This is a genomic window from Micromonospora noduli, assembly GCF_003264365.1.
Taxonomy (GTDB): Bacteria; Actinomycetota; Actinomycetes; order Mycobacteriales; family Micromonosporaceae; genus Micromonospora; species Micromonospora noduli.
Window position 1 is genome coordinate 1 of record NZ_PYAK01000045.1, and the last position, 49,042, is coordinate 49,042.

At 70.9% G+C, this 49,042-nt stretch carries 45 protein-coding genes, 1 tRNA gene and 1 pseudogene; 28 read left to right on the forward strand and 19 right to left on the reverse strand.

Annotated elements, in window-relative coordinates; genetic code table 11:
* Nucleotides 1-2: 2 nt before the first annotated feature.
* The 3 genes from GUI43_RS25285 to GUI43_RS25295 all read left to right on the forward strand — a co-directional run bounded on the left by GUI43_RS25285 (nucleotide 3) and on the right by GUI43_RS25295 (nucleotide 2,145).
* A complete protein-coding gene (locus GUI43_RS25285; protein ID WP_112699951.1) occupies nucleotides 3-464 on the forward strand; it encodes a hypothetical protein in 462 nt (153 codons plus the stop codon).
* A gap of 332 nt (nucleotides 465-796) precedes the next feature.
* Nucleotides 797-1,447, forward strand: a complete 651-nt coding sequence (locus GUI43_RS25290; protein WP_146765954.1) for a hypothetical protein — start codon at nucleotides 797-799, stop codon at nucleotides 1,445-1,447.
* Between the two features lie 359 nt (nucleotides 1,448-1,806).
* The gene (locus GUI43_RS25295) at nucleotides 1,807-2,145 is read left to right on the forward strand and encodes a DUF6244 family protein (RefSeq protein ID WP_244220449.1); all 339 of its coding nucleotides are present in this window, start codon (nucleotides 1,807-1,809) and stop codon (nucleotides 2,143-2,145) included.
* 58 nt (nucleotides 2,146-2,203) lie between these two features.
* Here the strand turns inward: GUI43_RS25295 and GUI43_RS25300 are convergent, their stop codons facing one another.
* The 4 genes from GUI43_RS25300 to GUI43_RS25315 all read right to left on the reverse strand — a co-directional run bounded on the left by GUI43_RS25300 (nucleotide 2,204) and on the right by GUI43_RS25315 (nucleotide 5,755).
* Complete coding sequence (locus GUI43_RS25300; RefSeq protein ID WP_112699953.1) at nucleotides 2,204-2,614, reverse strand: hypothetical protein; 411 nt, start codon at nucleotides 2,612-2,614, stop codon at nucleotides 2,204-2,206.
* Between the two features lie 69 nt (nucleotides 2,615-2,683).
* Nucleotides 2,684-3,127, reverse strand: coding sequence for a nitroreductase family deazaflavin-dependent oxidoreductase (locus GUI43_RS25305; RefSeq protein WP_112582703.1), 444 nt, complete (start codon nucleotides 3,125-3,127; stop codon nucleotides 2,684-2,686).
* Between the two features lie 69 nt (nucleotides 3,128-3,196).
* The gene (locus GUI43_RS25310; RefSeq protein WP_112699954.1) at nucleotides 3,197-4,183 is read right to left on the reverse strand and encodes an SEC-C domain-containing protein; all 987 of its coding nucleotides are present in this window, start codon (nucleotides 4,181-4,183) and stop codon (nucleotides 3,197-3,199) included.
* 105 nt (nucleotides 4,184-4,288) lie between these two features.
* On the reverse strand, nucleotides 4,289-5,755 hold the full coding sequence (locus GUI43_RS25315) for an MFS transporter (protein ID WP_112582701.1): 1,467 nt from the start codon (nucleotides 5,753-5,755) through the stop codon (nucleotides 4,289-4,291).
* 224 nt (nucleotides 5,756-5,979) lie between these two features.
* On the opposite strand from GUI43_RS25315, the gene GUI43_RS25320 reads away from it, so the two are divergent.
* Complete coding sequence (locus GUI43_RS25320) at nucleotides 5,980-6,561, forward strand: TetR/AcrR family transcriptional regulator (protein ID WP_181518568.1); 582 nt, start codon at nucleotides 5,980-5,982, stop codon at nucleotides 6,559-6,561.
* Between the two features lie 42 nt (nucleotides 6,562-6,603).
* Here GUI43_RS25320 and GUI43_RS25325 read toward each other — a convergent pair whose 3' ends face one another.
* The gene (locus tag GUI43_RS25325; protein WP_112699955.1) at nucleotides 6,604-7,407 is read right to left on the reverse strand and encodes a pentapeptide repeat-containing protein; all 804 of its coding nucleotides are present in this window, start codon (nucleotides 7,405-7,407) and stop codon (nucleotides 6,604-6,606) included.
* Nucleotides 7,299-7,961, reverse strand: coding sequence for a hypothetical protein (locus GUI43_RS34710; RefSeq protein WP_146765955.1), 663 nt, complete (start codon nucleotides 7,959-7,961; stop codon nucleotides 7,299-7,301). The genes GUI43_RS25325 and GUI43_RS34710 overlap by 109 nt, the downstream gene beginning before the upstream one ends.
* A 204-nt stretch (nucleotides 7,962-8,165) precedes the next feature.
* Between GUI43_RS34710 and GUI43_RS25335 the strand changes: the two genes are divergently transcribed.
* From GUI43_RS25335 to GUI43_RS25345, 3 genes are all read left to right on the forward strand, one after another.
* Nucleotides 8,166-8,960, forward strand: coding sequence for an esterase/lipase family protein (locus tag GUI43_RS25335; protein ID WP_112699957.1), 795 nt, complete (start codon nucleotides 8,166-8,168; stop codon nucleotides 8,958-8,960).
* Between the two features lie 174 nt (nucleotides 8,961-9,134).
* Nucleotides 9,135-11,336, forward strand: a complete 2,202-nt coding sequence (locus GUI43_RS25340; protein WP_112699958.1) for a M48 family metalloprotease — start codon at nucleotides 9,135-9,137, stop codon at nucleotides 11,334-11,336.
* 14 nt (nucleotides 11,337-11,350) lie between these two features.
* A complete protein-coding gene (locus GUI43_RS25345) occupies nucleotides 11,351-11,743 on the forward strand; it encodes an effector-associated constant component EACC1 (protein ID WP_112582696.1) in 393 nt (130 codons plus the stop codon).
* Between the two features lie 67 nt (nucleotides 11,744-11,810).
* Here the strand turns inward: GUI43_RS25345 and GUI43_RS25350 are convergent, their stop codons facing one another.
* Nucleotides 11,811-12,683 carry an aldo/keto reductase gene (locus GUI43_RS25350; protein ID WP_112582695.1) on the reverse strand — a complete coding sequence of 291 codons (873 nt, stop codon included), beginning with the start codon at nucleotides 12,681-12,683 and terminating at the stop codon, nucleotides 11,811-11,813.
* A 242-nt stretch (nucleotides 12,684-12,925) separates the two neighbouring features.
* Between GUI43_RS25350 and GUI43_RS25355 the strand changes: the two genes are divergently transcribed.
* The 4 genes from GUI43_RS25355 to GUI43_RS25370 all read left to right on the forward strand — a co-directional run bounded on the left by GUI43_RS25355 (nucleotide 12,926) and on the right by GUI43_RS25370 (nucleotide 17,367).
* Nucleotides 12,926-13,288 carry a YciI family protein gene (locus GUI43_RS25355; protein ID WP_091407872.1) on the forward strand — a complete coding sequence of 121 codons (363 nt, stop codon included), beginning with the start codon at nucleotides 12,926-12,928 and terminating at the stop codon, nucleotides 13,286-13,288.
* Between the two features lie 132 nt (nucleotides 13,289-13,420).
* A complete protein-coding gene (locus GUI43_RS25360; RefSeq protein WP_167457646.1) occupies nucleotides 13,421-14,803 on the forward strand; it encodes an FAD-binding oxidoreductase in 1,383 nt (460 codons plus the stop codon).
* Nucleotides 14,804-15,037: 234 nt separating this feature from the next.
* Nucleotides 15,038-16,486 carry a pyruvate kinase gene (pyk, locus tag GUI43_RS25365; protein ID WP_112582693.1) on the forward strand — a complete coding sequence of 483 codons (1,449 nt, stop codon included), beginning with the start codon at nucleotides 15,038-15,040 and terminating at the stop codon, nucleotides 16,484-16,486.
* Nucleotides 16,483-17,367, forward strand: coding sequence for an acyl-CoA thioesterase (locus tag GUI43_RS25370; RefSeq protein ID WP_112582692.1), 885 nt, complete (start codon nucleotides 16,483-16,485; stop codon nucleotides 17,365-17,367). The genes pyk and GUI43_RS25370 overlap by 4 nt, the downstream gene beginning before the upstream one ends.
* Before the next feature lie 69 nt (nucleotides 17,368-17,436).
* Here GUI43_RS25370 and GUI43_RS25375 read toward each other — a convergent pair whose 3' ends face one another.
* The gene (locus tag GUI43_RS25375; RefSeq protein WP_112582691.1) at nucleotides 17,437-18,105 is read right to left on the reverse strand and encodes a YceI family protein; all 669 of its coding nucleotides are present in this window, start codon (nucleotides 18,103-18,105) and stop codon (nucleotides 17,437-17,439) included.
* Nucleotides 18,106-18,397: 292 nt separating this feature from the next.
* On the opposite strand from GUI43_RS25375, the gene GUI43_RS25380 reads away from it, so the two are divergent.
* Together GUI43_RS25380 and GUI43_RS25385 are read left to right on the forward strand one after the other, a co-directional pair.
* Nucleotides 18,398-18,862, forward strand: a complete 465-nt coding sequence (locus tag GUI43_RS25380; protein ID WP_091407884.1) for an RrF2 family transcriptional regulator — start codon at nucleotides 18,398-18,400, stop codon at nucleotides 18,860-18,862.
* Between the two features lie 98 nt (nucleotides 18,863-18,960).
* Entirely contained in the window at nucleotides 18,961-19,941 is a 981-nt protein-coding gene (locus tag GUI43_RS25385; RefSeq protein ID WP_112699960.1) for a sulfite exporter TauE/SafE family protein, read from the forward strand.
* A gap of 440 nt (nucleotides 19,942-20,381) precedes the next feature.
* Here GUI43_RS25385 and GUI43_RS25395 read toward each other — a convergent pair whose 3' ends face one another.
* Nucleotides 20,382-21,806, reverse strand: a complete 1,425-nt coding sequence (locus tag GUI43_RS25395; RefSeq protein WP_112699962.1) for a pyridoxal-dependent decarboxylase — start codon at nucleotides 21,804-21,806, stop codon at nucleotides 20,382-20,384.
* Between the two features lie 284 nt (nucleotides 21,807-22,090).
* On the opposite strand from GUI43_RS25395, the gene GUI43_RS25400 reads away from it, so the two are divergent.
* On the forward strand, nucleotides 22,091-24,352 hold the full coding sequence (locus tag GUI43_RS25400; RefSeq protein ID WP_112699963.1) for a rhamnogalacturonan lyase family protein: 2,262 nt from the start codon (nucleotides 22,091-22,093) through the stop codon (nucleotides 24,350-24,352).
* Between the two features lie 200 nt (nucleotides 24,353-24,552).
* Here GUI43_RS25400 and GUI43_RS25405 read toward each other — a convergent pair whose 3' ends face one another.
* A complete protein-coding gene (locus tag GUI43_RS25405; protein WP_181541919.1) occupies nucleotides 24,553-25,563 on the reverse strand; it encodes an LLM class flavin-dependent oxidoreductase in 1,011 nt (336 codons plus the stop codon).
* Nucleotides 25,564-25,635: 72 nt separating this feature from the next.
* Nucleotides 25,636-26,115 carry an Lrp/AsnC family transcriptional regulator gene (locus GUI43_RS25410; protein ID WP_112582687.1) on the reverse strand — a complete coding sequence of 160 codons (480 nt, stop codon included), beginning with the start codon at nucleotides 26,113-26,115 and terminating at the stop codon, nucleotides 25,636-25,638.
* A gap of 83 nt (nucleotides 26,116-26,198) precedes the next feature.
* Between GUI43_RS25410 and GUI43_RS25415 the strand changes: the two genes are divergently transcribed.
* A complete protein-coding gene (locus tag GUI43_RS25415) occupies nucleotides 26,199-27,377 on the forward strand; it encodes a trans-sulfuration enzyme family protein (RefSeq protein WP_112699964.1) in 1,179 nt (392 codons plus the stop codon).
* 3 nt (nucleotides 27,378-27,380) lie between these two features.
* Here GUI43_RS25415 and GUI43_RS25420 read toward each other — a convergent pair whose 3' ends face one another.
* From GUI43_RS25420 to GUI43_RS25430, 3 genes are all read right to left on the reverse strand, one after another.
* Nucleotides 27,381-28,031, reverse strand: a complete 651-nt coding sequence (locus GUI43_RS25420; protein WP_112699965.1) for an NAD-dependent epimerase/dehydratase family protein — start codon at nucleotides 28,029-28,031, stop codon at nucleotides 27,381-27,383.
* 89 nt (nucleotides 28,032-28,120) lie between these two features.
* Nucleotides 28,121-28,804 carry a transcriptional regulator gene (locus GUI43_RS25425; protein WP_225855345.1) on the reverse strand — a complete coding sequence of 228 codons (684 nt, stop codon included), beginning with the start codon at nucleotides 28,802-28,804 and terminating at the stop codon, nucleotides 28,121-28,123.
* Between the two features lie 97 nt (nucleotides 28,805-28,901).
* Nucleotides 28,902-28,984, reverse strand: a tRNA-Leu gene (locus GUI43_RS25430).
* An 83-nt stretch (nucleotides 28,985-29,067) separates the two neighbouring features.
* Between GUI43_RS25430 and GUI43_RS25435 the strand changes: the two genes are divergently transcribed.
* From GUI43_RS25435 to polA, 11 genes are all read left to right on the forward strand, one after another.
* Nucleotides 29,068-29,688, forward strand: a complete 621-nt coding sequence (locus tag GUI43_RS25435; protein ID WP_112582684.1) for an ANTAR domain-containing response regulator — start codon at nucleotides 29,068-29,070, stop codon at nucleotides 29,686-29,688.
* 13 nt (nucleotides 29,689-29,701) lie between these two features.
* Nucleotides 29,702-30,874, forward strand: coding sequence for a Kelch repeat-containing protein (locus tag GUI43_RS25440; RefSeq protein WP_112699966.1), 1,173 nt, complete (start codon nucleotides 29,702-29,704; stop codon nucleotides 30,872-30,874).
* 257 nt (nucleotides 30,875-31,131) lie between these two features.
* Nucleotides 31,132-32,292 carry a branched-chain amino acid ABC transporter substrate-binding protein gene (locus GUI43_RS25445; RefSeq protein WP_112582682.1) on the forward strand — a complete coding sequence of 387 codons (1,161 nt, stop codon included), beginning with the start codon at nucleotides 31,132-31,134 and terminating at the stop codon, nucleotides 32,290-32,292.
* 109 nt (nucleotides 32,293-32,401) lie between these two features.
* Nucleotides 32,402-33,352, forward strand: a complete 951-nt coding sequence (locus tag GUI43_RS25450) for a branched-chain amino acid ABC transporter permease (RefSeq protein WP_112582681.1) — start codon at nucleotides 32,402-32,404, stop codon at nucleotides 33,350-33,352.
* Entirely contained in the window at nucleotides 33,349-34,458 is a 1,110-nt protein-coding gene (locus GUI43_RS25455) for a branched-chain amino acid ABC transporter permease (protein WP_112582680.1), read from the forward strand. Before GUI43_RS25450 ends, GUI43_RS25455 begins: the two co-directional genes overlap by 4 nt.
* A 46-nt stretch (nucleotides 34,459-34,504) precedes the next feature.
* Nucleotides 34,505-35,296: an ABC transporter ATP-binding protein gene (locus tag GUI43_RS25460; protein WP_167457740.1), complete on the forward strand. Its 792-nt coding sequence runs from the start codon at nucleotides 34,505-34,507 to the stop codon at nucleotides 35,294-35,296.
* Complete coding sequence (locus tag GUI43_RS25465; RefSeq protein ID WP_091407914.1) at nucleotides 35,286-35,996, forward strand: ABC transporter ATP-binding protein; 711 nt, start codon at nucleotides 35,286-35,288, stop codon at nucleotides 35,994-35,996. Before GUI43_RS25460 ends, GUI43_RS25465 begins: the two co-directional genes overlap by 11 nt.
* Before the next feature lie 37 nt (nucleotides 35,997-36,033).
* Nucleotides 36,034-36,945 (forward strand): ABC transporter substrate-binding protein, encoded by a 912-nt coding sequence (locus GUI43_RS25470; RefSeq protein WP_112582678.1) that lies wholly within the window; start codon nucleotides 36,034-36,036, stop codon nucleotides 36,943-36,945.
* A gap of 3 nt (nucleotides 36,946-36,948) precedes the next feature.
* Nucleotides 36,949-37,926 (forward strand): amino acid ABC transporter permease, encoded by a 978-nt coding sequence (locus GUI43_RS25475; RefSeq protein WP_112582677.1) that lies wholly within the window; start codon nucleotides 36,949-36,951, stop codon nucleotides 37,924-37,926.
* Entirely contained in the window at nucleotides 37,926-38,732 is an 807-nt protein-coding gene (locus GUI43_RS25480; RefSeq protein ID WP_112602942.1) for an amino acid ABC transporter ATP-binding protein, read from the forward strand. The genes GUI43_RS25475 and GUI43_RS25480 overlap by 1 nt, the downstream gene beginning before the upstream one ends.
* A gap of 89 nt (nucleotides 38,733-38,821) precedes the next feature.
* On the forward strand, nucleotides 38,822-41,521 hold the full coding sequence (polA, locus tag GUI43_RS25485) for a DNA polymerase I (RefSeq protein ID WP_112699967.1): 2,700 nt from the start codon (nucleotides 38,822-38,824) through the stop codon (nucleotides 41,519-41,521).
* A gap of 176 nt (nucleotides 41,522-41,697) precedes the next feature.
* Here polA and GUI43_RS25490 read toward each other — a convergent pair.
* The 4 genes and pseudogenes from GUI43_RS25490 to GUI43_RS25505 form a co-directional block, all read right to left on the reverse strand.
* Nucleotides 41,698-42,042 (reverse strand): annotated as a pseudogene (locus GUI43_RS25490) (DUF3140 domain-containing protein); the annotation flags it as partial.
* Complete coding sequence (locus tag GUI43_RS25495) at nucleotides 42,029-42,247, reverse strand: hypervirulence associated TUDOR domain-containing protein (RefSeq protein ID WP_112582673.1); 219 nt, start codon at nucleotides 42,245-42,247, stop codon at nucleotides 42,029-42,031. The gene GUI43_RS25495 and the pseudogene GUI43_RS25490, both read right to left, overlap by 14 nt.
* 36 nt (nucleotides 42,248-42,283) lie before the next feature.
* On the reverse strand, nucleotides 42,284-42,835 hold the full coding sequence (locus GUI43_RS25500) for a Uma2 family endonuclease (protein ID WP_112602946.1): 552 nt from the start codon (nucleotides 42,833-42,835) through the stop codon (nucleotides 42,284-42,286).
* Between the two features lie 108 nt (nucleotides 42,836-42,943).
* Nucleotides 42,944-43,750 carry a class I SAM-dependent methyltransferase gene (locus GUI43_RS25505; protein ID WP_112582671.1) on the reverse strand — a complete coding sequence of 269 codons (807 nt, stop codon included), beginning with the start codon at nucleotides 43,748-43,750 and terminating at the stop codon, nucleotides 42,944-42,946.
* Between the two features lie 408 nt (nucleotides 43,751-44,158).
* Between GUI43_RS25505 and rpsA the strand changes: the two genes are divergently transcribed.
* Nucleotides 44,159-45,670: a 30S ribosomal protein S1 gene (rpsA, locus tag GUI43_RS25510; RefSeq protein ID WP_112582670.1), complete on the forward strand. Its 1,512-nt coding sequence runs from the start codon at nucleotides 44,159-44,161 to the stop codon at nucleotides 45,668-45,670.
* A 459-nt stretch (nucleotides 45,671-46,129) separates the two neighbouring features.
* Nucleotides 46,130-47,311: a dephospho-CoA kinase gene (coaE, locus tag GUI43_RS25515; protein ID WP_112699968.1), complete on the forward strand. Its 1,182-nt coding sequence runs from the start codon at nucleotides 46,130-46,132 to the stop codon at nucleotides 47,309-47,311.
* 8 nt (nucleotides 47,312-47,319) lie between these two features.
* Here the strand turns inward: coaE and GUI43_RS33995 are convergent.
* Nucleotides 47,320-49,042, reverse strand: a 1,723-nt coding sequence (locus GUI43_RS33995) for a hypothetical protein (protein WP_112699969.1), incomplete at its 5' end; no start/stop codon positions are given.

Consider the following 49,042-nt stretch of genomic DNA (forward strand, 5'->3'; position numbering starts at 1 on the left):
CGGTGAGCCCGGCGGGCGGCGGGGTGCCCGCGCAGCGCGCGGCGTCGGCCGACCCGGCGGTGGAGTTGGAGCTGGCCCGGCGGATGGCCGACGAGGCCGACCGGCACGGGCAGCAGGCGGAGTTGCTGGCCCAGCGGCCGGCGCTGCTGCCGACGTGGTCACCGCTGGCGCGGGCGGTCGCCGTCTACGCCGGGTGCGGCGCGGCGGCCGGCGTGCTCGTGCTGATCCTGGTGCTCGCCTCCGGGGTGGGTCTGGTCGACGGGTTCACCCTCGGCGCGTGGATCTGCGCGGGGTTGCCGGCGGTGGCGTTCTTCGGCGGCTACCTGGTGCTGGGCCGGTGGGGGCGGCCGGCCATGGTCGCCGGTACCCCGCCGCGGTACCTGCCGCTCGGGTTCCTGATCTGTTTCCTGGTGGTGCCGATGGCCTACTGCGCGTACCTGCTGATGGTCCGCGGCCTGCGCTGATGACTGACCTGGCGTCCGGTCTGCGATTCGCCGCACAGCCGACTGACTCGCGGTCGGTCTTCCCGGCTACTTCGCGCTCCGGCGTGGTCCCCGTCGCCCGACATCCCGGCTTGCCGGCCGGTCCGTCCACTGTGCTCCGCGGTTCTCGTAGCGTCACACCTCCCGGCCGTCCACCGTGCCCACTCGGGTGCCGTAGTCTCGCGCCCCGAGCGCAGTCGGTGCGCAATCCGCTTGCCGAGGGTCTGGATCATCACGCCTCGACGTCTCGCGAGCGGCAGGTCGAAAGGTTGGTCAGGGAATTGCAGGGACAGACGTCCACCCAGGTTGAGCCGATGCCGCCAAGCGACGGGCTTGCCGCTTCGCCGGGCATCGCCGATGCCGCCGTAGGAACGGCGACACCTGGCTCCGAACAGGAGCCGGGGCTGTCGGTCGTCGCCGCTTCGCAGCAGGCCGGCGCGGGCGCGGTGGTGGCGGGTTTCGGGCTGATCGCCGTCGGCGCGGTCGGCGGCTGGCTGATCTGGCGCAGCGGCGCCTCCGCGGCGAAGATCCAGCCTGAGGACACCACTGGCGTCTTCCTCACCCTGCTGATCTTCGCCGCAGCGGTCGAGCGGATCCTGGAACCGTTCTCGCGGTGGCTGCCGGGTCGCGCCGCTGAGGCCGCGTTGTCCCGAACGGTGACCGACGTGAACAGCCGGGTCGACGGCCCCACCGAGGCTGACCGCGAGGCGGTCGCCGTGGCCACCGCCAAGGTCGCACGGGCGAAGGCGAACCGCACCATCGTCGCGTGGGGCCTCGCCAGTGGGTTGGCCACCGTGGCGTCCAGCGCTGGCGGGTTCTACGTTCTGCACGCGGTCGCCGGCGCCGACTGGAATGGAGTGGCGGTCTGGGTCGACGCCGTCGTGACCGGTGTGATGGTCGGCAGCGGCACCAAGCCGTTGCACGACCTGATCACCCGAGCACAGAACGGCCCGCCGTCGCCGTAAGGCGCCGCGTGGCCCGTCTGTTCTGGCCCGCCGAGGGGCGTGATCCACTCGGTTTCATGGAAGTCGGGGTATCCGCGCCTGCGGGATACCCCGACTTCAGCTATCCCGTGTCGATCTTCCGCACTGTTGCGCTCACTGCCGGTCAGCGCTGAAACTCCGCCCGCCCCGAGCCTGTCGATCCCGCGTCGCTCTAGATCTTGGACAGTTTCCGTTACGAGCTAACGGAAACTGTCCAAGATTTCGGTCGCCACGCGGACTTGGTCGGGCTTCCAGTGGGCAGACTCCGTCGGAGCCGCTCGTGTGGGGCGACCAGTGCCCACGAGGTGACGCGGAAGCACCCGGCCGGTCGCGCGGGGTGCGTGGATCTCGTACGCTCCCATGTGGTCTCTGCCGGTGCGGTGGTGGAGGCGATGGTCGATCACGGGGAGGCGCGCGTGAGCGCAGCACAGATCATCGCGAGGTTGGCGGCGGCGTCGCAGAAGCTGGACGAGGCGAAGGCCAAGACCGCAGCGGCAGCACAGGACGCCGCCGAGGCACGGGCACTCGTCGCCGGCGCCCTGGAGGGTGTGGCCGGCGGTCCGCTGATCGGCATGATCGACTCGTACCGTCAGGCGCTCGCGCAGGCTTCTCAGGGTGGCGACCCCGCGAAACAGCATGTGCAGGAGACGATTGCCAAGGTTCGAGCGCTGGGAAACTGACCACGGGTGGTGGCAGTGCAACCCACCAACCAGCCGTGCGACTTGCGATTCCGCTCGCTCAGCGGGTGATGCGGAACGTCTGCTCGAAGTTTGGGTAGTCGCAGACGTCCTGGTTGCACAGCTCGAATCCGCCGCTGATCAGCGCGACACCCCTGTGCAGGACCAGCCCGCCGCCCTCCACCCACGCTCGCCCGGTCACGGCTTGCGGCTCGCCGGTGCAGCTGTTGAGAGGCGCCCAGCCGCCGGCGTAGGCGACCCGGTTGCCCGACCGCTGCCGGACGATCAACTCGGTGGCGCCGGACAGGCCGGCTGGGCAGGTCACGGTGAGGGTGATGTCCACGGCCACGCCTCGTGCGACAAGGGTCGCGGACGTGACTTCGACGCTGCTCGCCGCGCTCGCCGGCGTCGGCGCCAGCACGACGGAGAGTGACAGGCCGAGTAGTGCAATGGCGGTGATGATGCGGCGCACGACGGTCCTCCTTGCCGGAGTGGGGTGCTTACCTTCAGTCACCCTAGTCCTCCCCGGCGTTGAGGGATATCAATCACGCTCTATGACCACGACCGGGATCTCGCGGTCGGTCTCCTTCGCGTAGCGGCCGTACGTCGGGAAGACCTTCGTCATTACCGGCCACAGCCGGACGCGCTCCTCGCCGGTCGCGGTCCGGGCCCGACCCGTGATCCGCTCCGCGCCGACCTGGATCTCCACCGCAGGGTCCGCGCTGAGGTTCAGGTACCAGGCGGGGTGCTTGGCCGCGCCGCCGTTGGACGCCACCAGCAGATAGTTGTCGCCGTCGCGCCCGTACATCAGTGCCGTGCGGCGCAGCTTGCCCGATCGGCGTCCGCGGGTGGTGAGCAGCAGCGAGGGTACGCCGTGGAAGGTGCCTCCGTCCGCGCCGTCGGTGCGCACGTAGCGCCGGATGTGGCTGGCGACCCAGCCGACGGGGCTGTCCTCGACCGTCTCGTTCTGCTCGTGTGTGGTCACGCCATCGCCTTCATCGTCGAGTCGACCGGACGCATCGACCGTACGTCGGGGTCAGAGCGCCCGGAGCAATCAGCTGCGCGAGCGTGGCAGGCAGCACTTCTTGTACTTGACGCCGGACCCGCACCAGCAGGTGTCGTTGCGGCCGGGCGGCCAGGCTGTCACGCCCGACTCGTCGAGGCTGTCGGCGTACTGGTCGAGGGTTTCCTCGCTGGTGGGGTCGCTGTCGGTGCGTTCGGCGAAGGCCGCCAGGTCGGCGACCGTGCCGACGACCACGCCCAGGTCGGCGCCGCCCATGCCGGAGGCGTCGACGAGGGCGCGTTCGATCTGGGCGCGGTGCTCGTCCCAGGTGGCCGGGTAGCTGTCGACCAGAGCGGGCCAGCGCAGCAGCAGTGCGGTGAACTCCGCCTGCGGCCAGAACAGCAGTGTCGCCGGGCCGTCGTCGAGGGCGTCGAGCGCGTGGGTGCTCGCGGCGCGCAGCCGATCGGCGAGGTTGTCGTACTCGTCGTGGGGTAGGCCCTGCTCTTCGCGCAGGTCGTGCCGCCGCTGGGCCAGGCCGTAGATCATGGCCGCGGCCTCGTCCTGGGCGTCCTCGGATTCGTGCTGCTGGGTGCGGGTCCGTTCCAGGATGGCGTCCAGTGCCCCGGTGAGCCATTCCAGCGCCGTGTCGGCGTGGCCGGCCTCGGCCAGCTCGTCGATCAGGTACGTGGCCGCGGGATCGGTCTCCAACAGGGGACGCAGGGCGGTCAGTTCGGCCATGCCCTCGTCCGAGCGGTCGAGGCGCAGCAGTAGACCGCCGCGCACCGCTCGGGCGTACGCGTTGTCGTCCGGCTGCTCGGCGATGGCGCGGGTGGCCAGGGCGAGCGCGTCGGCCAGGTCACCGGCCTGTTCCAGGATGTCCGCGGCGACCAGCAGGGCGTACCCGGTGTCGTCGGGGTCCGCGACGCGCCCCTCGTCGACGGCGTTCACCAGTTCCGCGACGAACGCGGCCGGGTTCGGGCTAGCGGAACCCAGGGCGCCGATCTCTTCGATGCGGTCGGCGGTCAGCAACTCGGACATGGGCGCATCCTGAAAGACGACTGTCGGTGGGTGGGGGAGCGGCCAGCGTACTCCTGGACATGCAGCAGCCCGGGCGGCGAACCGCCCGGGCTGCGACACGTTCCCTCAGCGGGTCGCCGGCATGGTGGCGAACTCGCCGGCTAGCTCCGACTCGACGATCGTCGCGGCGGACGGCCGGCGACCGGCCGACGCCCGCCGGGCGGACGGGACGGCGAGGGCCGCGAGCGCGGCGGCAAGGGCGATCGCCGTGAGGACGAGAAACCCCATCGTGAAGCCGGCCTCCCGGGGCAGACCGTTGGCCTGCGGGTGGGCGGTGATCACGCCACTGACCACGGCCGCGCCGATCGCGCCGCCGATGGTGCGGATGTTGGCGTTCATGCCGGTCGCGACGCCGGTCTGGCTGGCGGGCACGCTGGCGACGATCAGGTTGGCCATCGACGCGAAGGCCAGGCCGATGCCGAGGCCGACCAGGCCACCGGCGATGGCGACCTCCCAGCGGGTGTCGTGCGCGGTGGCGAGCATCGCGGACGCGGCCACGTTGAACGCGGCACCGGTGGCGAGCTGCGCCTTGGCGCTGAAGACGGCCTGGAGTCGCCCGGCGATGAGGCCGGCGACGAACATCGCGACGAGCATCGGCAGCATGAGCAGACCGGCCTGGCTGATGCTGGCGCCGAAGCCGTAGCCGGCGATGGTCGGGGTCTGCACGAACTGGGGAAGGAACGCGTACACGGAGAACATCGACGCGCCGTAGAGCAGGGCGACGAGGTTGGTGGTCCAGACGCCGGGCAGTCGCATCATCCGCATGTCGATAAGCGGGTTGCTCGAGCGCACCTCGGCGACCAGCCAGCCGGCCAGCAGCACCACGGCGAGCGCCAGCAGGCCGAGCACCCGGGTGGAGGTCCAGCCCCAGGTGGCGCCCTGGCTGATCGGCAGCAGCAGCGCGACCAGCCAGCCGGAGAGCAGCACTGTGGCGCGCCAGTCGATGCGACCGGGGGTACGGACCGGCGACTCGGGCACGAACAGGTGCGCGGCCACGGCGGTCAGCCCGACCACGACCATCGGGATCCAGAACAGCCAGCGGTAGTCCAGCGTGCTGACGATCGGGCCGGCCAGCACGATGCCCAGGCCACCGCCGACGGCGACGATCGCCGAGATGGCGGCCACCGCGGTGGAGACCCGCGCGGCTGGGAACTCGTCGCGGATGATGCCGAACGAGAGGGGGAAGACCGCTCCGCCGATGCCCTGCACGACCCGGGCGAGGATGAGGATGCCGATGTTCGGCGCGATGGCGGCGAGCAGGCAGCCGAGGGCCAGTGCGGCGAGCGAGACGACGAGCATCCGCTCCTTGCCGACCATGTCGCCGACGCGTCCGAGGATCGGCGTGAAGATCGACGCGCTGAGCAGGTAGGCGGTCAGGACCCAGGTCACGGTGTTCTGGGAGGTGTGCAGGTCCTGCTGGATGGTCGGCAGCACCGGGGTGATCAGCGACTGGAGCATCGCGAAGAACCCGGCGCCGGCCGCGAGCACGGTGAAGGTGAGCCGACGCGAGCTGCGTCGGGAAGTCACTGCCACGAGAGAAAACTCCCTGATTACGTACGGGAATGAAGGCTTTGTCGCCCGTCCGTCCGGGACGGGGTGGTCTGTCGGGGTCCGGGCGATCGGGGTGGCCAGGCGGCGATCGGGCGGGTCCCGAGGTACAGTAACCGGAGGCAGGCCTCCGGGATTCCGGAGGGGTGCCTCCACTAAGCTAGCGGAGGGTTGCCTCCGGATGCAACCAGGGTGAGGTGACGCACGTCATGACCAGCGCGGGGCAGGCGCCCGAGGTCTTCGCCCAGCGGCCCAAGCGGGCCGACGCGCGGCGTAACTACGACGCCCTGATCGCGGCGGCACGCGATGCGTTCGCCGAGAACGGCGCCGCCGCCTCCCTGGAGGACGTGGCCCGTCGGGCCGGCGTGGGCATCGGCACGCTCTACCGCAACTTCCCGACCCGCCAGCACCTGTTCGAGGCCGTCTACGTCGAGGAGGTCCGGGCGCTGTGCCACACCGCCGAGGGCCTCGCCGAGCTGCCGCCCTGGGACGCGCTCGTCGCCTGGCTGCACCGCTTCGTCGCGTACGTCGCCACCAAGCGGGCGCTCGCCGAGCAGCTGCTGCACGACTCCGAGATCTTCACCAGCTGCCGGGCGGAGATCTTCTCCGCCGGTGAGCCGCTGATGCGTCGCGCACAGGCCGCCGGTGTGGTCCGTGACGACATCGGCTTCGACGACGTGGTGCGGCTGATCAGTGGCCTCACCATGGCCCAGTTCCCGTCACCCGAGCAGCGTGACCGGGTGCTCGGCGTGGCCCTGGACGGCCTGCGCCCGCCAGCCACGCCGCGCTGACGGCCCAGCCGGCCGCGCCACGCTGACGACCGTCCCGGCCGGTCAGCGGTCGACCAGCAGCAGCCACTCGTCGTCGAGGCGATCCACGGTCGTGCCCGCCGGCCAGCGGTGGCCGGGATCGGCCACCGCCCGGGCCTGCTCGACCTGCGGCGGCCGGCTGAACTGTGTGTCGCGGAAGCTGGCCATGCTGTGGAACCGGGCCCGGCCGAAGTTCGCGGCGTCGAGAAAGCGGGCCCGGTCGAACAACGCCTCCGCGCCGAACACCGTCCAGCGGAACAGCGCCATGTTCGTGAAACGGACCGAGTGGAAGTTGGCCGACCTGCCGAACTCGGTGTGCTCCATCGACAGGGCGCCGTCGAAGACGGCCTCCCGGAACGTGGCGGCGTCCTCGAAGCGGGTGGCGTCGAAGCTGGTCGGCTGACCGAAGGTCACCCGGCGAAACGAGGTCGGGCCGGCGAAGCTGGCTCGCCGGCAGGCCAGGCCGCCGGGAAGGGCGCCACCATCGAAGCTGGCCCCACCGCCGACGCGAACGTCGTCGAGGATGACCTCGCCGTCGGCCGCGAGCCCTTCGAAGACCACGTCGCCGAAGGTCGCCGCGTCGAGCAGGAGCCGCCCCCGCGCCGTCGCGCCCGCGAAGGTGGTCGTACCGGTGAACACCGCCTCGGTGAAGTTCGCGTCGACGAGCGTGCAGCCGGCGGCGTCGAAGTCGACAAGCGTGGCGCCGGCCAGGTCGAGCCTCAGCTCCGGCCAGTGCGCAGCGTCGTCCGCGCGCAGGTGCCGGGTGAGCACGCGCTGCGCGCTGCGCCGGACCTCCGTCTCGCGCGGCTCGCCGTCGGGCGCCGGCATCCGCAGGTACGCGCAGAGCACCGCCGCGATCGTCGGGCGCTGCCCGGGTTGGCCTGACCGAGGCGCTCCAGCGCGTGCAGGCCGCCGAGGCGCACCGCCGCGCTGTCGTTGCCGAGCAGCTCGACCGCCCGGGTGTAGAGCTCGGTCAGTCGACGCTCCGCCGCGTCGTGCTCGGCGGCCCCGGACTGCCGGTCCTGGTGGCGCTGCGCGGCCTCGGCCACCGCCTCGGCGTGCGCCTGCACCCGGTCCCGGTGCACCTGGTCCCGTGCGGCGACGTTCTCCTGGTGCCGTTGCGCCCGTTCGGCGATCCACTGGCGGCGGGCGGCGAGCAGCAGCGCGAGCCCTCCGCCGGTGCCCGCGACGACGGTCAGGCCGGTGCGGATCGCGTCGATGCGCAGCGTGGCGCGGGTGTCCGGTTGGCTGGCCCGGTCGGCCTCGGTGAGCAGCAGGTCCAGCACCAGCCAGCCCAGGGCGATGGCGACCAGCAGGCCGACGAGGACCAGCCACCACGGCATCACCCGCAGCTCGCGCTCGCTGGGTTCGTCGACAGCCACGGCCACAGCATGCCAGGCAGGGTCGGTGTCCGATATGGAGCGTGACGGTATGACCGTTTACGCCTCCGTCGGAACAACGGGTTACCGGCGCGTAACAAGTCATTGACGTTTCTGAATTGTTGCGGGGATGATCGTCACACGGTCGACCGGACACCCCCACCCACCTGCCCGGTTCGCCGGGCGCCTCCCCCCGGAGGTGCAGCGATGCTGCTCCGAAAGACCGCCCTCGTCCTGGCCCTCGCCACCGCCGCGCTGCTCGCGTCCACCGCCACGGCGACCGCCGCCCCCGCCGAGCCGGCCCCGGCCACCGCCGCTCCCACGACACCCTTCGCCGCCGCGGCGGCCAACCCCGTCATTGTTGTCGGCGGGCTCAGCGGCGTCGCCGTCGCGTACGAGCCGATCGCCGCCCGCCTGCGCGCCGACGGCTACCGCACCTTCATCTACCAGCTGCCCGGGCTGGGCCTCGGTGACATCCCCACCTCGGCCCGCGCGTTCGCCAGCTACGTCAACCAGGTCCGCGCCAGCACCGGCGCGGCGAGCGTGGACGTCGTCGCCCACTCCGAAGGCGGCCTGGTCAGCCGGTACTACCTCAAGCGGCTCGGCGGCACCGCCACCGTCGGTCGCTACGTCAGCCTGGGCACACCGCAGTACGGCACGTACGTCGCCAACATCGTGGCGTTCCTGGGTCTGGGCAGCTGCGCCGGCGTGGTGGCCTGCCAACAGATGAGCATCGGCTCGGCGTTCCTCGCCGACCTCAACGCCGGCGACGACACCCCGGGCGCGGTGCGCTACACCACCATCCGCAGTTTGCAGGACGAGTTGGTCCGGCCGACCGGGAACGCCGCCGTCAACGACGGTGCGACGAACGTGCTGATCCAGGCGTACTGCCCGCTGCGGGTGGTGGGGCACCTCGGTCTGGTGCTCGACGGCACGGCGTACACCATCGTGCGCGGCGCCCTGGTCGACGGCCCGGTGCGACCCAACTGCCTCGCGCTCTGATCCGGTCCGGTGCGGTGGTCCCGGACGGGGCGGCCGCACCGGATCCGCGACGGTGAGTGTCGGGTGCGCGACGTTCGTGGGAAGGGGGGTTTCAGGCATCAGGGGTCCTCGATAGCCTGCTGCGGCTGTCCATTCCCGACAGTGGACGCCATCCTCCGAGAGGGAGCAGCGCTCATGACCGAGCCGCCCACCGTGCCGCCGGAGACCACCCCGCCGACCGTGCCGCAGCTCGACGTCCGGGCCGCCCAACCGCTGTCGGCCCACACCCCGCCGCCCACCGGCGGGTTCGCCGACCGCCCACCGGGCTACCCCAGCGCGCTGGTCTGGCTGCGGGCCGGAATCCTGCGGGACTGGCGCGGCGTGGTCGGCGCGTTCCTCGCCACCTGGTTCTACCTGCCGATCGCGCTGCTCGTCGCGTTCTGGGGCGGTCTCGCGTTCGGCGTCGCCGGGCTCTTCGCCATCGGGGCCGGCGCCAACGACCAGGTGCCCCAGGTGCTGCGCGACGCCCCGCTGATCGGCTCGCTGATCGAGGCCTTCCTGACCCGTTCCGGCGGGGTGCTCGGCGGCGTGGCCGGCTTCGCGATCGGCTTCCTGGTCGGCTTCCTCGTCGTGCTGGCGCTGCCCTGGCTGGGCGTCGCCGACGAGCCCTTCGCGCTGCTCACCGGCCTGATCGGCACTGTCGTCGCGGCGGCGCTGATCGGCGTCATCTACACGCTCTACCGGGTGCTGCTCGAACCCCGCCTGCTGGTCGTCTCGGGCGCCCGCCAGCCCAGCCGCCGCGAGGACGCGCGGCTGCGCCCCATCCTCGATGACTGCGCCCGACGGCTCGGCCTGCCCAGCGTGCCCCGGCTGCTCATGGAGGACGACCCGGTCCTGAGCAACGCCCGCACGTACGCCCGACACGTGGTGGTCACCACCGCCGTGCTGACCGAACCGGACGACGAGGTCGCCGCGCTGCTCAGCCACGAGCTGGTGCACTGGCGGACCGGGGACGAGATCACCAGCGCCTTCGTCCGCGGTGTCGGCCTGCCGCTGACCCTCGCGCACGCCCTGCCGACCTGGCTGATGCGGACGTTCCCGCACCCGGGCACCAACTTCGTGGTCTTCGTGTTCTTCTGGCCGGTGCTGCTCACCATGCGGTACGTGGTGCTGCCACTGCACGCCCGTGACGTGCGGGCGGCCGAGTACCGGGCCGACCTCGGCGCCGTGCTCACCGGGCACGTCGACGGACTGCGGCGCATCCTGGAACGGCGGCTGTCCTTCGAGACCGGCCGCAGCGGCTGGGACGAGGCGGTCTGCGCCACCCACCCGCCGCACGAGCTGCGGCTCGACGCGTTGGAGCGGGCGTCGCTGGCCGGTGCGCCCGGGGCGGCCCAGCCCGTCACCGCCGATGGGCTGTTCAACCCCGCCGGCCCGGTCGGCACCCGCCGCACCTGGCTGCTGGTCGGCGCCCTCACACTGGTCGCCTGCCTCGGCACCAGCGGGCTCGGCGTGGTGCAGTGGGCGTTCTTCCGCCCCCAGGCGGCGATCGACGGCTACTTCGCCGCGCTCGCCGACCGGGACAGCGACGCCGCGCTCGGTTACCTGACCGACCAGGGCAGCGGGGCCGACACCAAGCTGCTCGCGCAACTGCTGCGCGGCAAGGGCTACCAACCACCGACCGACGTCAAGATCAGCTCGTTGGAGCGCGACGGCGACAGCGCCACCGCCACTGTGGCGTACCGGCTGGGTGACGCGCGGGAGACCACCACCCTCACCCTGCGCCGCGAGGACGAGACCACCGCCGGGCTGTTCCACGGCTGGCGGTTGAGCGGCGGGCCGACCCAGCTCAACGCCGCGATCGCCGACCCCGGAGTACGGCTCAACGGGGTGGAGCTGCCGGTCGCCACCGAGGGCCCGCCAGTGGTGCTGCTGCCCGGCGGTTACAGCGCGACCGGCCCGTCCAGCGCGCTCAGCGAGACGCCGACCGCGACCGTGCTGGTGGGCCCGGGGGAGACCGCAGCCGTCCTGCAACTGGCGCCGGTGCTCAAGCCGGCGGCGATCGAGGCCGTCGAGGCCCGGGTACGCGCCTGGTTGGACGAGTGCGCCAAGCAGACCGTCGCCGCCCCGCCGGGCTGCCCGTTCCGCTACTACGGCGGCTCCATCCAGAAGATCACCTGGAAGATCCTCGAATACCCGAAGCTCGCCGTCGAACTCACCGGCCCGGCCAGCGCCCAGGTTTCCACCCCGACCGAGACCCAGGGCAGGGTGGAGGCGAGTGGCACGACCACCTACTTCGGCGGCAGCTCACCGTTCAAGGACGACAATGCGTTCACCGTCGCGGGCGTCGCCACCGCCGACGGGGACAACGTGACCTTCCGACCCGCCGCCGACTGACCGGGAGACAGACCGTGACCGACAGCGACACCGCAGCCCGGCTGCCCGTCCGGCTGACCATCAACCCCCGGCAGCGGCAGCCTCCGTCGGTCGACCTGCTGACCTGGATCCACCGCCGCCCCGAGTACCGGCCGGGAGTCCGCCCGGCCGGCGGCGGCGGTGGCCGGCCGGGTTTCAGCGACGCGGTGATCATCGCGGTGCTGGCCCAGGGGCTGCTTCCGGGGCTGTTCAACCTGTTGCAGTCCTGGGTCGACCAGCAGCGCACCGAGGCCAGCATCCGGATCCAGACCGGGGACACCGAAGTGGAGTTGCAGGTGAGCGGACGGACCGACTCCGCTCGCCTGCTGGCCCAGGCGACCGAGGCGCTACGCGCCGCCCGAGAGCCCGGCCCGGACGCCGTCGACTGACCCGACGGCGCCCGGGAACCCGGTTTCGGACGCCGCCGGCTGAGCCGACGGCGTCCGGAGCGGTGGGTCAGCTCGCCTTGGCGAGCGCCTCGAACTCGTCGTCGGTGAGCCGCACGTCGGCCGCGCCCACGTTCTCCTCCAGGTGCGCCACCGAGGACGTGCCGGGGATCGGCAGCATCACCGGCGAGCGGCGCAGCAGCCAGGCCAACGCGAGCTGCGCGGGGGACGCGCCGTGCGCGGTGGAGATGGCGTCCAGCGGCCCGCCCGGGCGGGCCAGCTCACCTGTCGCGATCGGGTACCACGGGATGAACGCGAGGTCGTTGCGCTCGCAGTACTCCAGCACGTCCTCGGCGCTGCGGTTGGCGAGGTTGTACAGGTTCTGCACCGACGCGATCGTGGTGATCGCCCGGGACTCCTCGATCTGCGCGACGCTCACCTCGGACAGCCCGATGTGCTGGATCTTGCCTTCCTCCCGCAGCAGGGCCAGCTCACCGAGCTGATCGGCGAGCGGCACCTTCGGGTCGATCCGGTGCAGCTGGTACAGCGGGATGCTGTCCAGGCCGAGGTGGCGCAGGCTCAGCTCGCACTGCTGGCGCAGGTACTCCGGGCGGCCCAGCGCACGCCAGTCGCCGGGGCCGGAGCGGCTCAGCCCGGCCTTGGTCGCGATCACCAGGTCATCGGCGTACGGGTGCAGCGCCTCCCGGATCAGCAACTCCGAGACGAACGGCCCGTACGAGTCGGCGGTGTCGATGAACGTCACGCCCAGCTCGACCGCACGGCGCAGCACACGAACCGCTTCGGCCGGGTCCTTCGGGTCACCCCAGACACCCGGGCCGGTGATCTGCATGGCCCCGTAGCCGAGCCGGTTGACTGTGACATCGCCACCGATCCGGTACGTGCCGGACGCCTTCGCGGGCTGCTCACTGATATTTGTTGCCATTGCCCGATCCCCAATCGTCTCGTCGTGGCGGGCGTGGACAGCGCGGGCGTGAAGAGCCCACCCACCACCGAAGGATCATCCCCCGGAACCCCGCCGCCATGCCGCCGGTCGGCCGAGTGTGGGCGCGGACACGCCGGCAGCGCGCCGAGCCGAGTTGCCGGGAAGCGCCCGGTACGACCGGGGTGTCCGTGCGACGCTGGCCGGAGCCGGTGCGTTCCGGCGCGACGGCGGAGGGAGCACCCATGGGAGTGCCGCAGGTCAACTTCGCGCTCGACACGTACGAGTGCATCGTGATCTATCCCGGCGCGGCCGGGCGGGCCCTGCCCGCGGAGACCGTGCAACGGTTGCAGGCCGAGCACGCCGAACACATGCAGGCGTTGCAGCGACGCGGCATCGTCCTGGTCGCCGGCTCAGTGGACGGGCCGGCGCGCGAGCCGGACCCGCCGATCGGCTTCGGGCTGGCCCGTACCGGCAGCGTCGACGATGTCCGCAGCGTGCTGGAGGCTGACCCGGCGGTGCAGGCCGGGCTCTACCGGGTGGAGGTGCTGACCTTCCTCTGCCCGGCCGGTTCCCTGGAGTTCCCACTGGTCAAGGCGGGCAGCTGAGCCGCCAGCCCATCGGTGGCTGTCGTGATGATGACGGCGCTCGCCCGCCTGCCGGTGCTACGGTCGCGCCCTGCGCGGGCCGCCGCCGGGGCGTACCCGGTGTCGTGGGTCGGCCCCGGTCGAGGAGTCGCCATGATCTCCGCCGCCACCCCCGATGTCGCATCGGCCGCCGCCCGACTGCGTGCCCTGCTCGGCGACCGGCTGCACGAGCCGGGCGATCCCGGTTACGCCGCCACCACCCGGCTCTGGAACGGCGCGGTGGCGTGCACGCCCGCGCTGGTCGCCGAGTGCCAGGACTCCGACGAGGTGGCCGAGGCGGTCCGCATCGCCACCCGGTGCCACCTGCCCCTCTCGGTCCGCTCTGGAGGGCACGACTGGGCCGGCCGGGCGCTGCGTGACGGCGCTCTGGCGCTCGATCTGACCGGGCTGCGCTCCGTTCGCGTCGACAAGGACGCGGCCACGGTGACCATCGGCGGCGGCGCGACGGCGGCCGAGCTGCTCGCCGCCGCCCGCCCGTACGACCTGGTGGTCCCCACCGGCGTGGTCGGCGCCGTGGGGATGGCCGGGCTCACCCTCGCCGGCGGGTACGGCCCGCTGTGCGGCCGGTTCGGTCTGGCCCTGGACAGCCTGCTCGGCGCGGAGGTGGTTCTCGCCGACGGCCGCCGGGTCACCGCCGACCCCCGGCACGACGCCGAGCTGTACTGGGCGTTGCGCGGCGGCGGCGGGAACCTCGGCATCGTCACCGAGCTGCGCTTCCGCGCGCACCGGCTGCCCGGTGTGCTGGCCGGCATGATCATGTTCGCGCTCTCCGAGGCGCCGGCCGTGCTGCGCGGCTACGGCGCGCTGGTCGCCGAGGCTCCGGACGAGCTGACCGTGATGGCCGGCTTCCTGCCCGGCCCGGCCGGCGAGCCGGTGATCTTCGTGTGCCCGTTCTACAGCGGCCCCGACCTGAACGCCGGGGCGCCGTGGATGGACCGGCTGCGCGCGTTGGGCACCCCACTGGTCGACCAGATCGGCCCGATGCCGTACGCGGACGCGCTGAGGATGTTCGACGGTGGGATGGTCGACGGCAACCACTACCTGCTGCGGACCCGGTGGTTGCCCGCGCTCACCGACATCGCGGTGGACACGCTCGTCGACGCGGCCCGGCAGGTCACCTCTCCGTTCTCCGCGCTGGCCGTGCACCACTTCCACGGCGCGGCAACCCGGGTCCGACCCGGCGACACGGCGTTCGGGCTGCGCACCGATCACCTGATGGCCGAGATCATCGCGGTGTGGGCTCCCGGCGACCAGGCCGGTCCGCACCGCGAGTGGGCCGAGCGGACCTCTGCGGCGCTCGCCCCGCACGCCCTGCCCGGTGGCTACCCCAACCTGCTCGCCCCCGAGGAGACCGACCGGGTCCGGCTCGCCTACGGCGCGAACTGGGCGCGGCTGCGCCGGGCCAAGCGCCGCTACGACCCCCGCGACCTGCTGCACGCGGTGCCCACCCTGCCGCCCCCGGAGCACCCGGAATGAGCCGCTGCCTGCCGCTCTCGGGGCACCCGGAGTGAGCCGCCGCCGGGAGCACCCCGACAGCGCACGCCGACAGAGGCGTACGATTCCCGGCGCGCGGTCGCTGATGCCCGTCGCCACAACGTTCCCGGTGCGGTTCCGCCCGCCGGCCCGACGCGCACCGCGCGTCGTTGGACACCTGTTCCGCTGCCTGCAAGGGGTCGGCCCCGAGTCCGACCTGAAGGAGAGACTAGCCTGATGGGCGTGACACGCCGCGCGAAGATCGTCTGCACTCTTGGTCCCGCCACCTCGTCCCCGGAGCGCATCCGGGGTCTCGTCGAGGCCGGCATGAACGTGGCGAGGCTCAACTTCAGCCACGGCAGCCACGCCGACCACGAGGCGGTCTACCGACTGGTCCGGGAGGCGTCGGAGGCAACAGGTAAGCCGGTCGCCGTCCTCGCCGACCTGCAAGGCCCCAAGATCCGGCTCGGTCGGTTCGCCGACGGCCCTCACGAGTGGCGCACCGGTGACTCCGTCGTGATCACCGGCGACGACGTCATCGGCACCAAGGAGCGGGTCTCCTGCACCTACCGCAAGCTGCCGCAGGAGGTGAAGCCCGGTGACCGGCTGCTGATCGACGACGGTCGGGTCGCCGTCGAGGTCACCGACGTCACCGGCAACGACATCCGCTGCCTCGTCACCGAGGGCGGCCCGGTCTCCAACAACAAGGGCGTGTCGCTGCCCAACGTGGCGGTCAGCGTGCCCGCCATGTCGGACAAGGACGCCGAGGACCTGCGCTTCTCCCTGGGGCTCGGCGTCGACCTGGTGGCGCTCTCCTTCGTCCGCTCGGCCGAGGACATCAAGCTCGTGCACGGGATCATGGCCGAGGAGGGCGTGTTCCGGCCGGTGCTCGCCAAGGTCGAGAAGCCGGAGGCGGTGGAGCACCTGGAGGCCATCGTGCTGGCCTTCGACGGCGTCATGGTCGCCCGCGGTGACCTCGGTGTCGAGATGCCGCTGGACGAGGTCCCGCTGGTGCAGAAGCGCGCCGTGCAGCTGTGCCGGGAGAACGCCAAGCCCGTCATCGTGGCCACCCAGATGCTCGACTCCATGATCGAGAACTCCCGTCCCACCCGGGCGGAGGCCTCCGACGTCGCCAACGCGGTGCTCGACGGCGCGGACGCGGTGATGCTCTCCGGCGAGACCAGCGTCGGCAAGTATCCGGTGCTCACCGTGAGCACCATGGCCAAGATCGTGACGACCACCGAGGCCGGTTCCATCGGGGTGCCGCGGTTGCAGCACGACCCGCGTACCCACGGTGGCGCTCTCACCGTCGCCGCCTCGTCGATCGCCCGGGCCATCAACGCCAAGGCGCTCGTCGCGTTCTCGCAGACCGGTGACACCGTGCGACGGCTGTCCCGCCTGCACTGTGACCTGCCGCTGCTGGCCTTCACGCCGGTCCCCGAGGTGCGTGACCAGCTCGCCCTCACCTGGGGCGTGGAGACCTTCCTGATGCCGTTCGTGCAGCACACCGACGACATGTTCCGCCAGGTCGACCAGGCGCTGCTCGGCCTCGACCGGGCCAACCCCGGTGACTACGTGGTGATCGTGGCGGGTAGCCCGCCCGGCACCCCCGGCTCGACCAACACGCTGCGCGTACACCAGCTCGGCTCGCTGGTCGACGCCGCGTCGGCGCGGGCCCTGCAGTGAGCGACGGTCGGGTCGCGGTCGGCCAGGCGGCGGTGGACCAGCTGCTGGAAGTGCTGGACCTCGACCCGACCGGGGAGATGACCTTCCGGGGGATGAGCCCCCCGGTCGGCCCACAACGGGTGTACGGCGGCCAGGTCGCCGGTCAGGCCCTGGTCGCCGCCGGCCGCACCGTCGACCCGGAGCGGTTCGTGCACTCGCTGCACGGCTACTTCGTCCGCCCCGGCGACCCGGTCGAACCGATCGCCTACGAGGTGGAGAACATCCGCGACGGCCGGTCCTTCTCGGTCCGCCGCGCGGTCGCCCTCCAGCACGGCAAGCCGATCTTCTTCATGTCGGCGTCGTTCCAGCGGGCCGAGGAGGGCCTGGACCACCAGGCCCCGGCCCCGCTGGACGTACCCCCGCCGCAGGACGTGCCGACGATGACCGACCGGCTCTCCCGATACCCGGAGCGGCTGGGCATCTGGGGTCAGATCCCACGACCGATCGACGTGCGCTACGTGGGCGAGCCCGGCTGGGTCCGCCCCGGCGACCGGCCCGCCGACCCGCACCAGCGTGTCTGGATGCGTATCGACGGCAAACTGCCCGACGACCCCCTGCTGCACGCCTGCGCGCTCACCTACGCCTCGGACCTCACCCTGCTGGACTCGGTGCTCTCCGCACACGGCGAGGTGTGGGGGCCGGGCGGGTTGGTCGGCGCGAGCCTGGACCACGCGCTGTGGTTCCACCGGCCGTTCCGGGCCGACGAGTGGTTCCTCTACGACTGCCTGAGCCCGTCGGCGTCCGGCGCGCGCGGGCTGGCCACCGGCCGGATGTTCACCACGGACGGCCAGCAGATCGCCAGCGCCGTCCAGGAAGGTCTGCTGCGCCGCGTCGGCGCCTGACGCTCTGGCTCATTCCTACCGAGCAGTCGTCGCTCGTCCCCGCCAGGCAGCTGGCGGGGATGACGTGGTTCAGGCCTGGTAGATGGCTTCGCCGGCGATCTCGATCTGCACCGTCTTGCCGACCAGCACCCCGCCGCTCTCCAGGACGACATTCCAGAGCAGGCCGTAGTCCTCACGGTTCATCTCGGCCGTCGCGCTGAATCCGAAGATGTTCTGCCCGTACGGATCCTGACGAGCACCACCAAAATTCACCTCCAGGTCGACGGCCCGGGTGATCCCCTTCACGGTCAACTCACCGGTGAGGACGAATCGTCCGGGAATACCGTCGGACTGCGGCGGAACAATGTGACTTCGGCCTCGCCCGCCCAACCGATGGTTGCGCAGCCGCGCCCACTGGAATATGGGGTCCTCGTTGCCCTGCCATTTAATACCGGTGCTTCGATATTCGAGAGTGGGAAAACGCTCCACATCGAGGAAATCGGCACTCTTCAGATGCGTGTCCCGGTCGACACTCCCGGTGGTGATGCTGGCCGACATGATGGTGGCCGTCACCGAGGAGAGCAGCGGGTCCTCCGCCACGAAGATCTCCGCAGTGGCCTCGGCGAACTCACCACGCACCGGGCTCACCATCATGTGCCGGGACAGGAAACCGATCCGCTTGTGCGCCTGATCGAGAAGATAGGTGCCAGCCACCGGGATGGTCATGCCGTCCCAGGTGCGGGTGGCGATATCGGTCATCGTGTTGCCTTCCCCCCGAGCACACCCGGGTGTTTATCAATATGTTGCTGGCGGCCGCGGTAAACGGCCAGACATTCGTACTCACGCCCAGCATAGGGACGCTCCGGAACGGCATTTCGGCCGCCACCGTGCCGTGGATCATGACGTACTTCACCGGTCCGTACCGGCGGTCGTTCATCGGTCTCGCCCGGCGGCCCGGACGGGTGCCAGCGGGGCTGCTTCCCATCGACGCGTGGCCGATCGGCCGAGGGTCGCCCGCCCGCCCGGTGGACCAGCGACTAACCTTGCCGACATGCGCCTCTCCGCCCGGGTCGACTATGCCCTCCGCGCGGCCGCCGAGCTTGCCGCGACGGCCAGCGGCCCCGGGCGCGGCCGGCCGGTGACGGCCGACCAGATCGCCCGCGCCCAGGAGATCCCGCCGAAGTTCCTGGAGAGCATCCTTCTCCAGTTGCGCCGGGGCGGCATCGTGCACGCCCAGCGTGGCCCGGAGGGCGGCTACTGGCTGGCCCGCCCCGCCGAGGAGATCTCCCTCGCCGAGGTCATCCGGGTGATCGACGGGCCTCTCGCCCACGTACGCGGGCAGCGCCCCGAGCAGCTCGGTTACCACGGCCCGGCGCACGCCCTCCAGGAGGTCTGGATCGCGCTACGGGCAAGCGAGCGCGAGATCCTGGAACTGGTCAGCGTCGCCGACGTGGCCGCCGGCACCCTGCCCGCGCGGGTCACCGAGCTGGCCGCCGACCCGCGCGCCTGGATCTGAGCCGCGTCCCATCCACCGATCGGGGGCTTGACCCTGGCTGCCCCATCCCGCATTGTCGACCAAGTCGATAGGAGATGCCGAAAAGTCTGGGGGCGCTCGTGCGCAAGCTGTTGGTCCTCGCTCTGGTCGGGCTCGTCGCGCAACTGATCGATGGTTCGCTCGGCATGGCATACGGCTTGACCTCGTCCACTCTGCTGCTGGTCGCCGGAGTCGCCCCGGCCGCCGCCTCGGCCTCGGTGCACCTGGCCGAGATCGGCACCACGCTCGCTGCCGGCGTCGCGCACTGGCGGTTCGGCAACGTCGACTGGCGGGTGGTGACCCGCATCGCCCTACCCGGCGCTGTCGGCGCCTTCGTCGGCGCCACAGTGCTCAGCTCGATCTCCACCGAGTCCGCCGCACCGTGGATGGCCGGCATCCTCTTCACGCTCGGCGCGTACCTCCTGATCCGCTTCGCCCGACCACTGCGCACCGACCGGGTCGGCGGACAGCTCCGCGGTCGTTTCCTCGGCCCCCTGGGCCTGGTCGCCGGCTTCGTCGACGCGACCGGCGGCGGCGGTTGGGGCCCGGTGGCCACCCCCGCGCTGCTGGTCTCCGGTCGCATGGAACCGCGCAAGGTGATCGGCTCCGTGGACACCTCCGAGTTCGTTGTGGCCGGCGCCGCCAGCATCGGCTTCCTGATCGGGCTGGGCTCGGAGGGATTCCTGCTCCCCACCGTCGCCGCACTGCTCATCGGTGGGCTCATCGCCGCACCGCTGGCAGCCTGGCTGGTGCGAATCGTGCCCGCCCAACTGCTCGGCGCGGCAGTCGGCGGCGTGATCGTGCTGACCAACGCCCGCACCCTGATGCGCTCCGCCGAACTGGACGGTCCGGCCCGCCCCGCCCTGTACGCCCTGCTCGCCGCCGGCTGGCTGGCCGCCCTGGTGTTGGCCGTACGCGCCCTACGCCGGACCCGCCGCGCCCGCGCCGAGGCCGCCGAAGCCGCCACCGCCGCCGGTGTGCCCGCCGAGGCCTCCGACGCTGCATCCGTCGGCGAGGTCCCGGCCGATCTGGCCGCAACGGGTACGTCCGCCCCACGCTGAACCTGCGATGCGCCCGTCCACCCGCCGATGCCCGGTCACACGCCGCCATCTCCGAGGTTGAGCCCCCAAGATCGCGCAACATCCTGGATGTAGTGGCTTACCGGCTCGTCGTGGCCACTACAACCAGGATCGAGCGTGATCTTGACGGCGGGGTGGGCGCCCTGGACCCCACCCCGGTCGGGGCACGGTGTTCGTGGTCAAGATCCGCGCAACATCAGGGATGTTGCTGTCTCTCGCGCGTCGGAGGCAGCAACATCCGGGAAGTTGCGCAGATCTTGGCGTGGGGCGTGGGGCGTGGGGCGTGGGGCGTGGGGCGTGGGGCGTGGGGCGTGGGGCGTGGGGCGCGGGGCGCGGGGCGCGGGACGCGGGACGCGGGACGCGCGTGGGCGCGTGGGCGTGGGGGCGTGGGGTGTGGGGGAGCGGGGCGGGGCGGCGGTGGGTCAGGGGGTGAGCAGGGTGTTGGCTGCCTCGGAGAGCAAGGTCCAGGCTTCGTCGATGTGCGCTTCGGTGGTCTGGGGTGAACCGACCGCCAGCCGCAGCGTGTAGCGGCCGGCGACCCGGGTGTGCGTGAGGTGCACCCGTCCGGTGGCGTTCGTCGAGGCCAGCAATGCCGCGTTGGTGTCGTCGTCGGCGTGCAGTCGGAAGCAGACCAGTGAGAACGGGTGCGCCGCGGCCAACTCGAACCGCTCGTCGGTGCGGACCCGCTCGGCGAACCGTTCGGCCAGCGCCACCCCGGAGCGGATGTGCGCCCGCAGCCCTTCGGCGCCGTACCAGCGCAGCACGAACCACAGCTTGAGGGATCGGAACCGCCGGCCCAGCGGCACCTGCCAGTCCCGGTAGTCGATCACCGCGCCGGATTCGGAGGCCGCGTTGCGTAGGAACTCCGGCAGCACGGTCAGCGCCTCGATCAGTTCGGCCCGGTCGGCCACCCAGAACGCGTCACAGTCGAAGCCGGTGAGCAGCCACTTGTGCGGGTCGAAGCAGTAGGAGTCGGCGTAGTCCAGGCCGACGTGTGTCCACCGTAGTTCGGGGCAGACGGCGGCGGCGCCCGCGTACGCGGCGTCCACGTGCAGCCAGATTCCGTACTCGGCGCAGATGGCCCCGATCTCCGGCAGCGGGTCGACGGCGGTGGTGGAGGTGGTGCCGATGGTCGCTACCACGACGGCCGGCACGTCTCCGGCGGTCAGGTCGGCTTCGATGGCGGCCCGCAGCGCGCCCGGCAGCATCGCCTGGGTGTCCGGGTCCACCTCGATCGACCGGATCCCGTCGCCGCCCAGTCCGGCGATCCGTACCGCCTTCTCGATGGACGAGTGCCCGTGCATGGAGGTGTAGGCGCGGTAACGCCGGTCGATGCCGGTGTGCCGCCAGCGGCCGCCGCTGGCCCGGTGCAGTGCGGTCAGGGTGGCCACCAGCGTCGCCGAGGAGGCCGAGTCCTGGATGACCCCACCGCCGGGGCCGGTGGAGCGGAACCGCTGTGGCAGGTCCAGCAGGTGGGCCAGCCAGTCCATCATCACCGTCTCCAGCTCGGTGCAGGCCGGGCTGGAGGCCCAGAGCATGCCCTGGACGCCGAGCCCGGAGCTGACTAGGTCGCCGAGCACGCTCGGGCCGGAGGTGTTGCCGGGGAAGTAGCCGAAGAAGCCCGGGTGCTGCCAGTGGGTCAGCCCCGGTACGACGATCGAGTCCAGGTCGGCGAGGATCGCCTCGACCGGTTCGCCGCCGGTGGTGGGCGGCTCGCCGGGCAGGGCGGCGGCCACCGTACCCGGGGGGTCCGCCGGGGCGACCGGCCGTTGCTCCACTGTCTCCCAGTAGTCGGCGATCCAGTCGACGACGGCGTGGCCGGCGCGACGGAATTCGTCAGGGTCCATGTGGTGAGCGCTCACCTGGACGAGTTGATCAGGCATCGATCACCGAGGCAAGAGCGAGACGCCACCGAGGCAAGAGCGAAACGCGCAACCAAGCGATGCTCATCGATGTTGCGTGGCGGAAAGCGCTTGCCTTACGATGCGCGGTGAGTCGGATCCGTGAGTTCCAGGGCGTTTCACCCCGATCAGATCGCCGTCCGCCGCCGTCGCGGTGGGTTGGTCCACTGTGCTTCCCGGGCAGGGCCGGTGGGTCGTAGCGGTCATCACCGGATCCCCGGAGGCAGTGCATGCACCCGTCCAGACATCGGCTGACCCTGCTCGCCGCCACGACGGCGGCCACCGTCGTGGCCGGCACCCTCGGCACGGTCGTCGCCTCGGCCGCCGCCGTCGGCTGCCGGGTCGACTATCAGATCACCAACCAGTGGCAGGGCGGCTTCGGCGCCAACGTCACCGTCACCAACCTCGGCGACCCGCTCAATGGGTGGGCCGTCACCTGGTCGTACGCCGCGGGCCAGCAGGTCACCCAGGCGTGGAACGCCGCCGTCACCCAGTCCGGCGCCCAGGTGACCGCGCGCAACGTCGACCACAACACCGCCATCGCCACGAACGGCAGCGCCTCGTTCGGCTTCAACGGTTCGTGGACCGGTAGCAACCCGGTGCCGGGCAGCTTCGTGCTCAACGGCACCACCTGCACCGGAGCGCCACCCACCGACGAGCCGACCACCCCGCCACCGACCACCCCGCCACCGACCACCCCGCCACCGACCACCCCACCTCCGACCACGCCTCCGCCGTCGGCCGGGGTGGTGCAGATGGAGAAGCTGGACCGGGGGCTGGTCAGCGTTCGCTCCGGCAGCGGCAACCTGGTCTCCTGGCGGCTGCTCGGCACCGAGACCTCCGGCATGGCGTTCAACGTCTACCGGGGGTCCACCAAGGTCAACGCCAGCCCGATCACCGGCGCCACCAACTACCTCGACAGCGGCGCGACGGCCGGCTCGGCGTACACCGTGCGGGCCGTGGTGGGCGGCGCCGAGCAGGCGGCGTCACCACCGGCGTTGCAGTTCGGCGCGGGCTACCTGGACGTGCCGTTGCAGGTCCCGGCCGGGGGCAGCACCCCCAGCGGCGAGAGCTACTCGTACAGCGCCAGCGACGCCTCAGTCGGTGACCTCAACGGCGACGGCACCTACGAGATCGTGCTCAAGTGGGAACCGTCGAACGCCAAGGACAACTCGCAGTCCGGCTACACCGGCAACGTCTACGTCGACGCGTACACGCTCACCGGCACCCGGTTGTGGCGGGTCGACCTGGGCCGCAACATCCGGGCCGGCGCCCACTACACCCAGTTCCAGGTGTACGACTACGACGGCGACGGCCGCGCCGAGGTGGCCATGAAGACCGCCGACGGCACCCGCTCCGGCACCGGTCAGCTCATCGGTTCGTCGTCGGCGGACCACCGCAACTCCAGCGGTTACGTGCTCTCCGGCCCGGAGTACCTGACCATGTTCAACGGGCAGACCGGCGCGGTCGCCTCCACCGTCAACTACGACCCGCCGCGCGGCACAGTGTCGTCCTGGGGCGACTCGTACGGCAACCGGGTGGACCGGTTCCTCGCCGGCACCGCGTACCTGGACGGGCAGCGCCCCTCGCTGATCATGGCCCGGGGTTACTACACCCGCGCGGTGATCGCCGCCTGGGACTTCCGCAACGGCACGCTCACCAGGCGCTGGACGTTCGACTCGAACTCCTCCGGCAACGGCGCCGCTGCCGGTCAGGGCAACCACCAGCTCTCCGTGGCCGACGTCGACGCCGACGGTCGCCAGGAGATCGTGTACGGGGCCGCCACCATCGACGACAACGGCCGGCTGCTCCACTCGACGGGCAACGGCCACGGCGACGCCCTGCACGTGGGGGACCTGGACCCGGGCCGCGCCGGCCTGGAGGTGTTCAAGGTCGACGAGGACGCCAGCAAGCCCAGCTCCTACTTCGCCGACGCCCGTACCGGTCAGGTCCTCTGGTCCACGCCGGCGTCCGGCGACAACGGCCGGGGTGTCTCCGCGGACATCTGGGCGGGCAGCCCCGGCGCCGAGTCGTGGTCGTCAGCGGCCACCGGACTGGCCAACACGAGGGGGCAGAACGTGGGCCGCAAGCCGTCCTCGGCCAACTTCCTCGCCTGGTGGGACGGCGACCCGGTGCGGGAACTGCTCGACGGCACGAAGATCGACAAGTACGGCACCGGCGGCGAGACCCGGCTGCTCGACGGCAGCGGGGTGGCGTCCAACAACGGCACCAAGTCCACGCCGGCGCTCTCCGGCGACATCCTGGGCGACTGGCGCGAGGAGGTGATCTGGCGGACCACCGACAGCCGGGCGCTGCGCATCTACAGCACACCCACCCCGACCAGCACCCGGATCTACACCCTGATGCACGACCCGCAGTATCGGGTGGCGGTCGCGTGGCAGAACACCGCCTACAACCAACCGCCGCACCCGGGGTTCTTCATCGGCAACGGAATGGGCACCCCGCCCACGCCAGACATCCACCTACGTTGATGCAACCCCTGGCGGTCCCGAGCGGGGTCGCTTAGGGTGGCAGGCACCGGGCCGCAGCCGCGGAATCCGCTCAGCTCCGGCCCGGTGCGCCACACCGCGGCATTCCCAACCCGTCCCGACCGGGAATGCCGTACCACCACCGGCACCAACATTAGGCACCGTCCGGGTCGGCGGGGTGACGCTGACGTGAAGATCGTGTTTCACGCGCCCTGGCGTAGACCGCCCGCCACCTGCTCGGCGATCAATTCGTACGACCGCACCCGGTCCTGCACGTCGTACACCAGAGTGGTCAGCATCAGCTCGTCCGCGCCGGTGCGCTCCACCAGGTCGGTCAGCTGCCGACGCACCGTCTCCGGCGAGCCCATCGCCTGGCCGTCACGGCGCGCCACGACGAACTCCCGCTCGATCTCCGAGTACGGGTAGGCCGCCGCCTCGTCGGGCGTGGACAGCGGCTCCGGCCGCCCGGAGCGCAACTTCAAGAACGACAGGGCGCTCGGCCCGGCCAACCATTCGGCCCGCTCGTCGGTCTCCGCGCACACGGCGTTGACCGCCACCATCGCGTACGGCTTGTCCAGCCACTGCGACGGCCGGAAGTTCTGCCGGTACAGGGCCAACGCCGGCAGCGTGTTCTGCGAGCTGAAGTGGTGCGCGAAGGAGAACGGCAGACCGAGCAGACCGGCGAGCTGGGCGCTGAAACCGCTGGAGCCCAACAGCCACACGGCCGGCTGCTCACCGCGGCCCGGCGTGGCGATGATCTGCCCCGGCTTCTCCCCGCTGAAGTAGTTCATCAGGTCCGTCAGCTCACGCGGGAACCCCTCCGCCGACAGGCCCTCCATGGTGCGCCGCAACGCCAGCGCGGTCACCTGGTCGGTGCCCGGCGCCCGCCCGATGCCCAGGTCGATCCGACCGGGGTGCAGCGCCTCCAGGGTGCCGAACTGCTCGGCCACCACCAGCGGCGCGTGGTTGGGCAGCATCACCCCGCCCGACCCCAGTCGGATCGTCGAGGTGTTCGCCGCCAGGTGCGCCAGCAGCACCGCGGGGGCGGAGCTGGCGATCGCCGGCATGTTGTGGTGCTCGGCCACCCAGAACCGGTGGTAGCCCAACTCCTCGGTGCGGCGGGCCAACTCGGTGGTGGCCTGCAACGCCGCGCCAGCGGTGGTGCCCTTGGCGACCGGGGCAAGATCAAGAACAGACAACGGTACGGTGATCACACGGTCAGCCAACCCGTCACCGACCGGCTTTGTTCCAGCATGCGGGTTTTCGTCGGCCACCTCACCCGCCGCTCAGCCCATCCCGCGCGCCTGCTCGAAGATCAGACTGGTCTGCGTGTGCTGCACCACCGGGTCCACAGCCAGGTGGTCCAGCACGAAGTCCCGCAACGCGTCGCCGGACGCCGCCCGCACATGCAGCACGTAGTCCTCCGCGCCGGCCACGTGGAACACCGACACCACCCCCGGCAGTCGCACCGACCGGGCCCGGAACGCGTCCACCGCCGCCCGCTCGTGCGCTGTCAACCGCACCGACACCAACGCCTGCAACGGCAGACCGAGCGCCGCCGGATCCACCTCGGCATGAAAACCACGGATCGCACCACGCTCGCGCAGCGCCCGGGTACGCGTCAGGCACGTCGACGGCGCCACACCCACCCGCTCGGCGAGGGCGTTGTTCGGCAGCCGGCCATCCGCCGCCAGTTCGGTCAGGATCGCGCGGTCCACCTCATCCAGGGCCGGGTACGGCCGCAGATCATTCGGCTCAGGGGGCATTGCGCCATCCTCGCCCGAATTCAACACGAGAACCAGCCCGATTCGCAGAATCATCTGCCGAATCGTTGCCCAACAGTCACCGGATGTTCGACGCTACCGCCATGACAACGATGGACACCCGGGCCGTTCACGCCGGCCGCGACGATCTGCGCACCCTCGGCGTGCACGTACCACCCATCGATCTGTCGACCACCAACCCGCTGCCCTCCGTCGACGACGGCGGCGCCGCGTACGAGCAACTCGCCACCGGCGGCACCCTCCCCGCCGACGGCGGCGCCGTCTACCAACGGCTCTGGAACCCCACCGTCGCGCGCTTCGAAACCGCCCTCGCCGAGCTGGAAGGCACCGCCCAGGCCGTCGCCTTCGCCAGCGGAATGGCCGCCCTCACCGCCACACTGCTCGCCGCCGCCCGCGACGACCGCCGACACGTCGTCGCCGTCCGACCCCTCTACGGCGGCACCGACCACGTCCTCGCCACCGGCCTGCTCGGCACCACAGTCACCTGGACGCGCCCCGACGAGGTCGCCGACGCCATCCGCCCCGACACCGCACTCGTCATCGTCGAGACACCCGCCAACCCGACCCTCGACCTGGTCGACATCGCCGCCCTCGCCGCCGCGGCCGGCGACATCCCACTGCTGGTCGACAACACCGTCGCCACCCCCGTACTGCAACAACCCGCCCGACACGGCGCCACCCTCGTCCTGCACAGCGCCACCAAGAGCATCGGCGGACACGGCGACGTCCTCGCCGGCGTCGTCGCCTGCGACGAAACCTGGGCGGTACGCCTACGCCAGGTCCGCGCGGTCACCGGCGCGATCCTGCACCCCCTCGGCGGCTACCTGCTGCACCGCGGCCTGCAAACCCTGCCGCTGCGGGTCCGCGCCCAACAGGCCACCGCCGAGAAACTCGCCGGCTGGCTCGCCGACCACCCCGCCGTACACCGGGTGCACCACCCCTCGGTGCACGACCCGGCGGCGCTGGTCGGGCGGCAGATGTCCGGACCCGGCAGCCTGCTCGCCTTCGAGGTACGCGGCGGCGCGCCCGCCGCGGCCGCCGTCGCCGGCGCCTGCCACCTCATCACCCACGCGGTGTCCCTCGGCGGCGTCGACACCCTCATCCAGCACCCCGCCTCGCTCACCCACCGGCCGGTCGAGGGCGACGCCAAACCCGCTGCCGCCCTGCTGCGCCTCTCGGTCGGCCTCGAAGACCCCGAAGACCTGCGCGCCGACCTGGCCCACGCCCTCGACACGATCGCCTGACCCTCAGCGCAGCTCGCGGTTGCCCAACACCCGCACCGGCGAACCCTCCCGAGCGACCCGCAACATTGCCCGACCGATCCCGTCGGTAGTGGTGACCTGATTCGGCAGCAACCGACGCAGCACCGGAAACAGCGGACGGGTGACCGCGTACCCGAACCGGTACCACCGCGTCTTCGACACGGCCCCGTACGTCGGCTGGATGAACCCCGGCCGCGCCGCGTAACCGTTGGGCAGCAGATCCATTATCGCGTTCTCGGCACGCCCCTTGACCCGCGCCCACATCACCCGACCCTGACCCGACGAATCGGTCCCCTGGCCCGAGACGTAGACGAAGGTGACCTGCGGGCTCACCTGCGCGAACAACCGCGCCGCCGCCATCGGGTAGTCGTAGCTGACCCGCGTGTACGCGGCCTCATCCAGACCCAATGAGGACACCCCCAGGCAGTAGAAGCACGCGTCCACATCGGTCAACTCGGCCCGCACCGCGTCCAACTCGCCCACGTCAGCGACCGTCAGCTCCCGCAGCTTCGGATCCCGCGCACCGGTCGACCGCCGACCGACCGTCAGCACCTCCCGCACGTCATCGGCGAGCAGGCACTCGCGCAACACGCCCTGACCGACCATCCCGGTCGCACCGAAGACAACCACCCGCATCAGATCGCACCCCTGTCGCCGCCACTGCCACCGGCCATCCGGCCGCGCGTCAGCCAGGCTGCCACGCTCGGCGTGTTCCGCGGAACCGGTCAGGACTTGGGGCCGACGTGCCGGTCCAGCGTGGCGACGGCCTCGCGTCGCGCCACCGACAGCGAGTTGCGCCGGTTCATCCGCCAAGCGACGCCGAGCAGGTCGAGGCTCCACTGGCAGAGCCGCATGATGTCGGCCGACTCGTTGACGAACATGTAGCGCGGGTAGACGTACGCCTTCCCGCGCACCGTCACCCGGTTGGCGATGCGACAGCCGTCGGAGTGGAACAGTCCACGCAGGAAGTCGCCGGGGTGTCGTTCGAGGATCGGTCGCTGCCAGTCGGCCAGGACGATCGGTCGCTCGTGCTTCTTACCTGGGCCGTGCTGGGGGAGTAGGCAGGGCCAGTGGGTGCCGTAGCTCTGCACGCCGACGCAACCCTGTTTCTGGACCCGTTGCACCTTCGACGCCAGCACGGCTCGCATGGCCATGTCGCACGCCTCAATCAACCCGGGCCACCCATCGGAACAGTAGATGCGCAACACCGGAACACGCGCCGTCGTCACCAGGTGGCCGTCGCCCAGGTAGAGACCGAGCAGGTAGGCGTAGGCGGCGGGGTCGGTCGGATTCTGGACATCCGGCCGGCACCGGAAGCACCGTAGCTCCGTGCCGCGCTTCACCGCGTCGGGTCGATCGACGCACCAGTGCCAGACCGTGGCATACGGCAACGAGAGCGTGCGAGCCACGGAGTGGACGGTGTGTCCGCGTGCGCGGAGGGCGCGGGCTCGTGCCCGTAGCTGAGGTGGGTGCACCCGCATATCATCGAACAGCTGTATGACAAGGTGCCGGGAGCGGGATTCGAACCCGCAAGCCCTTTCGGGCAGAAGTGTTTGAGACTTCCGTGTATGCCGTTCCACCATCCCGGCGGGTGGCGCCTACTGTACCCGACTACTCTCATGCGGGAGCATGGGTGGTAGCCGTGCAGTGATCGATGGTGGGGGTAGGGCTGGTGGCTGAGATGCCGACGGATGCCGAGCGTAGGCGCGTACTGATCGCCGAGGACGAGGCGCTGATCCGGCTGGACCTCGCCGAGATGCTGGTCGAAGAGGGTTACGAGGTGGTGGGGGAGGCCGGTGACGGCGAGACAGCCGTACGCCTCGCCGAGGAGCTGAAGCCCGACCTCGTCATCCTCGACATCAAGATGCCGATCATGGACGGGCTGGCCGCCGCCGAGCGCATCGCCGGTGCCCGGATCGCCCCGGTGATCATTCTGACCGCGTTCAGCCAGCGTGATCTGGTGGAGCGGGCGCGGGCGGCGGGCGCCATGGCGTACCTGGTGAAGCCCTTCCAGAAGAGCGACCTGGTCCCGGCGGTGGAGATCGCGCTGTCGCGTTACTCGGAGGTCGCGGCCCTGGAGGCGGAGGTCGCGAGCCTGACCGACCGCCTGGAGATCCGTAAGTCGGTGGAGCGCGCCAAGGGCGCGTTGATGACCACGTACGGGATGACCGAGCCGCAGGCGTTCAAGTGGATCCAGCGCACGGCGATGGACCACCGGATGACCATGAAAGAGGTTGCCGAGCGGATCCTCGCGGAGACCGCCGGCGGCGAGGTGACCCTCCCGGCGCCCTGACCGGCATCGATCCGTGTCGCGACGGGTGGGGGCAGTGCTCGGCGTTCTCGCCGTGCTGGTGGCCGCCGCCTGTGAGTCCTCTGCCTGTCCCGACTGTGCGGAGCCGCTACCGGTCCGGCCGGCCTGGCAGTCGGTGGTCCTGCCGGACACGCCGGGTGTGCCGGGTCGACCGGTGGTGCGCGACGCCGCCGCCTGTGCCGGCCGGTGGTACGTGGTCGGCGGCGTGGTCGATCTGGCCGGGGAGACCCGCCCGGCTGCCTGGAGCAGCGCGGACGCCAATTCCTGGGTGCCGCTGCCGACGGCGCCAGTGACGTTCTACGGCCAGCAGCACGTGCTCTCCGCGGCGGCCTGCCGGGACGGACGGCTGGCGGCGGTCGGGGCGAAGAGCGGCGGCGCGCACGGCAATCCTCGCACCGGCACCTGGAGGCAGGCGTCGGACGGCACGCTGCACGAGGTGGACGCGCCCTTCGAGCGGTACGCCGGGCCGCGCGCGGTCAACGTGGCCCGGCTGGCGGCGGGGCCGCAGGGCTGGTTGATCGCCGGTAGTCGGATCGACGGTGCGGCGGCCTGGATCTCCCCGGACGCGGCCGGGTTCGCGCTGGTGGAGGGCGCACCAGAGCTGGCCGGCGACGAGCGGGGGCGGACGGCGGCGTACGACGCGGTCGCCGTGCCGTCGGGCTGGCTGATGGTGGGTGCGCTGCTGCCGCCCGGGGGTACCGCGCTGGCGCCGCTGGCCTGGTCTTCGACGGACGGCCGGAGCTGGCAGCGGGCCGCCCTGCCGGTGGTGGAGGGGCGGGGGCAGGCGCAACGGGTGGCGGTGCTTGGCGACGTGCCGGTGGCGGTCGGGCCGGTGCGGGCTGGATTCGTCAGTTGGCGGCTGACCACGCAGGGCTGGCGGCCGGCGGGCGGATTCGGGGCGGCCGGACCAGGTGTGGCGTCGGCGGCCGGGTTGGTGGCCGTCGGGCAGAGGTTGGTGGCGGTGACGAGGGACGGGGAGCGTCACGCACTGTGGCTCTCGGTCGATGTGGGCGACTCATGGCGGCCGATGATCATGCCGCGGCCGGTACCGGACAGCGGAGACACCGCGGTCGCGGTGACCTCGACGGGAGATCGACTGCTGTTGGTGACGGACGATGGGAAAACGTCGCGTGCCTGGTGGGCGGGGGTGTCAGACCTTGATCGGTAGCTGACGGAAGCCCGTTGGCCGGTGCCGACGAAACAAAGGTGAAAATGCTTCACGGCCGAAGGTTCTTACAGGGATCGTTTCCAATCGGCCACGGCGTGTAACGGTTCGGTCAACCCGCTCGCTTGGGGCTTACGTCACAGCTCCACGGTGGGATAACGTCCGGCCCCAGACCGGCGACGACGGTCTGGTTCGTCCGCCCCCGCAAGGGCCAATAGCCAGCGGGTGGTTCGGACCATGGGACGAGGAGGGTTCGGGCCTTGAGGCAAAAGCTCGCGCGCGTTATCGGTGGGGTCGCCATGCTGGCGCTCGTCGCCGGCGGAACCGCATGCTCCAGTGGCGACGATGCGGCAGGCGGGGGCGGTGACGCCTGCGGCAGCAAGATCGCATTCTTCGGCGCGCTGACCGGCAGCTCGGCCGCGCTCGGCATCAACGAGAACAACGGTGTCAAGCTCGCCGTCGACAAGTACAACAAGGAAAACGCCGACTGCAAGGTCGAGCTGGCCTCCCTGGACTCGCAGGGCAGCCCCGACCAGGCGCCTGGTCTGGCGCAGAAGGCAATCGACGACACCAAGATCCTTGGCGTCGTCGGCCCGGCCTACTCGGGTGAGTCCGAGGCCGCCGGCCCGCTGTTCAACGAGGCCGGCCTGGTGGCCATCACCGCGTCCGCGACCCGGCCCAGCCTGGCCGAGCAGAAGTGGAAGACCTTCTTCCGCGCGGTCGGCAACGACTTCAGCCAGGGCCCGGCGGCTGGCAACTACATCAAGAACGTGATGAAGGCCGACAAGGTCTACGTCATCGACGACCAGTCCGCGTACGGTGCCGGCCTGGCCGACGAGGTCAAGAAGGTGCTCGGCTCGGCGGTTGTCGGCTCGGACAAGGTCCAGGGCGAGGGCAAGCAGACCGAGTTCTCCGGCGTGGTCACCAAGGTCAAGGCCGCCAACGTGAAGGCGATCTTCTACGGCGGTTACTACCAGGAGGCCGGCCTGATCCGTAAGCAGCTCACCGCTGCCGGGGTCACCGCGCCGCTGGTCGCCGGCGACGGCGTCAACGACGGTGCGTACATCACCTCCGCTGGTCAGGCGGCGGCCGAGGGCACCATCCTCACCTGCCCGTGCCAGCCGGCCGCTGAGGCCCGAGGCACCTTCGTGCAGGAGTTCAAGGCGCTCAACGGCACCGACCCGGGCACCTACAGCGACACCGCCTACGACGCGGCGAACATCCTGCTGGCCGGTATCAAGGCTGGCAAGACCACCCGTGAGAGCCTGCTGGAGTTCGTGAAGGGCTACAGCGGCGAGGGTGTCGCGGCGAGCTACAAGTTCACCGAGACCGGCGAGCTGGACCCGGCTCAGGTCAAGGTCTGGGCCTTCAAGGTCACCGGCGGCAAGGTTGTCCCGGACCAGGAGATCCCGAAGTCCTGATGTTGGTCGCTGCTTCGGCGATTGAGTTGTGATCGCGGGTGCGGCCGGGAGCTGCTCGCTCCCGGCCGCACCCCAATTTTCTCTCCAGACGTGATGGAGCGTCCCTCCCTTGGACTTCAATGGACTGTTCTCCAACTTCGGGGAACTCACCACGACCGGCCTGACCCAGGGCGCGATCTACGCCCTGGTCGCGCTCGGCTACACGCTGGTCTACGGCGTGCTGAGACTCATCAACTTCGCTCACTCCGAGGTCTTCATCGCCGGCGCGTTCGCGGCGATCTGGACCTGGAACGGCTTTGGACTCGACCAGAACTCACAGGTCAGCGGGGTTGGATCGATCCTGTTCTACCTGCTGGTGGCGATGATCGTCGCCGCCATCGCTTCGGCGGGCACCGCGACGGTGATCGAGCGGGTGGCGTACCGGCCGTTGCGTAAGCGCAACGCCCCGCCGCTTGCCTTCCTGATCACCGCGATCGGCGCCTCGATCGCGATCTCCGAGGCCTTCGGCATCTGGACCCGCCGACTGCCGGAGGGCGCGCCCAGTCTGGTGAGCAGCAAACCGCTGTTCCACCTCTTCGGCGTGCCGATCGACTCGGTGCAACTGCTGACGATCGGCGCGGCGCTGTTGATGATGGTCCTGCTGGACCTCTTCATCAACCGCAGCCGCACGGGCCGGGGCATCCGGGCCGTGGCCCAGGACGCCAACACCGCCGCGCTGATGGGTGTGAACAAGGACCGGATCATCCTGATGGTCTTCATTACCGGTGGTGCGATGGCCGGCGTGGCCGGTCTGCTCTACGACGTGCGGATCCAGACCCTGACCTACAGCGTCGGCTTCCTGCTGGGACTCAAGGCATTCACCGCCGCGGTGCTGGGTGGTATCGGCAACCTGCGCGGCGCGCTGATCGGTGGCCTGCTGCTGGGCGTGGTGGAGAACTACGCCGCCGGTCTGTTCGGCAGTCAGTGGAAGGACTTTGCTGCCTTCGCGGTGCTGGTGGTGCTGCTGATGTTCCGGCCGACCGGTCTGCTGGGCGAATCGCTGGGGAGGGCACGGGCATGACGACCGTCCTGGAGAGGGTGCGTTCCGGCCGCGAGGCGGCCGGAGAACGGTGGCGTGGCGCGCCGCGCTGGGTGCGCTGGGCGCTGCTGGTCGCGGTGATCGCGTTCTTCTACGCGCTGCCGAACAAGGAGTTCTACCAGTATCTCGGGCCGATCCCGACCCCCGGTGCGAACTTCACGCAGGTGCTGTTCACCGTCTCGATCTACGTGCTGCTGGCCGTCGGGTTGAACATCGTGGTCGGTTTCGCCGGCCTGCTCGACCTGGGCTACTTCGGCTTCTTCGCCGTCGGCGCGTACACCGTCGCGGTGCTGACCTCGCCGAGCAGCAACCTCAAGACGCTCTGGCCGTGGCTGCTCGTGGTGCCGCTGGCGATCGGGCTGACCATGCTCTCGGGTGTGATGCTCGGTACGCCGACGCTGCGTCTGCGCGGTGACTACCTGGCGATCGTGACGCTCGGCTTCGCCGAGATGATCCGGATCGCCGCGGTCAGCTCGGAGTTCCTCAAGGGCCAGCGGGGTTTCAACCAGATCCCGCACCCGCCCGGCAAGTACGCCGACGGCAAGCCGTTCTTCGGCGTGCTGGACGCCCGGCCGTACTACTGGCTGGTGCTCACGCTGATCATCCTCGTGGTGATCGGTGTACGGAACCTGACGCACAGTCGGGTCGGTCGGGCCTGGATCTCGATCCGGGAGGACGAGGACGCCGCGCAGCTGATGGGCGTGCCGACGTTCAAGTTCAAGCTCTGGGCGTTCGCCTCGGGTGCCGCGATCGCCGGCCTGGCCGGCGCACTCTTCGCGGGTAAGCAGAACTTCGTCAACTCGCAGAACTTCGAGCTGCTCAACTCGATCATCATCCTGGCGGCGGTGATCTTCGGTGGTTCGGGCAACATCGTCGGCGCGATCGTCGGCGGTGGCCTGGTGGCGTACATGATCGAGCGGTTCCGCGGCATTGAGCTGTTCGGCGTGGAGCTGTACGAGTACCGGTTCCTGATCTTCGGTCTGGTCCTCGTGGTGATGATGATCTTCCGGCCGGAGGGCCTGATTCCGAACCGACGACGGGCGGCGGAGTTCAAAGACCGTCGCAAGGAGGTGATCGTCGGTGAGTGACACCGATCAGACGCCGGCTGTTCCGGCGCAGGCCGGCGCGCCGGCGATGGAGGCGGTCCCCAGCCGGGAGCCGCTGCTGGAGGTCGACGACGTCACGCTGCGCTTCGGCGGCGTGGTCGCGCTCGACAACGTCAACTTCACCCTCTACAAGGGGGAGATCCTCGGGCTGATCGGCCCGAACGGCGCTGGCAAGACCACCTGCTTCAACGCGATGACCGGCATCTACCAGCCCACCACGGGTGAGATCCGGTTCCGTGGCGGCAAGATCAGCGGGAAGAAGCGCCACCAGATCACTCAAATGGGTATGGCCCGGACGTTCCAGAACATCCGCCTGTTCCCGGAGATGACCGCCCTGGAGAACGTCCAGGTCGGCGCGGACGCGCACCACAAGACCAGCGTGCTCTCCGCTCTGTTCCGGTTGCCTCGGCACCGGCGCGAGGAGCGCGAGGGACGGGAGAAGGCCGAGCGGCTGCTGGAGTTCGTCGGCATCCGGCACCGGCTGCACGAGTTCGCCCGCAACCTCTCCTACGGGGAGCAGCGGCGGTTGGAGATCGCCCGGGCGCTGGCCACCGATCCGGTGCTGCTCTGCCTGGACGAGCCGGCCGCCGGCTTCAACCCGGCGGAGAAGGAGGAGCTGCTCCAGCTCATCCGGCAGGTCCGGGACACCGGCGTGACCGTGCTGCTGATCGAGCACGACATGCGCCTGGTCATGGGCGTCACTGACCGGATCGTCGTGCTGGAGTTCGGAAAGAAGATCGCCGAGGGGCTGCCCGCCGAGGTGCGGGACAACCCGAAGGTGGTCGCGGCGTACCTGGGGGTGCCGGACGATGTTGCTTGAGATCGACGATGTGAGCCTGCTCTACGGGCGGATCCAGGCGTTGCACGGCATCAGCCTGACCGTGGCCGAGGGTGAGATCGTCGCGCTGATCGGCGCCAACGGCGCCGGGAAGTCGACCACCATGCGGGCCATCTCCGGGATTCGGCCGATCGCCACCGGCAGCATTCGCTTCGAGGGCGAGGACATCTCCAAGCTCCGAGCGGACCTGCGGGTCCGGCGAGGGCTCTGCCAGGCGCCCGAGGGCCGGGGGATCTTCCCCGGCATGTCGGTTCTCGAGAATCTGGACATGGGGGCGTACACCCGGCGCGACCGTGCCGGGATCGCCGAGGACCTGGCCCGGGTGCTCGACCTCTTCCCCAGGCTGGCGGAGCGACGTAAGCAGGCCGGAGGTACCCTTTCCGGCGGCGAGCAGCAGATGCTGGCTGTCGGTAGGGCGTTGATGAGCCGGCCCAAGCTGCTGTTGCTCGACGAGCCCTCGATGGGGTTGGCGCCAATGCTGATCCAACAGATCTTCGACATCATCAAGGAGATCAACGAGCAGGGCACCACTGTCCTGTTGGTGGAGCAGAACGCCCAGCAGGCGCTGGCCCGAGCGCACCGGGCGTACGTGCTCGAGACCGGCAAGATCGTCAAGACCGGAACCGGCGCCGAGCTGTTGCACGACCCGGCGGTCAAAGAGGCATACCTCGGCGTGGCCTGAGCGGCCGTCACACCCCTCACGCAAGGAGTGCAGAGACATGTTCAATACCAACGGTGCCCGCCGGGCGGCGCTCGGTGCCGCCAGCGCGGCGCTGATCGCCCTCTCGCTGACGGCGTGTGGGGAGAAGGAGAACAGCGGCACGCCCGGTGCCGGTCCGACCGTCACGGCGGCGGCCGACTCGGCGCTGGCCGGGAAGGTGCCCGACGCCATCAAGGCCGACGGTGTGATCAAGGTCGGCACCGACTCGACGTACGCCCCGGCGGAGTTCCTCGACGCCGACGGCAAGACGGTGGTCGGCTTCGACGTCGAGCTGTTCAACGCGGTGGCGCAGAAGCTCGGTCTCAAGGCCGAGTACGAGTCGGCGCCCTTCGACGCGATCCTGCCCGGTGTCGACTCTGCCAAGTACGAGATCGGCGTGTCGTCGTTCACGATCAACGCCGAGCGGCTCAAGAGCGTCAACATGGTGAGCTACTTCTCCGCCGGCACCCAGTGGGTGACCAAGGCCGGCAACGCGGCCAAGATCGACATTGAGAACGCCTGCGGCAAGAAGATCGCCGTGCAGACCGGCACCGTGCAGTTCGACGACATCACCGCCCGGTCGAAGAAGTGCACCACCGGCGGCAAGCCGGCGATCACCATCGACCAGTACCAGGCGCAGAGCGACGCCACGGCCGCCGTGTTCAGCGGCAAGAACGACGCCATGCTGGCCGACTCCCCGGTCGGGGCGTACGCGGTGAAGCAGAGCAACGGCTCGTTGGAACTGGTCGGCGAGATCTACGAGTCCGCCCCGTACGGCTACGCCGTCAAGAAGGACCAGACCGTCTTCGCCGAGGTGCTCAAGGAGGCCGTCCAAGCGGTCATCGCTGACGGCTCGTACCAGACCGCGTTGAAGAAGTGGGGCGTCGAGGGCGGCGCCATCACCTCCTCGGCGCTGAACCCCGCCAACTGACGCATGTCGTCGGAAACGGACACAACCGAACGGGCACGGCCGGAACCCATCCAGGCCGTGCCCGTCCGGCATCCTGGGCGTTGGGTAGCGGTCGCCGTGATCGGGGTGCTGGTGGCCATGTTCGTCCACCTGCTGGTGACGAACAAGGCGTTCAACTGGGCGTTCATGGTCGACGAGATGTTCCGGCCGCCGATCATGGAGGGTCTGCGCGGCACGCTCGCGCTGACCGTGCTCGCGATGGTGATCGGCGTCAGTCTCGGCGTTGTCGTCGCCATCATGCGGTTGTCGGAGAACCCGATCCTGCGGGGCGTCTCCTGGGCGTACACCTGGTTCTTCCGAGCGGTGCCCCGGCTGGTGCTGGCGATCCTCTTCGGCAACCTCGGCATCCTCTGGGCCCGGATCGAGTTCGGGCTCCCGTTCGATCGGCAGATCGGCGCGCTCTTCGGCGTCGACGACTTCGAGGCACGTCTGTTCGGCTTCTCCGCGCTGGAGATCCTCACGGGATTCGTCGCCGGCATGCTGGCGCTCGGGCTCTCCGAGGCGGCGTACATGGCCGAGATCGTTCGGGCCGGGATCCAGTCGGTGGACGAGGGGCAGACCGAGGCGGCGCAGGCGCTGGGCCTGAGCCGCACCCAGATCCTGCGCCGCATCGTGCTGCCGCAGGCGATGCGGGTGATCATCCCGCCGACCGGCAACGAGACCATCGCGATGCTCAAGGACACCTCGCTGGTGGCCTTCGTGCCGGTCTCCACCGAGCTGTTCTTCCAGCTCAAGGCCGTGGGTAACCGGACCTTCCAGGTCTTCCCGATGTACGTGGCGGCCTGCCTGTGGTACTTGCTGCTGACCAGCGTGCTGCTCGTCGGGCAGTACTACCTGGAGCGGCACTTCTCCAAGGGGTTCGGCAAGAGCGCCCAAGCGAAGATCAGGCTGCGCGGGATCACCGCGGAGGCCGGCGGTAGCGCGAGCGAGGCGGGTCGGTGATGACGCAGGTGACGACACCGGCGGGGGCCGCGGGAACGGCCGACGACGGCGTGATGGTCCGCGCTGAGCAGGTGCACAAGTCGTTCGGGTCGGTAGAGGTGCTCAAGGGCATCGACCTGGAGGTCCGCAGCGGGGAGGTCTGCTGTCTGCTCGGGCCCTCCGGCTCGGGCAAGTCGACGTTCCTGCGCTGCATCAACCATCTGGAGAAGATCAACGCCGGCCGGATCCGGGTGGACGGCGAGCTGATCGGTTACCGGGAACGCGGCGGCAAGCTGCACGAGATGCGGGAGAAGGAGATCGCCACCCAGCGCCGCGCGATCGGCATGGTGTTCCAGCGGTTCAACCTCTTTCCGCACATGACCGCCCTGCAGAACGTCGCCGAGGCGCCGGTGCTGTCGGGCCGGGAGCGCAAGGCCGCCGCCCGGGACCGGGCCGCCGCGCTGCTCCAGCGGGTCGGGCTCGGCGACAAGCTGGGCAGCTACCCTGGGCAGCTCTCCGGCGGGCAGCAGCAGCGGGTGGCCATCGCCCGGGCGTTGGCGATGCAGCCGAAGCTGATGCTCTTCGACGAGCCCACCAGCGCGCTGGACCCGGAACTGGTCGGCGAGGTGCTCGACGTGATGAAGGACCTGGCCCGCGACGGCATGACGATGATCGTGGTGACCCATGAGATCGGCTTCGCCCGTGAGGTCGGCGACTCGCTGATCTTCATGGACGACGGCGTAGTGGTGGAGTCCGGCGCGCCGCGCGAGGTCATCGCCAACCCCCGGCACGACCGGACGAAGGCGTTCCTGGCCAAGGTGCTCTGAGTCGTACCCGGCGCGGCCGTTCCGAACGGCCGCGCCGGGCGTCGTGCCGGTGTCCCGTCCTGTCGTAGCGGCGGGCTAGAGTCGCTGCCGTGACAGCTACGACACCGCGCCTGCTTCTCGTTGACGGACATTCCATGGCATACCGGGCGTTCTTCGCCCTGCCTGTGGAAAACTTCTCCACCACGACGGGGCAGCCGACCAACGCGGTGTACGGCTTCACCTCGATGCTGATCAACGTGCTGCGCGACGAGCAGCCCACCCACATCGTCGTGGCCTTCGACGTCTCCCGCCACTCCTTCCGCACCGACAAGTACGCCGAGTACAAGGCCGGCCGCAGCGAGACCCCGACCGACTTCAAGGGCCAGGTCAGCCTGGTCAAGGAGGTCCTGGCCGCGCTGCAGATCCCGGTGGTGGAGAAAGAGGGCTTCGAGGCCGACGACGTCATCGCCACGCTCGCCTGCCAGGCCCGCGACCAGGGCATGTCGGTGCTGATCAGCAGCGGTGACCGCGACGCGTTCCAGCTGGTCGACGATCAGATCACCGTCCTCTACCCGCGTAAGGGCGTCTCCGACCTGGCCCGGATGGACCCGGCGGCGATCGAGGCGAAGTACGGCGTTCCGCCACAGCAGTACCGGGACCTCGCCGCGCTGGTCGGCGAGACCAGTGACAACCTGCCCGGCATCCCGGGCGTCGGCCCGAAGACCGCGGCCAAGTGGATCACCACGTACGGCGGGGTGGAGGGCGTGATCGCCCGGGCCGACGAGATCAAGGGCAAGGCCGGCGACAGCCTGCGGGAGCGGCTCGCCGACGTGATCCGCAACTACGAGATCAACTGTCTCGTCTCCGACCTGGAGCTGCCGCTGCGCCCGGAGGAGACCCGCTGGACGGGTTGGGACCGGGAGGCGGTGCACCAGGTCTTCGACACCCTGGAGTTCCGCATCCTGCGCGACCGTCTCTACCAGTACCTGGAGGCGGTCGAGCCGGAGGCCGAGTCCGGCTTCGACCTCACCGGCGAGGTGCTCACCGAGCCCGGTGCGCTGGCCGGGTGGCTGACCACGCACGTTCCGAGCGGCACCCCGGTCGGGTTGGCGGTCAAACTCGACACCGGCCCCAACCGCCGGCACACCGCCTCGATCACCGGTCTCGCGCTGGCCACCGCCGGCGGCGCCGCTGCCTGGGTCGACCCGGCGCAGCTCGACCCGACCGACGAGGGTGCCCTGGCCGGCTGGTTGGCCGACGCGCAGCGCCCCAAGGTGCTGCACGACAGCAAGCCGGCCGTGCTGGCCTGCGCCGCGCACGGCTGGCAGCTCGCCGGCATCGTCCGGGACACCCAGATCGCCGCGTACCTGGCCCGCCCCGACCAGCGGTCCTACGACCTGACCGACCTGGCGCTGCGCTACCTGCACCGGGAGCTGCGGGTGGACGTCCCGGAGTCCGGCCAGCTCACCCTCGACGGCCTCGGCGACGAAGGGGTTGTCGAGCAGAATCTGATGCTCCAGGCCCGTGCCACCCTCGACCTGGCCGACGCGATCGACGCCGAGCTGTCCCGCGACGGCGAGCAGTCCGCCCGGCTGATGGCCGGCGTGGAGCTGCCCCTGATGCGGGTGCTGGCCACCATGGAGAGCACCGGCATCGCCGCCGACACCCACTATCTCTCCGAGCTGGAGGCCCACTTCGCCGCCGAGGTGAAGGCCGCCGCGCAGGGCGCGTACGAGGCGGTGGGTCGGGAGTTCAACCTCGGCTCGCCCAAGCAGTTGCAGGAGATCCTCTTCACCGAGCTGGGTCTGCCGAAGACCAAGAAGATCAAGACGGGCTACACCACCGACGCCGACGCCCTGCAGTGGCTCTACGTGCAGCAGCCCCACCCGGTGCTGGCCCACCTGCTGCGCCACCGGGACGTGGCCAAGCTCAAGTCGACAGTCGACGGGCTGCTCAAGTCGGTCTCCGACGACGGGCGGATCCACACCACCTTCAACCAGACGGTGGCGGCCACCGGTCGGCTCTCCTCCACCGAGCCCAACCTGCAGAACATCCCGATCCGTACCGAGGAGGGTCGTCGGATCCGGCGGGCCTTCGTGGTGGGGGAGGGCTACGAGAGTCTGCTCACCGCCGACTACAGCCAGATCGAGATGCGCATCATGGCGCACCTCAGCTCGGACGACGCGCTGATCGACGCGTTCAACTCCGGCGCCGACTTCCACGCCGCCACCGCCTCGTCGGTCTTCGGGGTGCCGCTCGACGAGGTCACGCCCGACCAGCGCCGCAAGATCAAGGCCATGAACTACGGCCTGGCGTACGGCCTGAGCGCCTTCGGCCTGTCCCAACAGCTCAGCATCAGCACCGAAGAGGCGCGCGGGCTGATGGAGAACTACTTCGCCGGCTTCGGCGGGGTGCGCGACTACCTCCAGCAGGTGGTCGCCCGGGCCCGCCAGGACGGCTACACCTCCACCATCCTCGGCCGACGCCGCTACCTGCCCGACCTGGTCAGCGACAACCGGCAGCGCCGTGACATCGCGGAGCGGATGGCGCTCAACGCCCCCATCCAGGGCTCCGCCGCCGACATCATCAAGGTGGCGATGCTGCACGTCGACACCGCGCTGCGCGAGGCTGGGCTGGGCTCACGGATGCTGTTGCAGGTGCACGACGAACTGGTCTTCGAGGTCGCCCCGGGTGAGCGGGAGTCGTTGGAGGCCCTGGTCCGGCGGGAGATGGGCGAGGCTTACCCGTTGTCGGTGCCGCTGGAGGTGTCGGTCGGTCTGGGCCGGGACTGGAACAGCGCCGATCACTGATCGTTTCTTGGTGGTTGCGGTGTGGGGGTTCCGGGGCAGCCCGACCCACTCCGGGCGGTCAGGCTTGATCCCTGCGTGGGTCGGGCTGCCCCGGAACCCCTGACCGGGTCGATCTTGCCGCGGCCGTTGGCGTTGTGGATAAGGGCCGTCGCCCTGGTTCTGATCGTGGCCGGCTACTTCAGGGGGTCGTGGCCCCAGTTCATGAGGGACCAGCGCCACTTGGTGTCGCGGACGTTGCCGGAGGGGCGCTGCGCCATGTGCCGGCGTACGTAGCCGACGACCTTGCGCATGTGCTTGTAGTCGCCGTCAGAGAGGTCACCGCGTTTGCGGCGGAGCAGGTTGATGATCTTCCGCCCGGATTCGTGCCCGACGGACTCGCCACCACCAGCACGACCGCCCTTGTGCCAGCCGACCTGCTTCGACTCGTCGGTCTCCAGCCACGTGGACAGCTCACCGGGCTTCATGTTCACCGCTTCGGTGAACTCCCGGTAAGTGTCCCGGCCGTCGTCACCTCTGCTCATGACGCAGCGCCTCGGGGCGGTGGGCCACGTCGCGACCCGTGCCGTCGCTGCGGACCCGGTACTGCGGGTCGTCGGGGGCCGCGTTCACGGCCCGCCCGCGGATCCGCGTCCGCTCGGTGATCGTCCCCCGCACCACGCCGTACGCGCGGCTGCCGTGGGCCGACCAGGAGACATGGTCGCCCTTGTGGAATCTCTGTCCGGCCATGGTCCTCGGCTACCCGAGGCGGCCCGGGCGAAACGACTACGGGGTGATCTCGGCGACCGGCAGCTTGATGTCGAACGGCTCGGTCAGCTCGATCACGTCGGCACCGTCGGCGACCAGTTCGTACTGCCGCTCACCGCCCGGGCCCACCCGGTCGCCGATCCGGTACGCGTACACGTGCACCGGGTCCTGCTCGATCCGCCAGTAGAACGGGATGCCGGCGGCGGCGTACTCACCCGGCTTCGCGAACCGGTCGATCCGCCGCGTGCCGGGCGAAACGATCTCCACGGCGAGCACGACATCTTCCGGTCGCAGAGTGGACCGGGAGGGAGCCACGTCGGCCCGCCGTAGGAGCACGTCCGGCTGCCGGCTGGTATTGGGACTCAGTCCGACTCCGACGGCCTGGACGACCCGAAGATCGGCCGGCACGTGTTGCAGCAGCCAGTGCGCTAGCAACAGCGAGATGTCTTGATGGCCCAGGGTGGGGGAGGGTGTCACCTGGACAACTCCGTCGACGAGTTCGACGCGGGGGGCGTCGTCCGGCAGGCTGAGCAGGTCCTCCAGCGTGTAGTCGGCACGCTGCTGCCGCATCGGGTCCGGACACCAGGGGCCAGGTGATGTCGGGATGGGCTCGGCGCTCATGGACACGAGCCTACCGGCGATCGATGGCTCGCACGTCGGACAACGCGTGCGGCGCGCTCATCCGGCGGGCTTCTCGGTGACGAAGATGGCGGTGCCGGGGAAGAGCCGTCCGCGCAGCGGGCTCCACTGCCCCCAGATCCCCTCGTGCCCCTCCGGCCACTCCGGCTCCACCAGGTCCAACAGCCGGAACCCGGCACCGACCAGCTCGCGGATCCGGTCGCCGAGGGTGCGGTGCTGCTCGACGTAGGTGGCCACGCCGCCCTCGTCCTGCTCCACGTACGGGGAGCGGTCGAAGTACGAGTGCACGGCCGTCAGGCCGCCCTCGCCGGGGTCGTCGAGGAAGATCCACCGCATCGGGTGGGTCACCGAGAACACCCACCGGCCGCCCGGGCGCAGCACCCGGTGCACCTCGGCGAGCAGCGCCGCCGAGTCGTCCACGAAGGGGATCGCGCCGAACGCCGTGCAGGCGAGGTCGAACGACCGGTCGGCGAACGGCAGGGCGAGCGCGTCGGCCTGCACCAGCGGTACGCGTACCCCCGTGCGGTCGGCGGCCTCGGCGGCGTGCCGCAACATGCCGGCGGACAGGTCGAAGGCGACCGGCCGGGCGCCCTGGGTGGCGAGCCAGCGGGCGGCGGCCGCGGCGCCGGCGCCCACCTCCAGCACCCGCCGCCCCGACACGTCGCCGAGCAGCCGGGCGTCGGCCTCGCGCAGGCCCTCCGGGCACCACACGAAGTCCACGTCGCCGAGGAACGCGCCGTGTTCGGCCTGGTAGTCGTCGGCGTCGGTGTCCCACCAGCCGCGGTTGGCGCGCCGGGCCTCGGCGTCACCCACCCGGCGCCGGGTAACCCGGCTGTCGTCATCCACGCGCTCACGCTAGGCCCCACCCACCCCATTGGGTACGGCGGCGCGCGTCCACGATCTGCGCGACCCCTCGCGCGGGCCGGGTGGTGCGCGCCGGCGGGGGGCGGGAGGGGCTGCTGTGACGCAGGAGACAGCAGGGGTGTTTTCCGGGCGATTGTTCGGCTTTCGCAGGTCATCGCACGAAGAGAACCCGGGAGGGCTTGCACGCTGTGGTAATGCGCACGGTAGGCTAGACGATGCGCTCGCGGATCGCGTTGCCTCGGCAGGGAGCAGGTGCGCGGTCGACGGAGCCACATCATGATCTCACTAGGCGATCGTTCGGTGTGCCCGGCGACGGATCCGCTGGCGCGAACAGGTCACTGCGACACACCAGCCTGCTGTGACAACCCACCGACCGGAGCAACCGCCCACATGACGAGCAGCATCGAGGCCCCCTCGAGCGCCACCCGGGTCACCCACGACGATCTCGGTTCCGAGGAGGCATTCCTCGCCGCGATCGACGAGACCATCAAGTACTTCAACGACGGCGACATTGTCGAAGGCACCGTCGTCAAGGTCGATCGGGACGAGGTCCTGCTCGACATCGGCTACAAGACCGAGGGTGTCATCCCCTCTCGGGAGTTGTCGATCAAGCACGACGTGGACCCCGCCGAGGTTGTGACGGTTGGCGACCACATCGAGGCCCTGGTCCTCCAGAAGGAGGACAAGGAGGGTCGTCTGATCCTCTCCAAGAAGCGGGCGCAGTACGAGCGGGCCTGGGGCACGATCGAGAAGATCAAGGACGAGGACGGCGTCGTCCGCGGTTCGGTCATCGAGGTGGTCAAGGGCGGCCTCATCCTCGACATCGGGCTGCGCGGCTTCCTGCCCGCGTCCCTGGTCGAGATGCGTCGTGTGCGCGACCTGCAGCCGTACGTCGGGCGGGAGCTCGAGGCCAAGATCATCGAGCTGGACAAGAACCGCAACAACGTGGTCCTGTCCCGCCGGGCCTGGCTGGAGCAGACGCAGTCCGAGGTGCGCACCGAGTTCCTCAACAAGCTGCAGAAGGGCCAGGTCCGCAAGGGCGTCGTGTCCTCGATCGTCAACTTCGGCGCCTTCGTGGACCTGGGCGGCGTCGACGGTCTGGTGCACGTCTCCGAGCTGTCCTGGAAGCACATCGACCACCCGTCCGAGGTCGTCGAGGTGGGCCAGGAGGTCGAGGTCGAGGTCCTGGACGTCGACCTGGACCGCGAGCGGGTCTCGCTGTCGCTGAAGGCGACCCAGGAAGACCCGTGGCGGCAGTTCGCCCGCACCCACGCGATCCAGCAGATCGTGCCGGGTAAGGTCACCAAGCTGGTTCCGTTCGGTGCGTTCGTCCGCGTGGACGACGGCATCGAGGGCCTGGTCCACATCTCCGAGCTGGCCGAGCGCCACGTGGAGATCCCGGAGCAGGTCGTCCAGGTTGGCTCCGAGGTCATGGTCAAGGTCATCGACATCGACCTTGAGCGCCGCCGGATCTCGCTGTCGCTCAAGCAGGCCAACGAGGGCTTCGTCGAGGGCGAGGAGCACTTCGACCCGACCCTCTACGGCATGGCCGCGACGTACGACACCGAGGGCAACTACATCTACCCCGAGGGCTTCGACCCGGAGACGGGCGAGTGGCTCGAGGGGTACGACAAGCAGCGCGAGACCTGGGAGAACCAGTACGCCGAGGCTCGTCTGCGCTGGGAGGCCCACACCAAGCAGGTGCAGACCTCTCGGGCCGCCGACGCCGAGGCTGCCGCCAACCCGACTCCGGCCGTTCCGGCCGCTGGCGGCGGCGGTGGCGGTGGCACCACCTCCTCGTCCAGCCCGGCCCCGAGCCGGCAGGCCGAGGAGCCGGCCGGCACGCTGGCCACCGACGAGGCGCTCGCCGCACTGCGGGAGAAGCTCGCCGGCGGTAAGTGACCCGCTGAACGACGACGGGCCCCGTCCCCGCGATCTCCGGATCGCTGGGGGCGGGGCCCTCGCCGTACCCGCCGTGCCCCGCACTCGCCGCGGGCGCTGCGTGCAGGGCGGCGCGAGTTGCGGGGGCCGCGAGTCGCGGGTGCCGGGTGCCCCAGGCGAGTTGCGGGCGTGGTGCGCGGAGTCCGGGGCGCTGTGGCGGCCGCGGTGGGCCCGGCGGCCGGTGCGGACCGCCAAGATCGTGCTCGATCCATGATGTAGGGGCCTCCCGGACGCCGCACACCACTACTTCCTGGTTCGAGCACGATCTTGGCGCGGGGCGCGGGGCGCGGGGCGCGGGGCGCGGGGCGCGGGGGCGCGGGGGCGGTCGCGGTCGCGGCCCGAGGTGGTGGGGTGGTTTGGGAGGCCGCCGGGCCGTGGGTGGGTTTGGCGGCGGGCTTGTCGATCCGGTTGACTGTTCGGGTGCTGAGGGTGGGGTTGACCGGCGGGATCGGGTCAGGCAAGAGCGCGGTGGCCGCGCGGCTCGTCGAGCGGGGTGCGGTGCTGATTGACGCCGACCGGGTGGCCCGGGAGGTGGTGGCGCCGGGTACGGACGGCCTGGCCGAGATCGCCGCCGCCTTCTCCGACTCGGTGGTGGACGCCGACGGCGCACTGGACCGTGCCGCACTGGGAGCTGTGGTGTTCGCCGACGAGACCGCCCGTCGTCGGCTGGAGGCGATCACCCACCCCCGGGTCCGGGCCCGCACCGCGGAGCTGGCGGCCGCGGCGGCACCCGACGCGATAGTCGTCAACGACGTACCGCTGCTGGTCGAGGTGGGTCTCGCGCCGACGTACCACCTGGTGGTCGTGGTGCAGACGGCCGTGTCGACCCGACTGGAGCGGCTGGCGCGCGACCGGGGGATGGGTCGCGCGGAGGCCGAGCGGAGGATCGCCGCGCAGGCCGACGACGCCCGCCGCCGGGCGGCGGCGGACGTGGTGCTGACCAACGACGGGAGCCTGGCGGCGCTGCACGACGCCGTCGACCTGCTCTGGAAGCAGCGGTTGGTGCCCTATGAGGACAACCTGCGCCAGCGGCGGGTGGTCCCGCCGGACGCGGCCGAGCTGGCCGGGGTCGACGCGAGTTGGCCGGAGCAGTACGCGCGGCTGGCCGCCCGGATCCAGCACGCCCTCGGCGCGGATGCCCTGCGGATCGATCACATCGGTTCGACGGCGGTGCCCGGCCTGGCCGCCCGGGACGTCATCGACGTGCAGGTGGCGGTCTCCAGCCTCGCCGACGCCGACGGGCCGTTGGCCGATCGGCTGGCGAACGCCGGGTTCCCACGGGTGCCGGGGCAGTGGTGGGACGACCCGCGTCCAGCCGGCCGGGGCCGCTGGGAGAAGCGGCTGCACGGCAGCGCGGACCCTGCCCGCCCGGTTCGTCTGCACGTGCGGTTGGCGGATTCGCCGGGCTGGCGGTACGCGCTGCTGATGCGCGACCACCTGCGTGCCGACCCGGATCAGCGGGCCGCGTACCTGCTGTTCAAGCGGGACCTGGTCGACGCGGCGCCGGAGGCCGGCGATTCCGGCACGGCCCGCAACCCATGGTTCGACGAGGAGTACCTGCGGGCCGAGCAGTGGGCCGCGCAGACCGGCTGGCGTCCCTGAGGCACCGGTCAGCGGGCACCGGGGCGAGGGGTCGAAGACCGAGGGGCCGAAGGCCGAGGGGTGGCGGGCCGAGGGTTGGCAGCCAGTCGGGGCACGACGGCGGGCTGGAGATCCAGGTATGCCCACGCGCCGGCGTCGGTCTGCAACTCGAGCCGGCGGAGCGACCCGTCCCGGTCGATCCAGTAACGTAGCCGCGCGTTGGCGGGACCCGATTCGATGACGTCCACGGTCCGTCCGGCGGTGACGTCCTCGCGTACCCGCACGGCCGCGCCGCGCTGCCCGACCGACCCGGCGGCGACTGCGGCGTCGACCAGCACACTCAGGTCGTCCCGGCCGGGCCGGGAGACCCGCCATCCGGCGGCCGGGGGCGGCAGCGGCGGCCGGGCCGGCGCCTCGGCGGTGCCGCCGCCGGCATCGGCCGCCGGCAGGTCCGCCCGGGCCAGACCGGCGGTGTCGCGGCGCAGCAGGGTCCGGCGGTCCGGTACGCCCAGGTCGGCGACCGCGAGGTACGCGGTACGCGCGGTCCAGCTCAACCAGCCGGCGGCCCGCAGGTTCGTGTCCGTGCCCATCGGTGCGGTCAGCGTCACCGTGGCACCGCCGTGGGCGCGAAGCCGGGCCGGCAGCCGGTCGAGCCGACGCTGCTCGGCGTCGGTCAGCGCGCGGGGCAGACCGGGGCGGCCGCCGAGTAGGTCGACCGGCCGTAGTGTCGGCCGATCCGCTCGGTTGAAGATCATCGTGACCGGTCCGGCACCGGGCAGCGGGGTCACCAGCTTGTGCAGCCGGGCGTCCTGATCGAGCCAGTACCGGGTCTGCCCGTCCGGGGCGGGCGTCGCCGCGCTGGTGGTGCCGATCGTCGTGCTGGCGGCTGGCGCGCCGGTAGGCAGTGGTGCCTGTATGACGTCGAGTGGGCCGGCCGGGACGGTCTCCCGGGCGATCCAGCGCGCCCCGTCGGGCGGTGCCGTCCGGGTCGTGGGGTCGGGGCGGTCGGCGGCGAGATCGAGGAGCAGGTCGAGCACCGGTGCCAGGTGCGCCCCGGGTGCCAGCCGGTGCAGCCGCCACCGGTCCGCCGGGGGCATCAGTGGTGGGGCGGCGGGAGTGGGCACCGCCGCCGGATCGGGCCGGATCACCAGCACCGGACCGCTCTTCTGCAACAGTCCGCGTTCGGCACCCGCTCCCGGCCCGCCCACGTCGAGGTAGAGCAGCGACCGGGACCAGTCCACCCAGCCGACCAGTTCGATGCGGGCGGCGCCGGTGCCGGCTGTGACCCGTACGCCGGCGCGCAGGTCGCGCAGGTTGGTGACCCGCACGGCGGCCAGCCGCTCGCCCTCCGCCAAGGTCAGCGGCCGGGCCGGCTCGGGCGGGTCGGGCGCCCAGCTCAACAGCCCGAGCACCAGCGCCGTCGCGGACGTCACCGCCGTCAGACCGAGCAACAGCAGCACCGTACGTCGACGACGGCCGGCCGCGGACGGCCCGGTGGTATCGGCGGCCCCGGTGGTGTCTGCGGTGTCCGGGGTGTCGTCGCGGCGGGTGGTCGCGCGGTTTCCCGCGAGGCTTCGCTCGGCGGCGGCCCGCCGTGTGTCGTCGGTCTTGCGGCCGACGGTGGCTCGGCGCGCGCCGCCGCTGGTCCGGCCGGCCGTGGGCCTGCCTCCGGTGTCGCTGGGGGTGCGGCTGGTCGCCGAGGCGCTGCCGGCCGGGCCGGTGCGGTGCCGCCCGCTGCCGGTGCCCGGGTCG

What these genes read in the sequence shown, in the direction of transcription:
- GUI43_RS25500 (WP_112602946.1), bottom strand. Translation starts at nt 42,835, where the DNA reads ATGCGGCAGCAGCGTGCCGACTACACGCTGGAGGACCTGCTCAGCCTG.
- GUI43_RS25400 (WP_112699963.1), top strand. Translation starts at nt 22,091, where the DNA reads ATGCACCCGTCCAGACATCGGCTGACCCTGCTCGCCGCCACGACGGCG.
- pyk (WP_112582693.1), top strand. Translation starts at nt 15,038, where the DNA reads ATGGGCGTGACACGCCGCGCGAAGATCGTCTGCACTCTTGGTCCCGCC.
- GUI43_RS25310 (WP_112699954.1), bottom strand. Translation starts at nt 4,183, where the DNA reads ATGTCCGAGTTGCTGACCGCCGACCGCATCGAAGAGATCGGCGCCCTG.
- GUI43_RS25320 (WP_181518568.1), top strand. Translation starts at nt 5,980, where the DNA reads ATGACCAGCGCGGGGCAGGCGCCCGAGGTCTTCGCCCAGCGGCCCAAG.
- GUI43_RS25380 (WP_091407884.1), top strand. Translation starts at nt 18,398, where the DNA reads ATGCGCCTCTCCGCCCGGGTCGACTATGCCCTCCGCGCGGCCGCCGAG.
- GUI43_RS25480 (WP_112602942.1), top strand. Translation starts at nt 37,926, where the DNA reads ATGACGCAGGTGACGACACCGGCGGGGGCCGCGGGAACGGCCGACGAC.
- GUI43_RS25395 (WP_112699962.1), bottom strand. Translation starts at nt 21,806, where the DNA reads ATGGACCCTGACGAATTCCGTCGCGCCGGCCACGCCGTCGTCGACTGG.
- GUI43_RS25415 (WP_112699964.1), top strand. Translation starts at nt 26,199, where the DNA reads ATGTTCGACGCTACCGCCATGACAACGATGGACACCCGGGCCGTTCAC.
- GUI43_RS25375 (WP_112582691.1), bottom strand. Translation starts at nt 18,105, where the DNA reads ATGACCGATATCGCCACCCGCACCTGGGACGGCATGACCATCCCGGTG.
- GUI43_RS25460 (WP_167457740.1), top strand. Translation starts at nt 34,505, where the DNA reads ATGGAGGCGGTCCCCAGCCGGGAGCCGCTGCTGGAGGTCGACGACGTC.
- GUI43_RS25475 (WP_112582677.1), top strand. Translation starts at nt 36,949, where the DNA reads ATGTCGTCGGAAACGGACACAACCGAACGGGCACGGCCGGAACCCATC.
- GUI43_RS25340 (WP_112699958.1), top strand. Translation starts at nt 9,135, where the DNA reads ATGACCGAGCCGCCCACCGTGCCGCCGGAGACCACCCCGCCGACCGTG.
- rpsA (WP_112582670.1), top strand. Translation starts at nt 44,159, where the DNA reads ATGACGAGCAGCATCGAGGCCCCCTCGAGCGCCACCCGGGTCACCCAC.
- GUI43_RS25360 (WP_167457646.1), top strand. Translation starts at nt 13,421, where the DNA reads ATGATCTCCGCCGCCACCCCCGATGTCGCATCGGCCGCCGCCCGACTG.
- GUI43_RS25355 (WP_091407872.1), top strand. Translation starts at nt 12,926, where the DNA reads ATGGGAGTGCCGCAGGTCAACTTCGCGCTCGACACGTACGAGTGCATC.
- GUI43_RS25350 (WP_112582695.1), bottom strand. Translation starts at nt 12,683, where the DNA reads ATGGCAACAAATATCAGTGAGCAGCCCGCGAAGGCGTCCGGCACGTAC.
- GUI43_RS25335 (WP_112699957.1), top strand. Translation starts at nt 8,166, where the DNA reads ATGCTGCTCCGAAAGACCGCCCTCGTCCTGGCCCTCGCCACCGCCGCG.
- GUI43_RS25420 (WP_112699965.1), bottom strand. Translation starts at nt 28,031, where the DNA reads ATGCGGGTGGTTGTCTTCGGTGCGACCGGGATGGTCGGTCAGGGCGTG.
- GUI43_RS25465 (WP_091407914.1), top strand. Translation starts at nt 35,286, where the DNA reads ATGTTGCTTGAGATCGACGATGTGAGCCTGCTCTACGGGCGGATCCAG.
- GUI43_RS25290 (WP_146765954.1), top strand. Translation starts at nt 797, where the DNA reads ATGCCGCCAAGCGACGGGCTTGCCGCTTCGCCGGGCATCGCCGATGCC.
- GUI43_RS25455 (WP_112582680.1), top strand. Translation starts at nt 33,349, where the DNA reads ATGACGACCGTCCTGGAGAGGGTGCGTTCCGGCCGCGAGGCGGCCGGA.
- GUI43_RS25470 (WP_112582678.1), top strand. Translation starts at nt 36,034, where the DNA reads ATGTTCAATACCAACGGTGCCCGCCGGGCGGCGCTCGGTGCCGCCAGC.
- GUI43_RS25495 (WP_112582673.1), bottom strand. Translation starts at nt 42,247, where the DNA reads ATGGCCGGACAGAGATTCCACAAGGGCGACCATGTCTCCTGGTCGGCC.
- GUI43_RS25325 (WP_112699955.1), bottom strand. Translation starts at nt 7,407, where the DNA reads ATGCCGGCGCCCGACGGCGAGCCGCGCGAGACGGAGGTCCGGCGCAGC.
- GUI43_RS25410 (WP_112582687.1), bottom strand. Translation starts at nt 26,115, where the DNA reads ATGCCCCCTGAGCCGAATGATCTGCGGCCGTACCCGGCCCTGGATGAG.